This window comes from uncultured Hymenobacter sp. (assembly GCF_964242765.1).
GTDB lineage: Bacteria > Bacteroidota > Bacteroidia > Cytophagales > Hymenobacteraceae > Hymenobacter.
Map to the genome: position 1 here is coordinate 1 of NZ_CAXTBM010000001.1, position 57,671 is coordinate 57,671.

Consider the following 57,671-nt stretch of genomic DNA (forward strand, 5'->3'; position numbering starts at 1 on the left):
GCATAACCCCAACAATGCTATGGCGCCGTACGCATTTGTAGATATTTTGGGCGGTCCTAGCGTAGTTGGGGAGGCGTTGATGAACGACCTGCAACTAGTTGATATGATTCAGCGCGGGTTGCGTCGGCGGGCGCTCGATCATCTGGCGGGTCGGTCTAGCTTGCCGCTGCCCGTATTAGCTGCCGCCGTTGACTTGTCGGTGCGGACGTTGCAACGCTACGCTCCTGACCAGCGCCTCAAAGCCGACGCTACCGACCGATTGGTGCAACTGGCTACGCTCTACGCCGAAGGGTTTGAACTGTTTGGAGAAGAAAAAGTCAAGCTTTGGATGGATGCCCGTTTGCCTGCCTTAGGTAACCGGCGCCCAGTGGAATTCATCACTTCCACGGTAGGCATTCAATTATTGCGCGATATTTTCGTGCGCATTGAACACGGCGTATTCGGCTGATGCAGGTGTTTCGCTTGGCCCGCGCCAACCGCCGCTACGACTTGAGCGGCTGGGGGGCTTACTTGGTTGGTGGGCGCTGGAATTTGCGCGGCACGGCCGTGCTGTATACGGCCACAAGCCGCGCTTTGGCGGCCATGGAAGTGCTGGTACACCTACCCTCCGGCGCTTTGCCCAACGATATGTATATGCTCACACTGGACTTACCCGACACAATAAGCCGAGAAGAACTGCTAATATCCCAATTGCCCCCTGACTGGCAGCGCCTCTCGCAACCTCAACCCACGGCAATGCTCGGCGACGCCTGGCTACGGTCAGGGCAAAGTTTAGCGTTGCGGGTGCCGTCGGTGGTAGTTCCTCAAGAATACAACCTACTGCTAAATCCCGCGCATCCAGAATTCCACCAAGTGCACTTAGCCAGCGAGCCGGAGTTGTTTTCCTTCGACGAGCGTTTGCGCAAAGCGTAAGCACTAGGAGGTTTACTTAGGTTGCTCTTTCCCTTTCTTGACAACTCAGTGCCTCACAGTACTAAGCTTATCTTTTCTTAACCAGAACTGTCTTCATGCTCACCCCACCCATTGCCACGCCCAAACCCAAGCAAATTGTTTCCCCCCACGGCACGCGCACCGACGACTATTACTGGCTTAATGAACGGGAGAACCCGGAGGTAATCGACTACCTGAACGCCGAAAATGCCTATTTCGAGGAGCAAATGGCGCCGGTGAAAAAGCTACAAGCCGACTTGTTCACCGAAATCAAGAGCCGTATCAAGGAGCAAGACGAGTCGGTGCCTTACCGCGACAATGGCTACTTCTACTACGTGCGTTACGAAGCCGGTGGGGAATACCCGATTTATTGCCGCAAGAAAGACAGCTTGGAGGCCCCGGAAGAAGTGCTGCTCGACGCCAACGCCATGGGGCAGGGAGAAGCCTACTTCCAGATTGGCGGCTTCCAGGTAAGCAACGACAACCAGCTTTTAGCCTTTAGCGTCGATACCGTGGGCCGCCGCATGTACACGCTGCGCCTCAAGAACTTGGTAACCGGGGAGTTGTACGACGAGCAAATGCTGCACACCGGCGGCGAAGCCGTCTGGGCCGCCGACAACCAAACCGTGTTCTACTCCAAACAAGATGTAAACACGCTGCTGACCTACCAGATCTATCGCCACCAACTCGGCACCGACCCGGCGCAGGACGTGCTGGTGTATGAGGAAGAAGACAACACCTTCCACATCGGCGTAAGCCAGTCCAAGTCGCGCCAGTACATTTTCGTGCAGATGGGCAGCACCATGTCGTCGGAGGTGCGCTATCTGGAAACTGCTGATCCTACGGGCACCTTGCAGGTGTTCCTGCCGCGCGAAGAAGACCACCTCTACGAAATCGAGCATTTCGAGGACAACTTCTACGTGTTGTCCAACGACGGTGCGCCCAACTTCCGGCTGCTGAAAACGCCGGTTACCAATACCAGCAAAACTGCTTGGCAAGAGATTATTCCGCACCGGGCCAACGTGTTTCTGGAAAACATGGAGTTGTTTCGGGACTACTTGGTGCTGGGCGAGCGGCAGGAAGGCTTGTTGCAATTGCGCGTGATGCAGTGGCAGGATGAACAAGAACACTACCTCAACTTCGGTGAACCCGCTTACACGGCCGCCATCAGCATCAACCCCGAGTTCGATACGTCGGTGCTGCGCTACGGCTATTCTTCGCTCACCACGCCCACCAGCACCTACGACTACGACATGAACACCCGCACCAAAACGCTGCTTAAGGAGCAAGCAGTGCTGGGTGATTTCCGAAAGGAAAATTACGTGACCGAGCGGCTCTACGCCACCGCCCAGGATGGTACCCGGATTCCCATGTCCATTGTCTACAGGCAGGGCTTTCAGAAAAATGGAAAAGCGCCGCTGCTGCAATACGCGTATGGTTCCTATGGTATTTCGATTGACCCTACCTTCAGCGCGGCCCGGCTGAGCTTGCTTGACCGGGGTTTTGCCTACGTTATCTGCCATATTCGGGGCGGGCAGGAACTCGGGCGGCAGTGGTACGAGGACGGTAAGCTGCTGAACAAGAAAAACACCTTCACCGACTTCACCGACTGCTCGGCCTACCTGATTCAGGAGCACTACACCTCGGCGGCCACGCTATTTGCGGCGGGTGGTTCGGCGGGCGGGTTGCTGATGGGGGCCGTCATCAACCTGCACCCCGAGTACTACAAAGGTGTGGTAGCCGCTGTGCCCTTCGTGGACGTGGTGACTACTATGCTCGACGACACCATTCCGCTCACTACCGGCGAGTACGACGAGTGGGGCAACCCCAACGAGCAGCCCTTCTACGACTACATGCTCTCGTATTCGCCCTACGATAATGTGCGGGCACAAGCCTATCCTAACCTGCTCGTCACCACCGGTTTGCACGACTCACAGGTGCAGTACTTCGAGCCCGCCAAATGGGTGGCCAAGCTGCGTGTCACCAAAACCGACGACAACTTAGTGCTGCTGCATACCGATATGGAAGCGGGGCACGGCGGCGCTTCGGGCCGCTTCAAATCTATTCACGATGCAGCACGGCAGTTTGCTTTTATGCTCCTGCTCCTGAAGTAGTCAGAGCCAGGTGCCACTTCCTGTGGGGCACTCGTACACGCTATCTGCTGCCCCGAAAGATGCTCTCCTCTTCGTAGGATGTTTAAGCGCTACTTAGCTCTACAGCTAGGTGGCGCTTTTGCGTTGGTTGGGCGCAACCTAAGTAAGCTGGAGTTGAATTCTAGGTTTTGAATACCAGATAGGTAGCGCAAACAACTGTTTTTACTTGTATTAAGATGATTATAAGGCAGATACGATTTTTCTCTCTCTAAATGATGGGTTGAAAACAAACCCAGTGCAACTTTTTAAGTCAATAGGTCAAGTAGGCTGTTATACCACTTGAAAAGGGGGTGAAGGCAAGAGGCATCTGATTGAAAAGCTGCTGGTTATCACAAAACCTCCTAGAGTAAAGAAGTGCATCAGCCAAATAACATTTATCGAGCACGCACGGTAAGTGTTACTACTTAAGCATAAGGAGTAAGTATAGGCGGCTGATTTTGTCGTCTACCTATGGGTCAGCAAGTAGAAGCAGATTATTAAGGCGAGGGGAAGCCACTAATTGTTTGAAGCTGTGTCTGTGGCTCCGGTTGCAAGTTTGCACTCTCGAGTTGAGTGTGTCGAAGTAGGCAGATTAATGTAAACAAAGCCTGAGCTACCTAATAAATACGGGCAGTTCTTTTTGTCTGAAATAAATAAAGACCTGCGCTGAGACGCGAGGCAATTGCAGTTGTTGATTATATGAAAAAACTTTCCTTTTTAGCAGTACTTCTTAGTAGTGGCTATTTGGCCTTGGCCCAGGAACCAGCTGGTGCTGGCCGCCCCCAAGGCGGACCACCGGCGGGCGGGCAGCGCCCGGCACTGGCTGGGTCCGCACAGCCCCAGCAGGGCAGTGGCCGAGTCACGGGTACCATTACGGATGCGGCAACCAAGCAGCCCGTGCCCTATGCTACGGTGGTACTGCTCAATCCGGCCACTGGCAAGCCCGTAGACGGTGGTGCCGCCGATGAAAGCGGTAAGTTCACGGTAAGCAAAGTGGCGGCCGGTACCTACACCGTGCAAATCACCTTTCTAGGGTATAAGGCTATCGAGAAGCCGGGCATCGTCATCACCGACGCGGGCAACACCGTGGCGCTGGGCACGATAGCACTAGCTTCCTCGGCCCAGGCGCTGAAGGAAGTGGTGGTGGAAGGGCAGCGGGCCCTGATTGAGGAGAAAGTGGACCGCACCGTTTACAACGCCGAGAAAGACGAAACCACGCGGGGCGGCGACGCTACCGATGTGCTCAAGCGGGTGCCCATGCTTTCCGTCGACCTCGATGGCAACGTGAGCTTGCGCGGGAGCAGCAACATCCGGGTGCTCATCAACAACCGGCCCTCTACCATTTCGGCCAGCAGCATTGCCGATGCCCTCAAGCAGATTCCGGCCGACCAGATCAAGTCGGTGGAGGTTATTACCTCGCCTTCGGCCAAGTACGATGCCGAAGGCTCGGGCGGCATCATCAACATCGTCACCAAGCAAAACAACTTGCAGGGCTTCACGCTGGATGTGCGCGGCAGCGGCGGCTTGCGTAATGCTAACCTAGATTTGAACGGTAGCTACCGCACCGGCAAAATGGGTTTCTCGCTCGGCGGTGGTGGTCGGGCCCAGTACAACACGCCGGGCCGCTTCTCGAACACGCAAAACACGTTTGATGACAACGCCGACCGAACCTTCTTGGCCCAGGCTACGCAAACCGCCAAAACACGCAACAACAACCTGTTTGGGCGTTACTCACTCGGCTGGGACTACGACATCAACAAGTACAATTTTCTGTCGGCTTCGGTGCAGCTAGGCGTGCGCAACGGTACCAACTACCAAGACAACCTACTCAGCGAATCGTACCGGCTCAACGCGCTGACGGGCGACTTTCCGCTAAGCAGCCGCACCTTGCGCAACGCCTATACGCTCGATCAGTCCAACACGCTCGATTTGAACCTGAACTACACGCGCACTTTCGAGACGCCGCAGAAAGAGTTCAGCGTACTGGCCCTTTATAGCCGCAACAACCGCACGAACGACTTCACCAACGACATTCTGGAGAGCCTCGAACCGAGTTCAATCAGCCAGATTCGCAACGAGAATGACAGCTATAACCAGGAAATGACGTTGCAAGCCGACTATCAAACGCCAGTTGGTAAGAACCAGATACTGGAAATGGGCGCCAAGGACATTATGCGCCAAGTAAACAGTCAGTACGCCACCTTCGAAGATGGGATGCAGACGACGGGGCGTAACTTGTCCAACACCTTCACTTACGACCAAAACGTGGCCGCTGCTTACGCCTCGTACACATTAGGCTTTCTGAAGGACTACACCCTGAAGGCGGGTGCCCGCTACGAGTACACCACCATCGAGGCCAACTTTCAAGCCTCCGATACTGAGGTTGCTATTCCGTCGTATGGGGTGCTGGTACCGAGCGTGAACTTGTCGCGCAAGTTTGCCAGCGGCAACACTCTCAAGGCTGGTTACAACCGCCGGATTCAGCGGCCTTCGTTGCAATTCCTGAATCCTAACCGCCAAGCGGCCAACCCCTTAAACGTTTCACAGGGAAATCCGGAGTTGCGGCCTGAGTACACCAACAACTACGAACTGGGCTACAACACCTTCATCAAGAAAACTTCGCTCAACTTCTCGGTTTTCGCCCGCAACACCACCGGCTCCATCCAAGCGGTGCGTACCAGCAACTTCGACACCATTAGTACCACTTTCGACAACATTGGGCAGGAAAACGCTTACGGCGGCAGCGTATTTGCCAACGTCAACCTCAACAACAAATTCACTCTCGGCGGCGGTTTTGATACCTACTATGCGGTATTAGACAACAAACTGTCTGACCCCATTTTCCAGGCCAGCAACCGTGGTTGGGTGATTAGCGGCCGGATGCAAGGGAGCTACGCTTTCACCAAAGGGTGGGGCCTACAGTTCTTCAGCTTCTACCGGGGCCGGCAGGTGCAGTTGCAAGGGTACCAGGGCGGTTTTGGGGTGTACAGCCTAGGAGTGAAGAAGGATTTCAACGAGAAGAAGGGCAGCATTGGGGTAGGCGCCGACAACTTCTTTACGCCGCGCAACAACATCCGCACCGAAATCAGCTCGCCGATTCTGGCGCAGAACAGCATCAACGTGCTCTACCGCACTGGTTTCCGCGTGAATATGAGCTACCGAATCGGTAAGCTGAGCACGGCCCCACCGAAGCGCAAAAAATCCGTCAACAACGACGATCAGAAAAGCGAAGGCGGCGAAGACCGGTAAGAACAACAGCACCAGTTAAATGCATTGGGCTTTACAAGTACAAAGCCTTGCACTCACTGAAAAGCGTCTGATCAGGCCCGAACCTAGTTCTAGCCTGATCAGACGCTTTTCAGTGAACAAGAAATACTACCAGGTTTGATTTACGGCTTGCAAGGCCTAAGCTGGTTTCTGTATGGTAATTGGTTGTTCCAGCGCTTTTTCTGTGCTCTAAGAAGCAATTTCAATTCTGGCGGGCAGCTCGTGCACGCTGGCTCTGAGTTGAGTGCAGCCGAAGCCCAAACGTCGGTAGTTACTCGTGTGGCAACCGTCAAGCGCAGGTAGGACTTTTGCCAACCGGTCACTGCCAAGCCTAGAAGTTAGTCTCGCACCTTAAGGCTGTCGGGCACTGGGCCGCGCGTGGCGGCTACCAGCTGGTTTTGCAGTTGGAAATTTACTAGCTCACAATCAGAAAACCGTCGTTCCGACTGCTTCAAGGTTTCTTCCAACTTGTTGACGCGCAGATATAGAAAGATAATGAGGCCTAGGGCAACAAGCAGGGCGGCAAGAGGCAGCACTTTATTCATGGAGAAATTGATGAACAGCTAAATGGTTTAAGAGCTGGTGGTTTTGCCGACTCGCTGAGCAACCAGCTCTTAAACCATTCAACAATTAAATAGCCGTATTAGGATCAAATTGCTCTAAATAATCGGCCACTTTGCGCACAAACATGCCACCTAAGGAGCCATCGACTACCCGGTGGTCGTAGGAGTGTGAAAGAAACATGAAGTGCCGCACACCAATCAAGTCACCTTGCGGCGTTTCGATGACGGCCGGCTTCTTCTTGATAGCGCCCACGGCCATAATGGCTACCTGCGGCTGCATGATGATGGGCGTGCCCATCACGTTGCCGAACGAGCCGACGTTGGAAACAGTGTAAGTGCCGCCTTCTAAGTCTTCCGGTTTGAGCTTGTTTAGGCGAGCCCGGTTGGCCAAGTCGTTTACGCGCTTACTCAAGCCGTTGAGGTTGAGCTGGTCGGCGTTGTGAATGACCGGCACAATTAGGTTGCCAGAAGGCAAGGCCACGGCTACGCCAATGTTGATGTCGCGCTTCTTGATGATATAGTCCCCATCCACCGATACGTTGATGTTCGGGAAGTCTTGGATAGCGCGGGCAATGGCTTGAATGAAGATGGGCGTGAAAGTCAGATTCTCGCCTTCTCGCTTTTTGTAGGCGTCCTTGTTCGCGTTGCGCCAGTGCACGAGGTCCGTCACATCGGCCTCGACGAACGACGTAACGTGGGGGGCAATCCGCTTGGAGTCCACCATGCGTTGCGCAATCATCTTGCGCATCCGGTCCATCTCAACTAGTTCCTGACTACCATTGATAGAAGGCACGGCTTTGGTTGACGGCTGGCTACTGGCTACGGGCTGCTGAGCCGTAGGGGCCGGCGCCGCTTGCGCAGCGGGAGCGGCTTGCGGTGCTGGCGTGGCAGTTGGAGCAGCAGGAGCTGGAGTTGCGGCGGCCGGTGGCGTGGCGGCTGGCGTGGTCAGCGGCTTTTTGCCCGCGGCTACATAATCGAGGATATCCTTCTTGGTGACGCGGTTTTCGCTACCAGTGCCGGGCAAGTATTCCAGATCGGCCATCGAAATGCCCTCTTCGCGCGCAATACTGAGCACGAGAGGAGAGTAGAATCGGCCAGGTTGGGGCTGCGCTACGGGTTGCGCCGGGGTGGTACCAGTTTCGGGTATGTAAGGCACTTCGGCCACGCCGCTGTCGGGAATAGCGGGTGCTTGTGGGGAAGGCGCGGGTGCTGCTTCGGCGGCAGGGGTTGCAGCCGGAGTGGCCGTACTGGTGCTGGCTGGTTCGGTTTCCACAATGGCAATGGGTGCGCCCACGGCTACTACTTGGCCTTCCTGCACCAATATCTCCTGCAATACGCCGGCTTGAATAGCGGGTACTTCGGTATCTACTTTGTCGGTTGCTACTTCCAGCACCGATTCGTCTTGCTCAATAGTGTCGCCGACTTGCTTGAGCCATTTCAGAACGGTGCCTTCCATAATGCTTTCGCCCATTTTGGGCATCACCATTTCCACTCGTGCCATGCGGTAGGGATAGGGGTTGGGTTATTGGGTGGGGAGTTTTCGAGTTCAAAGGTAACCGAAAACCCACGGTCATGGGCGTCGGCAACCTACTGAAATGCCAAGCTGCATGAGCCGATGCCTCGCGCGTGCCGCCGACAGTAGATCACCAATTCTACTAAGCTCAGCTGAAGTCGCTTACGTGCTATTATTGTCAAATTAACGCTCCTGCTCATCTAGCGTCCGTTGCATTGCGCGGACGCCAGACGAGCAGGAGCGTTTTGTGGTATCGTTCGGCTATACTTCCTGTGGAACAGTTGGTAAGTTCTGCCGCAGCAGGTTCAGCGCCATTGTTACGGTATACTCCACATTGAGCTGGCGGCCCCGGTTGAAGGTAAATTGGCGGCTGACGGTTTGGTAGGCGTCGGCGTAGGCGAGGCATATGGTCCCAACGGGCTTGGTTTCGGTGCCGCCGTCGGGGCCGGCAATGCCGCTGGTGGCCAGGGCTACATCGACGCCGAGGCGGCGGCGGGCACCTTCGGCCATTTCGCGGACGGTGGCTTCGCTCACCGCACCGTGGGCAGCTAAGGTTTCGGGCAGCACCCCGAGCTCCTGCATTTTAATGTCGTTGTGATAGGCCACGATGCTGCCGCGGAAGTAGGCAGAGCTACCCGGTACGCTCGTGATTTTGTGCGCCAGCAAACCACCTGTGCAGCTTTCGGCGGTACCTGCCGTGAGGCCCCGCGCCAGCAGCAATTGGCCAATAGCCGCTTCCAGCTTCACTTCCCCCTCCGCGAAAATGTACTCGCCAATAGCCGCCCGTAGCTCGGGCAGCAAGGCTTCCATGCGCTGCCGCAAATGCGGCAGTCCATCATCATGACCGGTTAGACGCAGCCGAACCCCGCCCAAGTAAGGCAGATAAGCCAGCTTGATATTCGGGGGCAGAGCCGTTTCCCAATCCGCAATTTTTTCGGCCAGAAACGACTCGCCTAACCCAATGGTTTGCACTACCACATGTTCGATGGGCGGCACCTGAAAGCGGGTTTGCAGCCGTGGTAGCACTTGCTCGGTCATCAAATACTTCATTTCGTGGGGCACGCCGGGCATGCTTACGAACACCGTACCCGCATCCTCGAACCACATACCCGGCGCCGTCCCGACGGCGTTGAACAGCACCTCGCAATTAGACGGAACCATGGCCTGCTGACGGTTTACCTCGAGCATCGGGCGATTGAAGCGGCGGAATATGTCCTCTACGTGCGTCAGGGTGGGCTCGTGCAAAACCAACTCGCTCTGAAAGTAGCGGGCCAGTACGTGCTTGGTGAGGTCGTCTTTGGTCGGGCCGAGGCCGCCGGTGATAAGAACCACTTGCGCGCGTTGGCGGGCCAAGTCAAGGGCGGTTACAATTTCGTCGGCCCGGTCGGAAACGCTGGAAATCTGGCGCACGCGCAACCCGATGGTGGCCAACTCTTGGCCCATAAAAGCCGAATTGGTATCGATGACCTGCCCGTAGAGCAGCTCGTCGCCAATGGTCATGATTTCAACGTCGGGGAGCAAGGACATAAGGAGGAGGTTAGGATAGGACAAGGAAATGGCGCAATTTGGGGCCACGACGCGTAAGACCACCACGGAGGCGGTCTGGTTTTAGTCTTTTATTTATTATGAATTGTTTTCGCACTCTCACTTTTGCTTTAACGTTAAGCGTGGCGGCTCCGCTGGCGGTTCAGGCCCAAACCACAACCAAAAAAACGACCACTACCAAGAAAACTACCACTGCTAAGAAGCCCGTTGCCAAAACCCCGGCTAAAACCACGACGACGACCAAGACAACCACGGCCAAAACGGCCGTTGCGGCCGCGGCGGCTGCCGTAGTAAAAACACCACTCACCGATACCGAAGCCAACAATGGCTTGAAAGAGGCCCTGACGCAAAGCATCACGCGCAGCATCGAGCAGGCCTCCGCCACCGACGGCTTCAACGCCAACACCGACATCCGCATTCCGTTTCCGCCCGAAGCCGAACTGGTATCGGCCACTATGCGCAAGCTGCGTTTGGGCGCGCTGGTCGATAACTTTGAAGTGGCTTTGAATCGGAGTGCCGAGTCGGCAGCCAAAGAAGCCGGTCCTATTTTTCTGGGGGCAGTCCAGAATTTAAGCTTCCAGGATGCCCTTGGGTTGGCTACCAGCAAAGAGGATGATGCGGCCACCACCTTCTTGTACGGGAAAACCGCTGATCAGCTAAAATCAGCTTTCCAACCCATCATTCAGCAGTCGTTGGAGCAAACCGGTGCTACCAAGCTTTACGCCGAAATGGTAGGCCGCTACAACAAAATCCCTCTCGTCACAAAACTAGAACCACAGCTAACGCCCTACGCCTCCCAAAAGACGGTCGATGGCCTCTTTACGCTGGTGGCCGCCGAGGAAGCGAAAATCAGGGCGAATCCTGCCGCCCGCGGCAGTGAGTTGCTGAAGCGAGTATTCGGAAAGTAAACTCAGGGCGGCAACAAGCGGCGCTGTACCTGCGGCGCGCTGTAACACGGAGCAACTTGCCGTGCTACAGCGCGCTGCATTTGTTTTGGTCCGGTTTCTGCAAAAGGCAGCTTACAATCAGTACCTCGTCTTTCCTCGCCATGAACTACCGCCGTTTTCTCGTTTTGCCCCTTGTATTAGTGGGTTTGCAACTCAGCGCTTCTGCTCAGATATTCTCTCTGCCTAAGATCGGTCAGATCAAGCTGCCGGCTCCCAAGACCACTTCCGCTTCAACCAGCCAGAACCGGGGCGGCCTGACCAACACCGAGGCGACCAACGGCCTCAAAGAAGCGCTGGTGCAAGGTATCAGCAAAGGCGCCGATCAAGCTTCCAAGACGGACGGCTTCAACCTCAACCGCCTTATCCGCATTCCATTCCCGCCCGATGCGCAGCGCGTAGCTAACACGTTGCGCTCTATCGGCTTAGGCAGCCAAGTCGATAAGTTTGAATTGTCGCTGAATCGGGGCGCCGAGGATGCCGCCAAAAGTGCCAAACCTATTTTCCTGTCGGCCATCAAAAGCTTAACCTTTTCGGATGTGTGGAACATCCTGACCGGCGAGAAAAATGCGGCCACGCACTACCTGCAACGCACTACCACGCCCCAGCTTACCACGGCCTTCAAACCCATTATCCAGCAGAGCCTCGATAAAGTGGGCGCTACCCGCTACTACACCGACCTCTCCACCCGCTACAACCGGATTCCGCTGGTAACGCCCGTGCAAACCGACCTGAATCAGTACGCCACCGGTAAGGCTATTGATGGATTGTTTACTCTTATTGCCCAGGAAGAAATGAACATCCGCGAAAATCCTGTGGCTCGTACCACCGAATTGTTGAAGCGTGTGTTTGGCAGCAGAAGTTAATATCAACGGTTTCACTACGCTTAAGTGCGCATTCGGGGGCTAGCATCTAACAACAATTTCCAGAATAAAACGGCAGCGCCGGTGCACGTAGCACCGGCGCTGCCGTTTTATTCTGGAAACTAAGGATACCTCGGGAGCCTAAAAAAAGTAAGCTACGGAACTAGAAGTCATCATCGTCGAAGCTGCTGCGACCACCGCGGCGGCTCGGACCAGCTAGGTCGTCATCGTCGTCATCATCGAAGTCATCATCATCGTCGATGCTGCTGAAACCGCGGCTGGCGTCGGGGTCTTCGGCGGCTTCGGCAGTGGTATATTCTTCTTCAGTCATGCTGGCCAGGTCCAGCGCCTCATCGTGGGAGGAACCTGTATCACGCCACATCAGATAGTCGGCGTATTTGGCCGAAAGCTGATCTTCGGAAGAACCACGGGTTTTGCTGCCGCCAGTTTTAGCGAAGCTATCCAGGTCGTCGTCATCCAGGTCGTCGTCGTCGAGGTCGTCGTATTGTCTCATGGCCTTGTCAGGGGCTTGGGAAGTGGATAATAAATTAGGCTCGTAATGGCAAGGCTCGCATGGCAGGGTTACCGCTGCGAAGATACGTGACGGAAGGTTTTGAGTTAATAGTCGAGTTGGTAAAAGGGCAGGCGAAACACAAAAAACCTTTGTCTAGGTGCAGTAAGCCGATGATACTATATGCCATACTTCAACAAAACGAAAGCTTGTTCCCTAAACTGCAAGGTGCGCGCTAGCTTACGATCCTTCGTCTACTCAAGGAACTGGTTCAACTCGGGAAAGTGATTCTGCGGTAGATTTCTGCTAGTGGCAGTTCTAGATTAAGTGCCGGCAGCGGCAAAACAGCGCCGAGTCCTTTGTATTCCTGAAACAGCCAGGTGCTGTCAGTGCTTCTGGAGTACACGCCCACCAGCGGACGTTGACTTTCCACTACCACGTATTGCTGTAAACTAGGAATGCTCTTGTAGAATAGAAACTTGTCGCCCCGGTCATACTTGCCCGTACTAAGTGAAAGGACTTCCAGTAGCACCAAGGGATTAAGCAGCGTATCTAAATAAGCATCTTCCAGATACTGCTCCTCCCCGCACACCACCGACACATCCGGATAGGTGTAGAGGCCGCTGGCTGGCACATGCACGCGCATGTCGCTAGGGAAAACGCTGCACGTATCACCCAATCGAGTGCCTAAGCTGATGGTGAGGTTGGAAACCAACAGATTGCGCGCCCGGCTGGCTCCCGACATAGCAAATACTTCCCCGTCGAAGTATTCACTCTTAAAGTCGGCTTCGCGCTCAGTTGTTAGGTAGTCTTCGGGCGTGATGTACGGTTTGCGAGCCATCAGAGGAGAGCGTAGAGCTTTGCTCTAAACTACGCAGACTTCGGCAAACAAAAGCCTAGCGGGCAGATCGGGCGCCAAAATCTGTCACGTTCAGCTGCTCGGTGCAAAAGTCGTACTCTTCGGGTACGTTGCTGGATACCAGTACGGTACGGCCCGCCAGCGTTGCGCGTACGTGCTCCTGGTACCAAGCCACGCCGGCGCGGTCAAGATTGGTGGTGGGTTCGTCGAGCAGGAGCAGGGGCGTATCGGCGTAAAGGGCCAAGGCCAGCTTGAGGCGCTGCTTCATGCCCGATGAAAAGTCGCGCACCAGCTTGTGGCGGGACGTTGAGAGGTACATTAACTCGATTAACTGCGGCTGCGTGACACCTGGCCGGAGCGGTTTAAAACGAGCGTGGAAATGCAGTAGCTCGGTTAGCGTGAGTTCCTCAATCAACTCCAAGTACGGGGCGGCGTAGGCGAGTAAAGGCGGCACTTCTTCCACGGGCACCGACTGGCCCTTTTGCTGGTAAAGCAAGGTGCCATCGGTGGGAAGCTGCTGGCCGGAAAGCGTGTTGAGCAATGTGCTTTTGCCGGCGCCATTCGGGCCCAGGATGGCCGTAGTCGAACCTGATTGGAACGTGTGCGTCAGACCCCGGAAAATCCATTCACGGGCGTAGCGTTTGCCGAGCCCAATTGCTTCAATCTGCACCGTTGCCGTTGCGCGAATAGCCTTTGATTACGCCGCGACCCGAATTACGCACGAAGTTCACCACTTCGTCGCGCTCCGGGGAGGGCGCTAGTTCCAGCTCGATTTTGTCGAGGGCGTCGTTGTTGTTCATGCCGCCCAAAAACAGCAACCGGTACAGTTGCTGAATCTCGGAAATCTTTTGGTCGGAGTAGCCGCGGCGGCGTAGTCCGATGCTGTTGATACCCGCATAGGTGAGCGGCTCGCGCCCGGCCTTCACGAAGGGCGGCACGTCTTTACGCACCAACGAGCCACCCGATACCATAGCGTGCTGGCCGACCTTCACAAACTGGTGCACGGCCGATGTGCCGCCGATGATGGCGTGGTCGCCGATTTCTACGTGGCCGGCCAGCTGCACACCGTTGGCCAATACGCAGTAGTTACCGATGATGCAGTCGTGGGCGACGTGCACGTAGGCCATGAGCAGGCAATTGGAGCCTACCACGGTTTTAAGTCGGTCCACGGTGCCGCGGTTTACGGTTACGCACTCCCGAATGACGGTATGGTCGCCGATTAGCACAGTGGTTTTTTCGCCGGCAAACTTCAGGTCTTGGGGAATGGCAGCAATAACGGCCCCCGGAAAGATCTTGCAGTTCTTGCCGATGCGGGCCCCCGCCATGATGGTCACGTTTGGGCCGATCCAGGTGCCTTCCCCAATCTCCACATCCTTATCAATGGTCGTGAAAGGTTCCACAACCACGTTTTGCGCGATTTTGGCTTCGGGATGGATATAGGCGAGCGGCTGATTCATTCTTTATTGAATTAACAATTCAGAACTAATAAGTAGGAATTCACGTGGCTGGCAGTAAAACGTGTAAAAGGCCAGTCAATTATTCTTTCCTGCTTAATAATTCCTAATTGACGATTTAAGCGTCTTTACGTACAATAGCGGCACTCATTTCGGCCTCCATCACCACTTTGCCGTTCACAAAAGCTTGACCTTTCATCTTCGCAATACCGCGCTTAACCGGAGCTAGTAGCCAGCAGCGGAAAATGATGGTGTCGCCGGGCTTCACCATGCGGCGGAAGCGGCAATTCTCGATGCCCACAAAATACGGCGTATAATTTTCCGGGTCCGGTACCGTATTGAGCACCAAAATGCCGCCCGTCTGGGCCATGGCCTCCACTTGTAGCACGCCCGGAAATACGGGGTTGCCGGGGTAGTGACCCGTAAAGAACGGCTCGTTTATAGTGACGTTCTTGATGCTGGCCACCGACGTTTCGTCGAGATGAATCACCTTGTCAATCAGCAGGAACGGGTAGCGGTGCGGTAGCACCTGCATGATCTGGTTGATGTCCATGACCGGCTCGCGCGCGGGGTCGTAATGCGGCACGGGAGAGGAGTTGGCCTCCATCATCTTCTTCTTGATCTTCTTGGCGAAGGCTACGTTGGCGGCATGGCCGGGGCGGGCCGCCAGAATCTGCCCTTTCAGCGGCCGACCGACCAGCGCCAGATCACCCACCAAGTCGAGGAGCTTGTGGCGGGCGGGTTCGTTTTTGTAGCGCAGGTCCACGTTATTAAGGATGCCTTCCTTCTTGACGGCTACTTTCGGCTTGCCAAGCATGGTGGCTAGCTCGCTCAACTCATCTTCGCTCACCACGCGGTCCACTACCACAATGGCGTTGCTTAAGTCGCCACCTTTGATGAGGTTTTGCTTGTAGAGAGCCTCTAGCTCGTGCAGGAAGCAGAAAGTGCGCGAGCTGGAAATATCATTCTTGAACAAGCTGATATCCGTCAACGAGGCGTGCTGGGAGCCCAGCACGGGGGAGTTGTAGTCCACCATCACCGTCAGGCGGTAGTCGTTGAGGGGAAGGGCGGCTAGCTCCACGGCCCGGCCGTTGTCTACGAAGCGGATTTCGTCGGGAATTTCGTAGAAGTTGCGCAACGCATTTTGCTCTTCTAGACCGGCCTCTTCCAGCGCCTCAATGAACTGGTAGCTGGAGCCATCCATGATGGGCGGCTCGGGGCCATCGAGCTTGATGAGGACGTTGTCGATCTGCAAACCTACCAAAGCCGCCAACGTGTGCTCCACAGTGTTGACGCGGGCTCCGTTCTGCTCGATGGTGGTGCCCCGGGAAAGGTCCACTACATTGTCTACGTCAGCCACTACAATCGGCTGATCGGGCAAGTCCATGCGCTGGAATTGGTAGCCGTGGCCGACGGGCGCCGGGCAAAACGTCATGGTGGCCTGAACGCCGGTGTGTAGCCCAATGCCGCTTACCGTCACGGGGACCTTAATGGTATGTTGCTTGTCGTTCATTTTGGGTAGCTATCAGCCATAAGCCGTAAGCTGCGAGCGAAGAAGGCGAGAAAACAGGTAATGAAAACGCCGCCAAACATACAACTTGTAGCGGCGGCGCTTACGAAAAGCAAAGCTAGGACTTTTCCGGCGGGTTCGTACGGCGCTCTAGTTGCGTAAGGCGGCGCTCCAACTCGGGCAGGTGCCGGAAAACGGCTTGGGCCCGCAGACTGTCGCGCAAATTAAAGGCCGGCGCACCCTGCAAGAACTGGCCTTCTTCCTTGATAGACTTGCCCACGCCTGACTGCGCCGTAACGGTAGTACGGTTGGCCAGCGTCAGGTGGCCCGCCAAGCCTACTTGGCCCGCCAGCACGCAGAAGTCCCCGATTTTGGTGGAGCCAGAAATACCGCTCTGCGAGGCCACTACCGTGTGCCGCCCAATTTCCACGTTGTGCGCAATCTGCACGAGATTATCGATTTTGGCGCCTTCCCGGATGATGGTGGAGCCCATAGTAGCGCAGTCGATAGTGGTGTTGGCCCCGATGCTGACGTTGTCTTCCAGCACCACATTGCCAATCTGCGGAATGGTGCGGTACGAGCCATCGGGCTGTGGCGCAAAGCCAAAGCCATCGGAACCCACTACGGCCCCCGCGTGGATGGTGCACCGCTCGCCAATTACGGTTTCGGCGTAGATCTTGGCGCCAGCATACAGAATGGTGCCGTTGCCGATTTTGCATCGGTCACCGATGAAAACGTGCGGAAATATCACCACATCGTCGCCGATCTGGCAATTCTCGCCGATGTAGGAAAAGGCCCCGCGGTAATGGTTGCCGCCAATGGTGGTGTTGGGGCCCATAAAGCTGGGCTCCTCCACGCCGCGCCGCCCAGTGCGCGTGGCTTGCTGATAGAACTCCAGCAACGTGGTAAAGCTGGAATACGGGTCATCAACGCGGATAAGCGCAGTCTGGACGGGGTGGCGCAACTCTAAGCTGCGGCTTACAATAACGGCCGAAGCGCCCGTTGTGTAGAGGTACGCTTCGTACTTAAGGTTGGCTAGAAAAGAGAGGGAACCCGCCTGGGCTTCTTCAATTTTTGCCAGCCGATCAATGCGCTGGGTTGCGTCGCCTTCCACTGCGCCGCGCAGCACTTCTGCTATCTGGCCTACCGTAAATTCCATCGGGCAAAAGTAGATAAAAGTTGGCGCTGGTACACGGTACTCGTTTATCTGACCTATATGTACAAGCTTGAAACGTTCTGCTGTGCTTACCGGAGCATTTACACATCCTAACGAAGAAAGGACCTTGCAACATCAGCGCGCGTCGTTGTTACAGCAATCGTTTAGGCGTGAGAAGGTCCTTCTCAGGAGGACGTTAGAGCAAGCATCAAGGATGGCCGGTAGTTTGCGACGTTAATAGGCGAACTGCTTAAATTCCGCTCCGCATGACGCTCTTTTAGCTCGAGTATAATTCATAAAATCTCTTTCGGGTAGCAGATATAATGCTTTTCTACGCGCTGTCCCAAGGCTTTGATATTGGGCAGGTCGGAGGCCTCGGCTACGTTTACCACGCGGCCCCGTTTGGTAAGTACATCGATGGTGTCCTGCCCATCGGCGTCGTAGGCGTTGTTGCTGATGCGGCCGGCAATCATAAGTTGAGCGGCTTCGGCGGTAGGCAGGCCAAACCGTTCGGCAATCAGCTCTACAATGCCGATCTGGAAGTCGTCATCGAAGGCCTCGGTCTGGAGGCTGATCTTGAACAGGTGCCGGTCGAGGATGCTCTGGGCTAGGTAGCTCAGCACTTTATCGGGGTGGTCGGCCCACTGCTTAACGGCGCTCCATACGTCGGTGTCGTCGAGGCGGGTGAAACGGCGCAGAATAGCGTCGTCGGCCTCGAACTCCACCTGGGTTACCACTTTGGCGAGAAAGAAGTGCAAGGCAGGCGAAGCCGGTACTTTGTGGCCGGTCCGGGTCAGTTCCTGCGCGCGCTGCATGATGCGGATAATCATCTGCTCGGCGCTGGTAACGGTTTTGTGCAGGTACACCTGCCAGTACATCAGCCGGCGGCTCACCAAAAAGTTCTCGATGCTGTACACGGCCTTTTCTTCCAGTACCAGCCGCTCATTCACAACGGTTAGCATCTTGATAAGGCGGTCGGCGCCGGGGCGGCCCTCTTGCACGCCCGTGTAAAACGAGTCACGATTGAGGTAGTCGAGCCGGTCCATGTCGAGCTGGCTGCTAACCAATTGGTGGAAGAATGGCCGGTGGTAAGTACCCCGAAAGATTTCGATAGCCAAGTCCAGCGCCCCGTCAAACTCGGCGTTCAGCTTGCGCATTAGGTGCAGGCTGATGGCTTCGTGGTCCACATCATGAAAAATGCTGCGCTCCAGGGCGTGGGAAAGGGGGCCGTGGCCGATGTCGTGCAGCAGAATGGCGGCTTGCGCAGCCTCGCCTTCGCGAGCCGTAATGGCTACTCCTTTGTCTTTGAGCGTGCGCAGGGCCAGCGTCATTAGGTGCATGGCGCCCAAGGCGTGGTGAAAACGCGTGTGCAGCGCTCCTGGGTACACAAACATAGTTAGTCCGAGTTGCTGAATCCGCCGCAGCCGCTGGAAATAAGAATGCTCAATCAAGTCGAACAACAACTCGGTGGGGATAGTAACAAAGCCATATACCGGGTCGTTGAAGATTTTCTTTTTGTTCATAAGGAGTAGCGCGGAGCTCCAGCTTCGGGCATTGTTGAACGGCTACTGACGGGGCCGAACCAACGGGTTTCGTGCAACGATACGCGAGGCTGGAGCTTCGCGCTACACTTGAGTGGGAACCTAAACCAAGTAATTTCCGCTTCTTTACAGCGGAGTTTAGCTGAAGTATCGGCTGGCGGTAATTTTTTAAAACCAAAAAATAAGGATTGGGAGTAAAGCTACTTACGAAACTTCAGTTGCAACCTGTTTAAGCTTAGTGGCCTCTGTAGAGTCTGACAGAGCAACGGGCAATAAAGCAATTAGCCACTGAAGCTCGTTGAACGAGTCGCCACCTAACGAGTTGGCTTTACACGCAGACACTTCCCAACCCCCTTATGCAACGATACAGCATACTTTGGGCCGATGATGAAATCGACCTCCTCAAACCGCACATTCTCTTTTTGCAGGAAAAAGGCTACGACGTAACCGGAGTCAATTCCGGGGCCGACGCCATCGAGCAGGTGCAGGAGCAGAATTACGACATCGTGTTCCTCGACGAGAATATGCCGGGTCTTACGGGCCTGGAAACGCTTACGGAAATCAAAACGGCCAAACCGACGCTGCCCGTTATTATGATTACCAAAAGTGAGGAGGAGCACATCATGGAAGACGCCATCGGCTCCAAGATTGCCGACTACCTGATTAAGCCCGTCAACCCCAGCCAGATTCTGCTCTCGGTGAAGAAGGTGCTCGACAACAAGCGCCTCGTGTCCGAGAAAACCAACTCCGGCTACCAGCGCGACTTCCGCCAACTGGGCATGCAGCTCTCCGACCGCCTCAGCCCTTCCGAATGGGCCGACGTGTACAAGAAGTTGGTGTATTGGGAGCTAGAAATCAACGAGACGGAAGGCAAGAGCATGGCCGACGTCTTCAACATGCAGAAAGACGAAGCCAATACCTACTTCGGCCGCTTCATCACCGAAGACTACGAAGATTGGGTGAACGGCGACGACAAGGACGCCCCGCTCATGTCGCACCAGTTGTTCAAGGATCGGGTATTCCCGCTCATGAAAGCTACCGGCGACACGCCCGTGTATTTTGTGCTCATCGACAACCTGCGCTACGACCAGTGGAAGATTCTGGAGCCGATTATCGCCGAGCTGTTCACCGTGGACCAGGAGGAAATGTACTACTCCATTCTGCCTACCACCACGGCCTACGCCCGCAACGCCATTTTCGCGGGCATGATGCCGGGTGACATCCAGAAGAAATATCCCAACCTGTGGGTGTGGGACGACGACGACGAAGGCAAAAACCTGCACGAAGCCGAACTAGTGGAAATCAACTTCCAGAAGGCCGGTCAGAAGCAGAAGTTCAGCTACAATAAGGTAACCAACCTGCAAGCTGGCAAAGATTTGCTCGGCAAAATGGCCAACCTGCACAACAACAACAAGCTGAACATCATCGTCTACAACTTCGTGGACATGCTCAGCCACGCCCGCACCGACATGGCCATGATTCGGGAGCTGGCCGCCGACGAGTCGGCGTACCGCAGCATCACCCGTTCGTGGTTTCTGCATTCGCCGCTCTACGAAATGCTCCAGCAGATTTCTGAGCGCAAAGGCAAACTGGTCATCACCACCGACCACGGCACTATCCGGGTGAAGCGTCCCTACAAAATCGTGGGGGACCGAAACACCAACACCAACCTGCGCTACAAGCACGGCAAAAACCTGGGCTTCGACGACAGCAAGGACGTGTACACGGTACGCAAGCCGGAGCACATCTTCCTGCCCCGCGAAAACGTGAGCACCGCCTACGTATTCACGGTTGGCGACTACTTTTTCGCCTACCCCAACAATTACAACTACTACGTGAATTACTACAAGGACACGTTCCAGCACGGCGGTATTTCGTTGGAGGAATGCATTATCCCCTACATCACGCTCACGGCTAAGGGATAGAGGGATTCAGGTCCTAGCAAGTAAAAAGCACGAGGTGGGCTGCATTGCAACCCGCCTCGTGCTTTTTACTTGCTAGGAAATAAGCGTATTATCTATTTGTTCTGAAACGTCTCTTCGTAGTAATTATAAGAGCGCCTTTAACACCACGTAAGCCATAAATGGCTGATGCTTCAGGACCCTTCAGGGCATTAATTTTCTTTATTCGGTTTGGATCTAACGCTTGAACCTGCTCTTGTGTAGCAGGTGCTCCGTCTATAATATGCAGGGGCTCATTGTTATTTTTAAGACTGGAAGCACAAATAATCCGAATGCCTCTAGCCGCGTCGGGGCGATGAGTTGTTTTGTCTTGAGAGGAACTTAGTGTCTGAGCCTGAACTGTAGTTGCAGCCATCATCATTATAGCAGCAGCGAAAAACAAGTGTGTCGAGAACATTAATTGGAAGAGCTGTAGATAAACAGATAGCCTAGAAAAGCAAGTTGGCGGAATTAATAGTCTTGCCTTACTGATAGATGCTACAACAAGCTTTATTCCATATGGGCAATAGCAATTAATTTGTTATTGCTCCTTCAGCACCTGTAACTTGCCGAGACTGAAGTCGGCTCTAAACAGAAGGAACGCCCATCCGAGCGTTCCTTTTTGTTTACCAGCACAGCCAATGGCCGCTGTATTTGTGATGGTACAGAAACTGAATTTCAGTTTTCTCTGCTCCTTGACGTAGCTGGTGCAGGGCAGTACAGGGTTGCATCCGATGCCAATTCCATTGTAGTTAGATCAAGGCTCTATTAGGTTGGAAGCGGCTATAAATCCAACTGCGATAAAGCGCAATGTGGCCATGTTGCCGAGCCGTCCAGGCCCGACGTTTTTTCGGTTGTTTCATTGAATTGTAGGTGTCAACCTACAATTCATGGCAAATAGAGAGGTGGTGCTTCATGGGTAACTTGAACTGATTTGGTAGTTCGAGGGAAGCAAAAATAGGAATGCCAGGGTGAGTTTTGGAAGTACGGTGAGGTCTTGTGCTTTACTTTTTAAGGGTGATAAGTACTGCGCCATTGGCAGCACTAGGACCATAAAGCGCAATAGCTTTGCTGTCCTTTACAATGTCGATTTTCTGGATTTGCTCTGGTGCTCAGACGTTCTTGCGTGACGGGCGTTCCATCAACAACATACAAGGGTGCATTCTTTATCTGTTTGGAACCCTTACAGGATATATCCATAGTTGCTGCTTTATTCTCGCTCTGACCAATGAGAGGGTAGGGCTTACTAGCAGATAGTTGTGGAATGCCCTGCGCTTTGCAGCTAATGGCAACGCCTAGAAACAAGAGGCTGGTCAGGAGTGGGGCACGTAGATTTAGCTTACGCATAGCGGTGGAAGCTGTGGAGGAAGGTAAGCTACTACCTCCTTTTCTCTACGCGAATCATTTAGATACGGAGTACTTCCAAAAACCAATTGTCATTCTGACGCAGGAAGAATCTGAGTGAATTCCATTGAACGAGCAATTCGGATTCTCCCGGCGTTGGAACAACAACCGATCTTAACCTGCCCGGCGCTTCTCGTCTTCGGCGCCACCTTGACGGCGGCGGGTGGGGGCTAGTTTCTCATTACCGAAGCGGTAGGAGAATGAGAAGGTGGCCACGCGCGAGTCGCCGCGCTGGTAGAAACGCTCGACGTAGTTGTTGTAGGTGGACGTGGCCCGCGTGACGCTGGTGTAGAAAATATCGGTGACGTTGAGCTTAAAGGTGCCTTTCCGCTCCCACGCCGATTTCTGGATGCCCGCGGTTACTTGCCCTTGCGGCCGCAGCCGGAAGAACCCGTATACCTCCGGCGACTGGTAGCTGCCCGTTAAGTCAATCGTCCAGCTCTTGCCTAGCGTGAATGCGCTAGTGGAGTTGAGGTTATAGGCCGCTTTGCCCGCATTCAGGTTGGTTCCGGCTAGGGTGCCGGTGAAGTGGTTGTAGTAGACGACCAGATTGTTGTTCATGGTCCACCACTTGGCTAGCTCTAGCGGGGTGGTTAATGTGAGGGCTAGGTACTGCTGCTTGCCTAGGTTCTGGCTGGTCGATACAACGGCGCGGCCACCATCCGGGGCGGGCTGCACCGTCCCGATGATGGGGTCGGAGGTGACGCTGTAGCTTACGCCGAGGCTATATTTCTGCTGGTAGGTGTGGGTGAGTTCGAAGTTGTAGCTGGTTTGCGGGCGCAGGTCGGGGTTGCCAGACCCGTAGGTGGTAGCATCAATATAGGAGCGGAATGGGTTCAACTGCCCGTACGAAGGCCGGTCGATGCGCCGGCTCAGCGACAAAGACGTTTCGTGCTTGTCGGAGAAGGTGCGCTTGGCTGCGGCGCTTGGGAAAAGCTGGAAGTAGTTGCGGTCGAAGTTGTCTTTGGGGTCATCGGGGCGGCCGGTTACATCAGTATGTTCGCCGCGCAAACCGCCTTGCAGTGTCCAGCCGGTGAGGGTGTAGTTCACGTTGACATAGCCCGCGTTGATGTTTTCATCATAGACGAAGTGATTGGAGCGGAGCGGGTCGCGCACCAGCCCGATGCCATCAGCCCCCAGAACTCGGAACAGCACGTCGTTATCGGAATGCACCCAGCTTACTTTGCCGCCCGCTTCCAGGCGCAGTTGCTTGCTAATGGGGTGCGTGTAGTCGGCCTTCACCGACTGGATGGTCAACTTGCCTTGCTGGTTGCCATCCAGCAAATCCAAGGAATCTTGGGGAAAGAAGTACAGCGTGTTGAGTTGTTGCAAACGGCGGCTATCGTAGTGAGCGTAATCGGCGTCGGCAGTTAGCTCACGCGCACCGGCCGAATCGGTGGAAAAGGTGTGACGCAAGTTGAGGTTAGCGGCCACATTGGACGTGGTGTAGTTCCGGTCGTTGGTGGAGCGGTAGCGGCTCTGCGGGCCGCCAAAGGCGTCGAGCTGCTCGGAGTTGTTGGTGCCCTCCTGTACCGTATTGTATTGCTGACCATTAACGGTGCCCCCCAGTACCGTATTCTCGCCAAGATTGTAGTCGAGACCGGCTTTCCAAGTGTGCGAGCGGCCGAGGCTATAACTGAAATTATCTTGTAAGGTGCTGCCTTCAAACTGCTTCTGCTGGTCGGGGTAGCTGAAAAAATCCCGGTTGATGGTCAGCGCCCCAAAGTTTTCGCGGTCGGCATACGAATAGCTACCAAACAAATTCAGTTGCTTGTGGCGATGGTTGGCCGATAAGCCCGCGATATACTTGCCATTGCCGTAACGGCCGAGGCCATAACTGGCATTCAGGGTGCCGTTGGTGCCCTGGCGTTGGTCTTTCTTGAGGTTGATGGCAATAATACCCGCGCTGCCCTGCGCTTCGTACTTGGCAGGTGGGTTGGTAATCAGCTCGATACTCTTTACTTGGTCGGCCGGTAAGGCGCGCAGATAGTCGGCCAGTTCGGCGCCCGTCATGGGTTGGCGTTTGCCGTCGATGAGTACTAACACGCCTTGGCGGCCCCGTAGCGCAAGGTTATCGTTGCTGTCTACGGTCACGCCGGGCGAGCGGCCCAGTACTTCCAGCGAACTGGCACCTGCCGCTAGCGTGCTGCCTTCCACATTGACAATGGTCCGGTCGGCGAGGCGTTCGAACATGGGTTTCTGGCCTACCACCGTCACTTCTTTCAAGTTGGTTGCCCCACTAGCTTGGAGCGTGAGCGTAGGCAATTTCACTTCCGCCCCACCCACTTCGAACGGTGCGCTCCAACGGCGTGCAAACCCCACCTGCGAGGCCAGCACCAGGTAGCGCCCAGGAGCTATGGCCGTCAACCGAAAACTGCCCTTATCGTCGCTAAACTCAGATTTCACTACCACTGAATCAGCGGCGCGGTGCAGGGTAAGGGTGGCAAATGCCACCGCTTGGCCCGATGCTTCTTGCACCGTGCCGCTCACAACGCCTGAGTTTTGAGCGGCGGCAAAAGAAATTGAAAAGAGTACAGCCAAAGCAAAAAAGCTGGCGGATAAGGGCAGCCGTAGCCGCATGAAGAAATTAGTTTTCATGGGTGACAGAGACGCAATAAGAGTAAGAGAAACGGAGGAGTATGCCTGAGAAGAAGCTGGAATCAGGAATAAAGGGTAGCCGCCTGCTAGCTGGCACCAGTAGATGAGGTTGGGCAAGACAATTCTAACTGCTGTCCGTAGGGCGGGCTTCCGGAAAGCTAGCTGCTTGAATTATAGCCTACGAAGTAATTCGTACAAATAAATACGAAATATTTCGTACATGCAAGATGTTCTATGTTTTTTATTAGCAGGTAAGTCGGTTTTGCGTTAGGGTTGTTCGGGTAGTTCGAGTGCAGGTACTGAATGAGCAGCAACAGGTTGTGTTGCGGCCACGCAATTGCTATAAATCCTTTCGAGCATCGGGCGCATAATTGCCAAATCCTCTTCCGTCAGCCCCTTTAGCGCAATCTGCCGGTTGCTGAGCACTACCGGCTCCACCGCATCCAAGGTGCGCAGACCTTCTTCGGACACTCGCAGGCGGGTACGACGGCCGTCATGGGGGAGAGGTACTGCTAGCAGCAAACCAGCTTTCAGCAATAGGTTGATCATGCGGGCCACCGAGGCTTGGTCTTTAAAAACTCGTTCCGCTATATCCGTTTGCGTAAGGTCATCGTGTTCTTGAATCACGCGCAGCACCAACCACTGATCAATGGTGATGGCAATACCCGCCCGGTCGATATTCGCCTGCGCCAACTTGCGGTATTGGCGAATAGCTTTATCGAGCGAATAAAAGATGATACTGGAAAGCATATGCGCAAAAGGAGTTACAAAATGATAGATGTATGATATGTCATAGAAGTTGCTTGAAGTTCGAAATATTTTTTAAGCTGTATCAAATTCTATTGGATGGCTTGTTTGAATACGTCTATTCGGCTACGTGCTGACCGCCCTGCCCAGTAGTACTGCTACACTTCAGCAGTACCAAATAAGCCGCATACTCTTGCTGTTGCCTGGCAACCACCTTCACAAGGAGACAGTGAAGTATTTGCTTTTATGAATATATAGGTAAGCAAAGAGGTTGGTTTACTTGCCTTCCCACACATTATCCGCTTTGTTTTTATCGGGCACATAGGTGCTGCCCAACACCACTCTCGTAACGGGCTGTTTTGTAGTAACTGGCACTGTTACGGTGGTGTTGCCGGCTTGCCACACGCTCACAGTGCAGTGCATTTTCTCGGTCTTTCCATCCGCGAAGGTTACCGCTACATCGATGGGTACAGGCTTAGTGCCTTTTGCGGTTACGAGGATATCATAGCCGGAACCAGACTTGTTGACGCTGCTTATAGCAAGGTCAGGGTAGCCATCATCGAAAAACCAGCGCTGCCAGAACCAGTTAAGGTTTAAGCCCGCTCCGGTATTCATCGAATTGAAAAAATCGAAGGGCATAGGATGCTTGCCGTGCCAGTTCTGGATGTAGGTGTGCAAGGCTTCGGTAAACAACTCGTCACCCAGCAAATCCTTTACGTAGAGGTAGCCAAGAGCGGGCTTGGGGTACGAGTTGAGGAAAAATGCGGGGCCGTTTTGCAACGTACTGAGCGTGGTAATGGGCACGTCAAACTCTTGGGCTGAGCCGCGGGCGTAAGGTTCAATGCCGTATTCGTCCGCAAAACCAGGCTTAATCAAAGCGGAAATCAGCCACTCGCCGATGGTAGCCCACCCTTCATCCATCCAGCCGTACTTGGTTTCGTTGGTGCCCATGTAGAACGGAAACATGGTGTGAAACACTTCGTGGTCGGTGAGGGTAATGGCGTCGTCGCGGGTGGCGACGGGGTTGTCGTTCACCATCATGGGGTACTCCATCTGGTCGAGGCCATCGAAGACGGTTTCGTGGGAGTAGGGGAAAGGCCACTTCGGGAACGTATAGCTCATCGCCTCCACCGTGCGGCGGTTGAACTGGACCACTTCCTCGTAATCTTTGTGTTTAGGATTGTACACCGCATCAACACGTGTACGGCGCTTGGTGGCAGGATCTACCACAAGGCTGCTGGCTTGCCACACGTAATGGTCGGCAGTGGCGAACACGAAATCAGTTACGTCCTGCGCCTCGAAGCGCCAAGTGTTCTGAGGATTAGGAGCAGTGATGTCCTGCCGCTTCAGGTCGTCGGGGCCGATGATGAAAGTGATGCCGTCCTGCTGTTCGGCGTTCTGGAGGCGCTGGACATATTTTGGAGCGAGCACTTGGCCGGGATTTTTCAGGTCGCCGGTGGCCCACACCACAAAGTTGCGGGGCACGGTAATAGCCGCCCGGAAGGTGCAAAAGTCGTTGTAAAACTCTTGCGAACCGTTGTACTCAACTACGTTCCAGCCATCTACATCATCGTACACCGCAATGCGCGGAAAGAAGTATGCCACGAAATCAGCGCCAGGCTCTACCTCGCCGGTGCGCGTGTGAGAGCCTTTGTTGAGAATATAAGAATAGGCTACGTGCACCTTCAGGTTACTACCGGGGGCCAAGGGTTTGGGGAGCTTCACGGGCATATTGGTGGCCTGAATCCGAAGCTCACGCACGTCCTGCGCTTGGCCGGCTAGGCTCAGGGCTTCAATCTGCACGCCTTCACCAATGTCTTTGGGACTGATACGGCTGACCCGCGGCGCCCCTTTCTGGTAAAGATTGGGGTATAGTTTAAACTGTAACTGCCGCAGCGAGTCGGGGCTAGCATTCTGATACACTATATCTACTGTGCCCGCCACCCGGCGTGTGGTCGGGTTGAAGCTCACCTCAATATCGTACTCGGCGGAGTTCTGCCAGTACGTGGGCCCTGGCTGGCCAGTAGCGGAGCGGGTGCCCTTGGTGTAGGTGGCTTGCAGGTTGAGCGGGACAGGCAGGGGCTGCTGACCGAAACTGTGCAGAGCAGAGGCAAGCACCAACACGGCAGCGAGCGTAGCAAGTAAATTCATGCAGGATAGATATTTCCGCAAAGTAACCATACTCTCCCTCGGGCGGCATCGTCAACATTGCTCTTCCAACATTTTGCGCATCTAGCAACTAGGATGCCTTGCTTGTGTGTATCCCAGCTTCTTGAGCAAAGCCTGTGACTCCGCAGCGTGGCCGTGAATATTGCTGATGATATCGTAAGGTTGTGGGAAGTAGGAAAGCTAGAACTGAAAAACGTTACCCTAAACGCGGGCAAGGACCTGCTCACGTAAAAACGACTATCGTATCAACGACTTGCTTATGCGTCAGCAGGTCCTTTCCCGCGTTTAGGGTAACGGCAAATTCAATCGTAAGCCTTATTTGAGTCGCACCAAAGTAGCGCCGTAGCCGAACTTCTCTTTGCGAGAGTCTTCGAAGAACTTGATGTCCTTGTTGCGGCTCAGTAGCTTATGGATCTCCTTGCGCAGCGTGCCACTACCGGAGCCGTGAATGAACACGATTTCGTGCATGTTGGTGGCCAGGGCGCGGCTTAGCGCATCCTCGAAAGCTTCCAGCTGCAACTTCAGAATAGCAGTGTTAGACAAATCCTGCGCGCCTTCGGGTTGGAGGGCTTCCAAGTGCAGGTCTACCTCATGGGGCGGGGGCACCAAGGCTTTTGCTGGCTCCGGAGCCGGGGCCACCGCGGCGGGCTTGGCCGGCGCATTGCCGCTGAGTTGGGCCTTCAACGTTTCAGCCAGCTTTTCGGGCGCAATAGCGACGGGGGCAGCTGGCTTTTCGTCGAGTTGGAAAAGATAAGCATCCTGCTTGAGTACCGGCGCCTCGCGGCGGCTGGTGTAGAAACTGCCGGCGCGAAACTGCGTGCGTTTGGTAATCAACTCATAAGCTGTCGTGCCATTCACCTGATGGGGTAGCAACTGCACCACTACCGCCGGCCACTGGTCGAAATCCTTGAGGTGAAAGTGACCTAGGGCCGCACTCACGGCTTTCGGCCCCAACTTGTCGGAGGCCAGGCCGCGATACTGCTCGCGCCGTTCCTCGCCGTAGGTGAATAGCACATCAGTATCGGTGTTGTTGAGGACGTGCACTGATAATAGCTCCGGCGACTGATGACTTAATGCTAAGTACAAGCCTTTTGGGGCGGGTTGGGGCACAGTAGCTTTAGGAGCGGCAGGTTGCTCGGTCCCACCACGAGCGGGTGTCGTAGCAACTTTTGGTGCTGTTAGCTGAGCAGTTTTTGCCGACTTAGCAGCCTTAGCGGCTTTGGCGACGTCTCGTGGGGCCACGGGCCCCTGGGAACTAGTACCGAAAGCCTTTTGCTCTTCCGCAGCTATGACTACTACTTCGCGGCGCAGAACCGGAATTGTGAAATCGTTATCAATGGCCACTTCTACTAGCTCGTCGCTAAGCAGGCGGGTAATAATGCCTTGCTCACGGCCAGTTAATAGGCGTACTCTGTCTCCTACGTTCATATTGGTAAGGCAATGGGTGCGAATTCAAACAAAGAGCAAAAGTAGCGCAGAGTTGAGTTCTTTGTTTTGTGCTCAGGTATCAATGCCTTCATGCGTAAGGCAACCACATCCACCTTATCGAAGAGAATCAAACGTCTTGTATCGCATTTTTTAGATGTTACCGACCTAGTTTATCAGCAAAAAGCCTCGACCGATATGGCTAAGGCTTTGTCAAGAGATATACTGCATTATTGGTTCACTTCCGCGTTTCGTATACCACAAATTCAGAAAGCATAACAGTAAGGTAAAGGCTTCCCTCGTTTGCGCAACCAGATGGTGCTAAGTCGGCCAATAAAGGGTGTCAATATGCTTTTTAGTACGCTATACACGACTCAAAGGCTTTATTTGACCAATGTAGTTTGAACATTTTTTTGATCGAAACCCTCGGCAATTAATTGCTCTGTCAAGTGAAACCGCTGTATAAGCCCGCCCGTCACGAAATCATACCTCACTTGATGAAGGCGAACTGAGAATAGCCGTCAATTTCTCCGAAAGCGTCAAGATTGAATTGTTTTCTTCGAAATTGGCAGTGTAGCCTCTGCCCGGTTATCCCAACTATGACTAAATGAATGTGGTTGATTTTCCAGCTTATTGCCGTTGCTACAATTTCACCTACGCATGTGGGTAGGGGTCTCAAAGCTAGATCAACAATGATCATCACTAACCAAGCATTCGTTGATTGTAGCCAGTGAAGCTAGTGAGCGTAGTGGCATGAGTGGTAGGTGCACTTAGTAAGAAACTTCTGTTAGGGGCTAAATTAAGAGAGCCTAAAGAAGTGTTGTTGACAAGTGTCGTTGCGCCCCCCCACAAATCCTAGCCTGATTCTTCCCCGTTGCGCGTCTCATTTCCATAAGAGGTGACTCCCCAACCTCTCGGCTGGAGAGTAGGGAAAACAAGCTTGACAGTATCGCTCGTCTTATTGTAAGGCAGTTCGATTATGGTTGACGTCAAGGGGGGGCAAGTTAGAGGACCACACTTATATCAAATGACGCTTTTAAGCTTGGACTGTAATATAGGAGTAGGTTCTCGTTATAAAAACAATAAATCAAAATTTTGTACAATACAACTCATGTTTGATTGGATATATGCAATTGATTTGGATTATTAAAATACATGCGGAACAAATAAAGTATAGAGAGCTACCCATATGTTGCTGTCAGTTGATGTATAGATAATATTATATGTTGTGAGCTCTAATCGTGAAGTGTTGACGATTCATAATTGCCGATTAAACATCCTTGCTATTTGATGACTATTGTATTCCATTAGCTATGTCGCAACCCCATATAAATTTTGTACGTAAACCTGCAGTTTTGCACTATGTAAGATCAGCTGCAAAAAGCGGCACTATGCTTGCTGCATAATATTCCCTAGTAGAGTTGTAAGTAGGCTATAATGGTCAGGATACTTTACCTCTTACTTTTGAAAATAGCCTTTATATGCTCATAATCAGCGGTTTATAGTATTATAGGGAGTCGATAAAATGCAAGTGGGGCATTATTGCAATAGTTTAATTTTGCATTTAGATTATAAAATATAAATTTTTAAAGAAAATTACTTTTCTTTTCGCCCATTATTCTGACTGTTTTTAGGGCTGTCAGACGCAAGCTGGAACGGGGGGGTGTTCTATAGCTCGAGATTAAGCTAGATTGCTCATTTGCACAGTAAGCCCAAATTACTGGCTACATGAAGCTATATCTAATGACCATAATAAGTGGCGACTCGGTCCTTATTTTGTCTCATAATTGGAACATTCAGCAACACCTGTCGCTACATAGCTAGAAGGGGTGGTAGTTTGGATATCACGGGTAATTCATAACTTGTGATCGAATTAGAGAGGGACAGTAGCACTTTCTTGTGGTAATAATTGAACCAAAGTAAGGTTCGGAAACAAGAAATTGTTGCCGTTTCAAAGAGTCGAAATAGTAGTCGATTAGCTCGAGCGAAAGAGGTTTAATTTTCTAAGTGAAGTCGTATATCCTTGATTTTGAGGGATATTAGTATAAAGACTTAGTCATTAGCTTCCGTATTACTCGCTTTTGCTAAGCAACCCTGCAACGTCACTCTTACCTGGGTTGCATACGTGCATATGCTGCTCAATACAAATCTTGAAGAGGCCTTCTTAAAAAGATTTGAAAAGTGCAATAAAAAAGAAAATCAAAGCCGCAAAAAAGTGCTAATCCGTTAGCTTGTTCATTTCAACCTTTTCTTCTGTAATGGTCAAATCCACAGCCCGTACGTCAAAGCGCTACTCCCCCAATTTTGGAAAATCTGGTCAACAGCAAACACACCAGAGTGGACTGCACGAAACAGCCCCAATAGGACATTCCCCACTAGAAAAACTGACTTGTGAGCCTACCATTAGTGGTGAGGCAAAATTCAATAAGCGGTGGTTTCAGAGTCCGGCTTTCCGAAAGTACCAAGTTATCTGTTGCTTGGCACTCCCTATCCTAACTACTAGTAATGCATTTGGTCAAACTCCAACTCCTTTTTTGACCGGGAAAACCTTAGGGACCCCAAGAAATACAACAGTAGTAGCACCAGGTGGGGGAGATGCCGCCGACTACCAGCAGTTGGCGCAAAATTATTCGCTTGCAGCTGGTATGGAATACCGGTACGGCTCGCCCAGCACCGTATCTGATAACGGCTTTCCAACCTTGTATCAGCCTAGCAGCCGTCGTTTCGACAACCATGGGAATGGCAGTGGTTGGGACTATCAGATAGGTTCCCAAGACATTTCCAAAAACGACTACATGTCTAACCACGCGCAGTTGCTTTTCGTGCCTGATGCTATTACGCATCCCGGCTTGGCAGTAGTCCAGACGATGGTAATGGCGGAAGGAACAGTAAGCGAAAAGCCTGAGACGCCATGGGTATACTATGGTGGTGGCAACCCAATCATAGATTTGACCACTCGGTTGAACTATGTACTCACGAATGGTGGACCCCTACGCCAGCCTACCGCGGTAGCTCACTCGTATGGTCAAGATACTTGGTCTACAAACAGCCTAGTTACCTTCCAGTCTGGACTAGTTGCTGCATTTGGTAGCAACACAGGCCCAGGTAATGTGGCAGTAAAACTAGCGGCGGGCAAAGTGCCCACTGCCATAGCTATTACTCCTAACAATGAGTTTGCTCTTGTAACAGTATGGGATACCAACCAGCGCAAAGGCCAAGTAGCCGTGCTAGCTCTCGGTACCGGCAATAGTTTCTGGGGCGACTGGTCGGAGAACTATCCAGGTTTCCGTAACAAAGGTCTCTTCACCTTTATGAAGATTCTGGGCTACATTGACCTGCCCGGTATGACCCAACCCACTGAAATCTGCACCGCAGCTGATTATACGGCTAGTAGTGACGACAACGATTCTTGGTTGGTATCGCCCGACGGTCGTGACCGCCGCTACGAATCGAGAGAGCTACCATTTAGCAACGAAACCAACCGTTTGAGCTTTATTTCGGGTGGAAACCGTGGCCGCTATGCGCGCAGTGGTTATGCTACGATCATCAGTAAGGCTGAAAAGAAAGTTCTTTTCTTGGATTTGAAGCCTTTGTTTGCGCAGATGCACAACATGTATTTCACGTCGCGTAGCAACTTCTTGCTTACCCAAAACACGGGTATGCAGGCGAATCAGTGGCCCTACTCTTTCGATGTAGCTCCGGGTTCGACCCCGACTGTGGCCAAAGTAGTGGACATGGCACAGGCCCCCACAGCAGTGCGTGCCAACATAATCCCCGGCTACAACCAAGCTTACGTAGCTACTATAGACGGGACGTTGCATTTGTTTGGTGTAGGTGGATATAGCACTACCAACGGCGGCACGCCCGCTGATATCAGAGAAGTAGGAAGTGTAGCTGTGGGTAGCAATCCAACAAGCATTGCGTACTCCAAAAACAAAGGCTACAATAACGATGCCAATACCTGCAATATTGGCAAAGAACTTATTGTTTGTTCACGTGGTGAGCGGGCTATCAAGTGGGTGCAGTTGAGTGGCAACTCAGCCACCGTTACGAAAACTCTGCGCGACACTCGTCTCAAGGACCCGGTATGGGTGGAAGACAATGACAACCACGGTAGTGAAGTGCCAGTCGTGAGTGTAACCGATTACAATGGTCGTCAACTGCTGAACTACCGCTATGGCACTATCATTTTCCACACTAATGGTGGTAACACGTACGGAGTAGGAGGAAATGGCCAGTTTGAGTGTGGCGGTGCTTATCCTTTGCAAGGTCGGCCATTCCAGGTGTCTGGTAGCAACGTGCCGTAAAGTAAATCGCCTACGAAGCCAGTTTAAAACGGTATTTCCTTTGCCCACCACTGTCGAGATGTGCACCATTTCAAGGCGTGGGTAGCCTGCACAATACAGCCCTGCTGTTTTAATTAATAGCCATCAGGTAGCATCCTCTCGGGGCTGACAGGCTGCGCTTTGAACTTACACGGCGCCACCAGCTATTCAGGCCTTCGCTTTAGGCTAATAGAATGACCCGGCGGTTCGAAGCAAGGATCAACATCTTCTAAATGATTTAAGAGCAAGTAGTAGCGAAATGCTACGCACTAAACGGGATTTTCCATGAAACAAAACCATACTGCGCAAAGCATGCTCCACTGGATTTGGACTTTCATCTTCGCCAAAACACAAAAGTTTACACTGCTGACTCTGTTAGCAATACTCTCTTTCACGCTGCCAGGTTACAGCCAGAACGTTTGGCTGGGCATGAAATTCACGGTAGGGAACAATCCCATCCAAGTGACCGACTTAGGCAGAGTCCACGTAGTTGGCAACAGCCGAGCCCACACGGTGAAGCTGGTAGTAGCTAGCACTGGCGCCGACGTAGCTTCTGGCTCTGTCGCCATCAACATGGCAGGCGGAACAGAAGGCCAGTTCGCCTACGTAGCTCTCGCTAGCCCAGTAACGCTGGCTGCAAACACCGCCTACTACTTGGTAAGCGAAGAAACGAACGGAGGCGACTATTGGCATGACTCTAACACTGCCGTTACCACCGATGCCGTTGCAGTATGCAACGGACCAGTTTCAGGTAGTGGCAACGTGTTTAATGCTGAGGCGGGCAACCCAAACTTCACTTACGTACCGCTCGATTTCCGTTATACAAGCGCCTCACTTGGCCTACGTAACCCTGACAATCCAGCCAATGCAGTAAACGGCCTCTCCTATGCCTATTTCCAGGGTAGTTGGAGCGCTGTCCCCAACTTTAGCGCCCTCACGCCGGTGAAGAGCGGGGATGAAACGGGTTTCTCTTTAGCAGCTCGCACCCGCAATGATGACTTCGCGTTTCGTTTCTCGGGCTACGTGGATGTGCCAACGGACGGTACCTACACTTTCTACACCACCTCTGATGATGGCTCGGTGCTCTCTATCGGCGGAACGGTGGTTGTCAACAACGACGGCCTACATGGCCAAGCAGAGCGCTCAGGCACCATCGGCCTGAAGGCTGGTAAGCACGCCATTACGGTGGGATACTTTGAGAGAAGCGGCGGCGAAATTCTGAACGTAAGCTATGCTGGCCCCGGCATAAACAAGCAGTCTATTCCTGCTTCGGCTCTGTATCGCGGCACTGCTACTAGCACAGAGGTGGCAACTGGCTTGCGCAATCCTGACAATCCAGCCAACGCAGTGAGTGGCCTTTCTTACGGTTATTATCAAGGCAGCTGGAGCGCTATACCTAACTTCAACTCTCTCGTATCGGTGAAGAGCGGAGATGTAACTAGCTTCTCTTTAGCACCGCGTACTCGCAATGATGACTTTGCGTTCAGCTTCACGGGCTACGTGGATGTGCCAACGGACGGTACCTACACTTTCTACACCACCTCCGACGACGGCTCGGTGCTCTCCATCGGCGGAACGGTAGTAGTTAACAACGACGGCTTGCATGGCGAGCAAGAGCGCTCAGGCACCATCGGCCTGAAGGCTGGTAAGCACGCCATTACGGTGGGATACTTTGAGAGAAGCGGCGGCGAAATCCTGAACGTAAGCTACGCTGGCCCAGGTCTGAGCAAACAGTCTATTCCTGCCTCCGCGCTCTATCGTACCTCATCTGCTAGCACAGTAGTTACCGGCTTGCGCAATCCTGAAAACCCAAGTGATGCCGTGAGTGGTATATCTTATGCCTACTATCAAGGCGCTTGGAGCAATGTGCCCAACTTCAGCTCGTTGACTTCAGTTAAAACCGGTAACGGAACGGCTTTCTCTTTAGCACCGCGTACTCGCAACGATGACTTCGCGTTCAGCTTCACGGGCTACGTGGATGTGCCAACGGACGGTACCTACACTTTCTACACCACCTCCGACGACGGCTCGGTGCTCTCTATTGGCGAAACGGTGGTTGTCAACAACGACGGCTTGCACGCCGAGCAGGAGCGCTCAGGCACTATCGGCCTCAAAGCAGGTAAGCACGCCATTACGGTTGGGTTCTTTGATAGATCTGGTCAGGAAGTCTTGAACGTGAGCTACTCCGGTCCAGGAGTGAACAAGCAAGTAATTCCTGCTTCGGCCCTGTACCGCTCTTCCAGTGCATCCAGAACTGCAATTGCTTCTTCCTCGGCCTTGCCGTCGGCTCCGCTCTCCGTCTTCCCTAACCCTAACACCGATGGGCGGCCTACTATCACCTGGCAGGCAAAGCAGGCCCAGGACGTAACCTTGCGCATCTTCGATAAGCAGGGCACGATGGTTAGCTTGCTCACTCGCTCAGTACCAGAAGGCGAATCCACTTTCCGGTTGCCAAACACGTTAGTTAGGGGTACTTATTACCTGAGAGCTACAATCGATGGTGAGCCACAGAACTTCACGCTCGTTGTAGAATAAGTCGAGATACCTCTAAATAGGTTTCAAATTCAGGCTGCAGCGCCTGTACGGAACGCTAGAAATAGCTCCGTGCAGGCGCTGCTTTTTGGTTGCGTACGGGGCGTGAAGCCTCAGCACTAATAATAGAGTCCGCGTGCTACGAAGCCCCGGCGCTTGCTCCACTCAAGCGCCGGGGCAGGCAGGTGGAAAATACTAGCCACATAAAACACGCGGCGCAGCAACTTGCTCCTAGTCGGGATGTGGCGCAAGTCTACGTCCAGGCTTAGATAATATTGGCGGTAAGCCTGCAAGCCAGCTGCGGCATTGGTAGCGGGGTCGTTGAATACCATCTGCTGGCCCCCGTAGCCCACAGCAGGTTGCAGCCAACGGGGCCAACGTGAACCAGCAGGCAGCCAAGCGCCCACGTCGGCGCAAAGCCAGTAGGTTTGTCCGTTGTAATCTTTCAGATGCTGCTCGGCCAGGCTTTTGCCGAGCACGTTGGGACGACGGGCAGCGTAGGGCGTGGTATGAAACGAGTATTTGGGCATGATGCGCACCTGCTGCCAAGCCAGTTGCTGACCAATGAGTGCTACCGAACCAAGAAAGTTGGCCGCCAAATCGGTAGCCGAAGCGCCGTAAGCAGGGTCGCGCCCGTCGAGCAGCTCAATCGGGCTTTGCAGCAGGAAGCCCACGAAGCCGCCGTACCAGATGGCACGGCGCTCGGGCACGCCGGCCCACTGAAGCATGTCAACCGCGCCCCGGCTTTCGTGGAAAGCTCCCCAAAAGTGACCCGCCTTGTCGAGTTGCTTCCACTCGGGAAAGTCATTGAACCAGTGAAGCTTGGTTTTTTCGCCGGTGTACCAGCCTTCACTTAGTCCATAGGTGAGGCCCGTATACGAAACAGCTAAGCCAGCCGCGAGGAGGGGCAGGCGTCGGTTCAGGCGAGTGGTAACGGTGTCGGGCTGTGGGGGCGAGGAGGCGAAGGAAGGTGTTGTTGTTTCTGCTGCTTTATTGGGGAAAGAGGACTGCTGGGCCAGCACCGGAGCAGCCAGCAGTACGCTAGCTAAGGCTGCCCCCAAGTAGCAAGGCGCAAATAATCGGCTGGGGGAAGAGCGAAGTAAAGGCGTGAGGTGAAAAGGCGCAGCGCAACCGTAGGGCATAGGCAAAGCTACAAACAAAAGCCGCTGCGGGGCTGCGACTAGGTGTGCGGATTGACTACCTTTCGATGATTTTCAGCATTTTTCCACGGCTGAATAGCACTCAGCCTACCTCCATTCCCACTTCCTTTTTCATGAAAGCACTTCGACTATTGGGCAGTTTGTGGTTGCTACTGACTAGTTCCCTGGTGGTTCGGGCGCAGGTCGTTACGTCTCAGCCGACCTTTTTCCAGGACAATACTTCCGTTACGCTCACTTTCGACGCCAGCCAAGGTAACGGCGGACTGGCCGGGTTTACAGGGCCGGTCTATGTCTACACCGGCGTAATTACCAACCTGAGCACGTCGCCCGCTGATTGGAAGTACGTGAAGAGTCCCTCCTTTGCTACCGCCGACCCCGCCGCGCTGATGACGCGCGACGCCACCAACCCCAACCTCTACCGCATCACGTTCACCCCGCGTACATTCTACGGCGTACCGGTCGCCGAGCAGCTACTGAAGTTAGCTATGCTTTTCAAAAACGCCGATGGTAGCGTAGTCGGGCGGGGAGTCAATAGCGGCGATATTTTCGTGGATGTGTTCCAGGGCGGCTTAGCGGCGCGCATCACAGCGCCGGCTGCCGGTGGCAACGCGCAGTTTGTGGCAGCCGGCACTACGGTTAGCGTAACGGGCGAAGCGTCGTCGGCTTCGCAGCTTACGCTCAGGCTGAACGGCACGCAAGTGGCGCAGCAGGCTTCGGCCACCACACTTACCACGGGCGTTGCGGTGACGCAGACGGGCCGCAACGTGGTGCGCTTCACGGCTACCAGCGGCACGACCACGGCCACCGATTCGCTGATTCTGGTGGTGCGGCCTACCGTAACAGTGGCCGCCTTGCCAACGGACGCCAAGAAGGACGGTATTACCTACCTCAACGGCGGCACATCCGTAATCCTGAGCTTGACGGCGCCGGACAAGCAATTCGTGTATGTGCTCGGTGAGTTCAACAACTGGCAGTACGCCAACAGTGGCTTCATGAACCGCACCCCCGACACCGACGCAGCCAATGCCCGGTGGTGGGTGCAACTAAATGGCCTTACGCCCGGCCAGGAATACGCGTATCAATACGAAGTAGATGGGGCATTGCGCGTAGCCGACCCGTATTGTGAGAAAGTGCTGGACCCCGGCAACGACCAATTCATTCCGGCCGTCACGTACCCGAACCTGAAGCCTTACCCGGTTGGCCAGACCACCGGTATTGTCTCGGTGCTGCAAACCAACCAGACGCCGTACCAGTGGCAGGTAAACAACTTTCAGAAGCCTAAGCGCACTGACTTGGTGGTGTACGAACTGCACCTGCGCGACTTTGTAGCCCGCCACGACTACCAGACCCTGCGCGATACGCTCGGTTACCTCCAACGGCTGGGCATCAACTGCATCGAGCTGATGCCGGTCAACGAATTTGAAGGCAATGATTCCTGGGGCTACAATCCCTCGTTTTACTTTGCGCCCGATAAATACTACGGCACGAAAAACGCGCTTAAGAACTTCATCGACGAAGCCCACCGCCGCGGCATAGCTGTGGTGCTCGATATGGTACTCAACCACAGCTGCGGCCAAAGCCCCATGGTGCAGCTGTACTTTGATGGCGGCAACCCCGCCACCAACTCTCCCTGGTTCAACCGTACCGCCACGCACCCCTTCAACGTGTGCTACGATTTCAACCACGAAAGCGCCTTCACCAAGTATTTCAGCAAGCGCGTGATGGAATTCTGGCTCCAGGAGTACCACGTCGATGGGTACCGCTTCGACCTAAGCAAAGGCTTCACCCAAGTTAATTCTGGTTCCAACGTAAGCCAGTGGGGCAACTACGACCAGTCGCGCATCAACACCTGGCTGGACTACCACAATTTCCTGACTTCCATCGACCCGACTGTGTACCCAATTCTGGAGCACTTCGCCGACAACAGCGAAGAGAAGGTACTAGCCGATGCCGGCCTGATGCTGTGGGGTAACTTGAATGGCTCTTATAATGAGTCCTCTATGGGTTATTTTGGCCCTATTAGCAACACGGACCCACGAGAAAAATCGGATTTCAGCGCCGGTTATTTCGGCAACCGCAACTGGCTCTACCCACACTTGGTGACTTACATGGAAAGCCACGACGAGGAGCGGATGATGTTCAAGAACATCACCTTCGGCAGCCAAACCAGTGCCCCGACTTATGATGTGCGCAATCTGGCCACGGCTTTGGCTCGCCAGGAAGCTGCCGCTGCCTTTTTCCTCACCGTACCAGGACCCAAAATGGTGTGGCAGTTTGGAGAAGTAGGCTACGACGTGAACATCGACTTCAACGGCCGCACCGGCCCTAAACCTATCCGCTGGAACTACTATCAGGAAGCTGACCGGCGCAAACTCTACAACGTGTTCCGTGAACTGATTGCTTTACGCAAAGTGGAGCCCGCGTTTGAAACCGGCACCTTCACGCAGCAAGTAAGCGGTGTCACCAAGTCCTTGCACCTCACTGACCCCAGTCTGAGCGTAACTGTGATAGGCAACTTCGACGTGGTAGCCCAGCCCATCAACCCGGAGTTCCAGCGTACCGGCAAATGGTACAACTACCTTACCGGCGACAGTATCACGGTAGCTACTACCGCAGCCAATATCACACTTCAGCCCGGTCAGTACGCCGTGTACACGTCTCGGCTTATCAAGAAAAACACGGTGCTGGCTACCAAAGCCCGCGCCACCAATGCGTTGCGTCTGACAGCCGCGCCCAACCCGACCAGCGGCAGCGCTTTGCTCCGCTACGAGCTAACTGCTCCGGCTGCTGTCACCGTTACGGTCCACAATCTGCTAGGCAGCACCCTGCACACCATTGAGTTAGATGCTCGTCAAGCATCAGGGCCGCATGAACTGAGCTTACCGGTTCGGGACCTTGCCAACGGCGTGTATCTCGTACGGCTTAGCACCGGCCAACTCACGCAAACCACTCGGTTGGTGGTACAGCATTAGAAGCCTCAATAGCTTTAAGCTTAGAAGCTGTTTAAGTTGATTTTTTGGCTGCTAGCAGTAGAGACGCCTACTAGCGTCTCTACCCTTTGCCTTAAGCAGTTTCTTAGATATTTCTACAATTTACAGGCACAAAAAGAGGCGCTTCCTTCATGAAGGAAGCGCCTCTTTTTGTGCTTAGCAAGCAACTGCTTACAGCGGCGTTTTAAGCAAGTTTGCTTTCGTGGTAGGATACCAGGTCATCAATAGGGGAACGGATTATCTTGCCGACTTCCATTCCGTTTTTGCGGGCTGCCTGCGCTAGTGCATCACGGAAATTATAAGCCACCGAACCTATGCAATTGAAGGTATACTGTTGGTAATTAGGGTAATGCACCACAATGTTTTCGAAGAAAGTCTCGAAACCCTGCAACACTATTTCGCGGCAGTAGCTGATGTTGTTGTGGTCGTAGGTGAACTTGCCGAAGCTGGCCAGAAAGCGGTTGGGGAGCGGCTTGTTGTAGAGAAGGTCCAGAACTACTTCGCGGGTGAGCTTGAACTCTTGCTGAAAGATTTCCTGTAATCCGTCGGGCAGCAAACCGCGCAGATAGTCGCGGAGCAAACGCTTGCCGATGAATGAGCCGCTGCCCTCGTCGCCTAAGAAGTAGCCGAGCGAATCCACGTTATAAATGATTTTCTCGCCGTCGTAGAGGCAGGAGTTGGTGCCGGTGCCGAGGATAGCCGCAAAACCTGGCTCGTCGCCGAGCAGGGCGTGGGCCGCCGCCAGCAAATCCTCGGCAACTTTGGCCTTAGTGTTCGGAAAAATTTGGCGCATGGCGGCGGCCACTCGCTCGGCCTTTTCCGCGTTTGATACGCCGGCCCCGTAGTAGTACACTTCGGTTATTTCCTGGCGGGGCAGCGTACTGGGCAGGCTCTTTTCGAGAGAGGCCGCAATGGCCTCGGTGCTCATGAAGTCAGGATTATACCCTTCGGTGTTAAAAAACACGCGGTTTCCAGCACCATCAAGCTGGCACCAGTTGCTCTTGGTCGAGCCGCCGTCGGCAATAAGAATCATAGGAGAGGTAAAAGTTGGAGCAGAGTGAGAAGACAAGCAATAGGAGGCAAAGCAAACAAAAACTTTCTGTTAAGCACGAATTATTAAGATGCGTATCCTTTAGTTGAAGGATTTCCAATTGTAACTCCATAAAAAAGGCTGCTGGGTAACAGCAGCCTTTGGACTAAGCGAAACTCCGATATCAATTATCGGGTCAGCGTATATGTCATAGCGTTAAGATCGAGAATAATTGTGTAAGTGCCGGCTGTAGGTACCGTGATGTTGTTATTCGGACTCGTATCGAGCGGGGCGGTACCGGCACTGCTTCTGGTGGCAGTGGAGCCGTAGTTGGTAGCCCAGTCACTGTTGAGGCGGAACTTAAATTCGCCGGCATTCAAGCTGCGCGTTGTCCGGTACGTTCTCGTGTCGCAGTCGTAGGCTAGCGCAACGTCGGTGCTCCAGTCAACACCCGCTGGCCCGATAATAGACCATCGATTGGTGTTAGGTGCTACACACATTTTGTAGGAAGTAGCCGTCAATGCAATTGTAGGGGAGTACTGAGATGAGTTAGCGGCCACATACGACTTCAGACGAGCCTCCAACGGAGTGGCAACACCCGGAGCTAACCCTAAGCTGTTCAAACTGCTGTTGAGATCTTTAACCAGCACTGCCTTCGTAGAGCTAGTGCCAGTACCCATATCGATGACGGCAGGTTTTGCAAAATTATTGCCCTGCTTATCGATTTCCAGAGCGTAGGTAACAACGGGGGTAACTGCCGTTTGCTCGTTGTTGCTCCAAGCATAAGTAACCGGCGTCCAGGAAAACGTAACGGCGGTTTGTTCGCTGTTGGTTTGCTGCAACACGACGTTCGCAGCAGATGCTGAGAGCGTGGTTGCAGTAGTAGGAGTAAGCGTGGCCCGCACTTCATCTTTCTCACAAGATGTAAGCGTCATGGCTGTTACGGCAAGTAGGCTCGCCGCTTGAAAAAGCCAATTTTTCATGAAAATCGAGGTAATGCGTAGGGAATGGGGAGGAAGTAAACTGCTTCCTGGACTTTAGCTCTTGAAATACAGCAAGAAACGTAAAGTCCAGGAAGACAGATGTATAGTTTAGTAACCCGGATTCTGACGGCCCGCTAGGTTGGGGTTCGCCACAATGTCGGTATTAGGAATAGGGAACAGCACGCGAGTGGCTTCTACATCACGGCCAGCCCGAACACCGCCTTTGAAGGGCCAGTTATAGCCAGTGGCATACCGCCCGAAGCGAATCAGATCAGTGCGGCGGTGGCCTTCCCAGAACAATTCACGAGCCCGCTCGTCGAGAATATCGTTCACGTTCACAGCAGTGGCCGCTGAGGCGTTAGCACGAGTACGCAAGTCGTTCACCTGGCTGAGCGCCGTACCAGCCGTGCCGCCCGTGCCACCTCGCAGCAAAGCTTCGGCATACATTAGCTTCACATCAGCCAAGCGGAACATTGGGAAGTCGGTATCGGGGAAATCGCGGGCTGGGTCAGAACCAGGTGCACCAGTTGAAGTCACATTCCGATATTTAGCAATTAGCGCCCCACTGGTGAACTGGTCGATCGTATCCACATTCGGGTTCTGAGCTCGGGTAACAACCATCGCCCGGCGAGCATCGTTAGTGCTTGATGTGGCAAGCAAGCCTGTTAGGTTCTGCTTGGCGCGCAGCCCAAACCAGCCCCCATTAACACCAGCGCTAGTTGCCGAAACCGCCCGACCGACAGGAGCACGAACCAAGTAGGTCATACCCCCATAAGTCTTGGTGCGGACACCATCGAAGTTCACCGAGAAGATAAGCTCGTTGCGAGCTGCCGTTTGGCCGTTGTCAGCCAAAAACAAGTTAGCGTAGCTAGGGCTTAGGGTGTAGCCCGCGCTTAGCACCTTGTTGGCATAGGTCACGGCATCAGTGTAGCGGGCGGTGCCCGTGTATACCTGCGCGTTCAAGTAAAGCTTGGTAAGCAAAGTCCAGCACATACCTTGGTCGGCACGGCCATAAACAGCCCGCGGTGCCAGCAACAAGCCGCCGATGTCTAAGTCTTTCAATTCCGACTCTACATAGGCAAACAGATCGGCCCGGCTGGCGTAAGACGGTTTGGTGCCAATGGAAGCTTCTTCGGTGGCGAAAGGGCCGCCTCCGAATAGGTCAACGACGTGCCAGTAGCAGAGCGCCCGCAGCAAGCGCGCCTCGGCCCGGTAGGTACGCACGGCGCTAGCTTCATCGCCGCTAATGCCCCGGTCGGAAAGCCGGGCATCAGAGGTTTGCCGGATGAACTCGTTGCAAAGCCCAATTTCGTAGTAAATTCGGTCGTAAGTGGCCCGCACAAACTCGTTGTCGGCGTTCCATTGCACGGTATTGATAGAAACTAGATTGCCATCGTTCCATCCTAGTATGGCCTCATCAGTAGTGAGTTCCTGCAGTTGCCAGTACTGACGTAGGTAGTTAGAGAAGCCTTCGTCGATGCCGGTGATGTCGGGGGCACCAGCTGGGCCAGTCTGCCCGCTCACGGCGAAAGTGGCGTAGAGGCGGGCCAGCACCTGCTGGATCTGGGCCGGGTCGCTGTACACTACTTCGGCATTGGCCGAGTAGTCAGGAACTTGGTCGAGGTCATCGACGCACGATGTGGCCAGGGCCGATAAGCCAGTAGCCAGCGCCAGTATACCTAGCGCACGAGTGAATTTAAAGTATTTCATGATGCGAGAGGTGGGAAAATTTAGATGCCAAGATTGAGGCCGATAGTAAACGTACGAGGCCGAGGGTAAATCGTATTGTCGACGCCGACGGTAGGAAGCGGATTAGGATTGGTAGGCGTGGAGGCAGGTATGCTAACAACCTCCGGATCGATGCCTTTATAGTTAGTAACCAGGAACACGTTCTGCACGGCAAACGACAATCCCAGCGTGGTGCCTTTGCGCACTAATTCGCCGAAATTGTAGCCCAGCGTTATGTTTTCCATACGCAGAAACGAACCGTTTTCAATAAAGTAATCCGAGAAATACTGAGCCGAGGTGAAGCCCGAGTTCAGCACTTCCCGATTGCGATTCACTACGAAGCCACTCGTGCTCAAATCGTAAAAGGCGTCGGCGCGACGGTTATTGTATACGTAGTTGCCTAGATTAGAGCGCAGAGTGAATGCCAGATTGGCCTGACCATACGTGATGTTAGCGCCCCCACCCAGAATAACGTCAGGACGAGCCGACTTGTAGCGGTAGCGGTCCGAGCTGGTGATCGTGCCGCTACCGTCGCGGTCCACGTACACGCCCTCCAGCGGTTGGCCGTTTGCGCCGTACACTTGCTGGTTGACGTAGAAAGACTGGGCCGAGTAACCCACCGTATTCACCTGAATCGTATTGCCTACACCCCCGCCAATGGCACCGGTTAGCTGCCCTATGTCGTTCGGCGAGTCGGCACCGGTGAGCTTAGTGAGCCGGTTGCGGTTGTAGGTAGCGTTGGTGTTCACCGTTATGTTGAGTTTTTCTCCTTTTACAACATCTAAGTTGGCAATTAACTCCACCCCCTTGTTGGTGAGCGAACCTACGTTGAACGTGCCGCCGTTGGAAAGTCCTTCTAAGGCGCTTACATTAATAAAGTTAAGCAGGTCCTTGGTGTCGCGCTTATAGAAATCAATCGAACCATAGAAGCGGCCCCCGAAGAAACCGTAATCCAGACCGGCGTTGTAGGTAGTAGTAGTTTCCCAAGTGATGTTCGGGTTATACTGGTCTGGGCGCAGCGTGCGAATGGTGTCGTTGCCCAATTGGTAGCTTGCTGCTAAATTACTGAGCGTGAGGTTAGCCAAAAACGGATAAAAATTGCCGCCCAGGTCCTGCTGACCAGTTTTACCGTAACCCAGACGCAGCTTCAATTCAGAAATGCCCTCCGAGTCTTTCAGGAAGTCTTCGCCCTTGATGCGCCAAGCAAAAGCGCCGGAAGGGAAGTAACCGAAATGGTTAGGATTGAAGCGCGACGTACCATCAGCCCGGAACGTGCCGGTAAACAGGTACTTATCGGCAATATTGTAGTTGAGGCGCCCGAAGAAGCCTACCAGTATATTGGTATTCAGGTAGGTATCTTGGCCCGTGTAGCTCAAGGACACCGGCGTGAAGATGGATCTATCAGCGCGGAAATCATCGAACACGTAGCTGCGGTTTTCGAACTTCTGGTAGGAGTAGCCCAGCAGCAACTCGGTGCGGCCTGGTCCAATCGTGCGCTCGTACTTGGCGTAGGTTTCGAGCAGCGTATTATTGAGGTCTTGCTTGTAGTTGTTATTGATGCCGCGCCGGTTGAAGTCGGAGGAGGCGGTAGCGGGCACGAAAACAGTGCCGTTGCCGCGCTGAATGTCGTAGCCCAGGTTGATATTGGCGCTCAACCCGGTCACGAACGGCAGGCGGTAATCCAGCTGAATGTTGCCAATGCTGCGCTTTACCGTACTACGGTCGCGGCGCTGATTAATTAACCCTACGGGGTTACGGGTAGCTAACGGGTTGGGTGCACTAGCCCCGCTCGGGTCCAAAAACTCGAAGTAGCCACCAAACGGGGCATACCGCTCATCTGTGGAAGTTACCGGCTGCGTAGGGTCGAAGCTAACAGCCGCGCCTACGGCGGCCTGATTAGAGAAGTTATTGTCGATCCACGAGCCTTTGGCGTTCAGCGTCACGCGTAGGTTGCCGTCAAGCAACACAGGCGTCAAGCTGACGGCGCCGCTAAAGCGTTTCAGGTCGTTTTCTTTCAGCAACCCTTGCTGCGACAAAAAGCCGCCCGACACCCGGTAAGGCACCGGGCCGGCCGAACCGCTCACGCTTACGTTGTTGTCGGCGGTGTAGGCCTGGCGGTAGATCTCGCGCTGCCAGTCGGTATTGGCTGCACCGAGGGTAGCTATCTGGCTGGCTGAACCACGGGTGTTGGTCAACGTCCGGAATTCGTCGGCCGACAGTACGTCTGCATATTTAGCCACAGTGGCCACCGACTGTTGCGTTGATAGGCTCACATGAAACTTTTCACCCTGTACACCGCGCTTGGTGGTTACTAGAATAACGCCGTTGGAAGCGCGTACCCCATAAATAGCAGTCGAAGAAGCATCTTTCAAAACCGTAATGCTCTCAATATCATTGGGGTTGATCAGCGACAGTGGGTTAGATGCGCCGGCAATGCCCGAGTTATCTACCGGCACGCCGTCGATAACAATCAAGGGCGAGTTAGAGGCCGACAGCGACGAGCCACCCCGAATCAGAATCTGGCTGGCGGCGCCAGGCGCTCCACCACCAGTGGTGATTTGGACACCGGCCACTTTGCCCTGCACCAACTGCTCAGGGTTGGTAACCTGCCCTTTCACGAACTGTTTCTCACTTATTTGCTCGACTGCACCCGTTAAGTCTTGCCGACGCTGCGTACCATAGCCTACTACCACTGCCTCGTTGAGCAGCGTCGTATTTTCGGCGAGGGTTAGGTTGCCTACGGCCGTGTTCTGACCGGCTGTGCTAGTAAAGGACTGACGCAACGACGTGAAGCCTACGTAGGAGACGACCAGAGTGTGAGGACCCGCCGGGATGTTCTGAATAGAGAACGTTCCATCTGCATTAGTGGAGTTGCCGAGTGTAGTTCCGTCTACAAGGGCTGTTACGCCTGGTAGGCCTTCATCTTTCTCGTCTACGACACGGCCACTCACTGAACCAGTCTGGGCGAATGCGCTAGTAAAACCAGCGCACACAAACAGTAGCAAAAACAAGAGTTTTGCCAGGTAGGGGTGTTTCATTGGGAAATAATTTGGGTGTTGAAATGGATTTTCCCGGCTTGGCCGGAGTGGGAATTTAGGGTGCCTCTCAACGTGAAAGCAAAAGCTGGAACGTAGTCGGTAAGCCACAATGCAAGCCCTTGCCAAAGACATTTGATGTCGGCGACTCTTTCAATTAGTGCGCAAGTTAAATGTTTGCCACCGACATCGGAAACGTTTGCGGAGGCTCCCTAAGAATAGCAATAATTTAATTTGTCTTGCGAAATTTCGCTCACCCCAACAGCTGTGCTCTTTGAATTAGCCTTGATTAATTTGCATCCATCCTATTCGGAACCTTTCCTTCGGATGATAGTTGCTTCATGGCGCGCCCCGCTTATGTTCAAAACCATGCGTAAGGGTAATAATTCCAGATAATAGGGCATAACCTGAATTTTTAGCGTGCCCTATAATTCATGGCCTCCTCTGCATGAAAAAGCGTAGAATAGATGCTTGTCTATCCGGAAATGAATACCCGTTCACTGAAAAAGTTATCTTCTACGGCGTCAAAGGGCTAATTAAATGCAGATAAGCACTCCAGTAGTACTAGATTATCTGCACGGTTTTTACTTCTGATTCTTTACTTCGCACCTCTGCGAATGGGCAGTATACTGATCGAATGGTATCACTTGCCTACCATATAATATTATATAGTGTTCGTCAAAGTCCAGCTTTCAGCTTCGTTGCTAACCCAAACAATGGGTTAGCTGGCTACCTGATTAGCAGTAAGAAGAACGCTGTTAATCTTTATGCCATGGGAAAAATGCAATTATTATTTTCAGTGAACCTTACTCAACTAGTAATTAGGCGAGGTTAATATACTTGTGCACCTATGTTGTCTTGCTACATTCAGATAATCTAATGTTTGTGGGTGGTCAGGATAATTGCGCAAGTTGATGCTGATCAGACGCTATTCCAGAATCACCTTGCGGCCAGTACCCTCGTCGCCAACTTGAAAGCTTAACTAGGTAGGCAGCGGCTGCCAGATCACGGAGCTCGTGTTTTGATTGCCAGCTGACAGCTCGTTCGTACCAAAACGAACGAGTTGGCCTGTGGCGTTATATACGTCCAATAACCATTACTCTACCCGCTGAGTACTGGATACACCATTCCCATGAGTATAGGCCGCAAACATAACGAGACGACTACCGACTATGACGGGAGTGACAGGACTTAAAGCGGAATTTTACTTTCCCAACCAGCATTCGTTTTGTTAGCTGCGAGGGTGGCCGTGTTCGGGTAAGCGAACTTGCTACCTGGCAGGTCCAGAGCGGGCAGTAGTTGTAGCCTGGCGCCCGCTTTACTGCTCTGCCCGATGTAGCTGTCGGTGCGGGACAGTTCCTCTGGGGATTACTTGCTATTGATGGTCAATGCGTTACTGGTTAAGTTGGTCGCCGCAGCCGTTACTTGAATGATTGCTGGCTTAGTACCGGCGCGCAGCAGAATAGTGGCAATGCCAGCTTCCGCTTTCACGGGGTTGTCACCGACAAGCTCGGCGCCCTGCGCCTGGAAGCTGATAGAGGTAGTGGCGTCGGGTACTACGGTGCCGTTGGCATCAACTACCGATGCATACACAAACACAGCGTCATTCTGTCCGGCGGCTATGTCTTTGCCGTGGCGGGCATAGCTTAGCTGAAGACGTTGCGGCGCGCCGGGAGTGCGCCGTTCCGTTTGGGCGGCGGCCTTACCGTTGCGGTATCCAATGGCTCGTAGCGTGCCAGGGGTGTAGGCGGGCAGCGTGAACGTGAAGGGCGGATGGGCCAGCCGGTTGGAGAAGGTGGTGGCGTCGGGCCGTTGCCGGGCTATGGTTGTGCCATTGAGTTGCAATTCCACTTCGGCGCAGTTGCTGTACACCACCACTTGCTTGGCAGAGGTAGGTTGCCAGTAGTTGGCAATATAAACCATGGGCTTGCCGAAACCGTGGCGGGTTGTTAGCGGGCCGTACTGGCTTTGGTAGAAGTAAAATGCGAATTTGGGCAAGCGGAAAATGTCGCCGACTCCTGAGGACTCGATATCCGGGGCGTAGCCGCGCTTGTAGTCGAACATCAGCCAATTGGCGTTGCCTACAATTGGGCTGCGAAAGTTGTCGTTGTGGGCTTCCTGGAAGTTGAGGGCTTGCTGCGCCAAGGCCCGCTCGCCCTGGCCACGCAACTGGCGCGAAGTTCGCTCCGACTCTTTCAGGCCAGCGTAGGCGGTTTGGTTGAAGCCGGCATTTTGGGCATAATACTCCCAGTCGCCGTACTCGCATAGCAGCAGTGGCTTTTTGCCGGCGTACTTGCTCCAGTAGTCGGGGGCTTTGCTGTGCTGGCGGGCCGGAATAAATACGTCGTAGGCGTAGTCCATCCAACCGCAGGTGTACACGCCTTCCTTCCAGGGGAGTTCCTGATGCACCGCCTGGTGGGTTTGCTCCATGTATGGCTTGCTCATGCCCGTCTCGTTCAGCGACGATTCCCAGAGGACGATGCTCGGGTGGTTTCGGTCGCGGCGCACCATGTCGCGCACGTTTTGCAGGCTGTTTTTCTGAAACTCAGCGCCCCCGAAGAACTGCCAGCCCGGAATGGAATTCATGACCATGATACCTAGCTCGTCGCAGGCTTGCAGAAAGGCTGGGGAAGGTGGGTAGTGGGAGCAACGCACAAAGTTGAAGCCCGCTTCCTTGATCTGCCAAGCGTCGCGGTACTGCGCGTTGTCGGATAGGGCGTAGCCCAGATAAGGATACTCCTGGTGGCGGTTGGTGCCCCGCAGCCGGAGCTTCTGGTTGTTGAGGTAGAAGCCGTCCTTGGCAAAGCGAATAGTGCGGATGCCAGTTTGCAGCTCTTGCCGGTTGATAACTTCGCCCTCACGCAGCAGTTCCACCACCAGCCGATACAGATAAGGCTGCTCCGGCGACCAGAGCCGCGGATTGGCAATGGAAAGTTGCTGGTCTACCCGCTCGAAAGCGCCGGGGGCTATGCCAGCGGCTTCGTTCTGAATCCGGCTGACTTCCTGGCCTGTCTCATCGAGTAGCGTAGCACGTACCTGCACGCTTTGATCCTGAGTTGCTTGGTTCTGCACTTCGGTTTGCAGCCGTAGCGTGGCCGACTGCGGGGTTACGTTTTCGTAGTGCACCAACAACCCGCCGCCCGCCGTCTGGCCCGCTTCTACGGGGTCGGAAATGTGGACTTTGTCTTGTACTAACAGTTCTAGCGAGCGGTAGAGGCCGCTGTAGAAGTTGAAATCCAGATCCTTGAGCGGTTTGCCGGGTGGTACGGCCGGATTGTCCTGGTTGTTGAGCTTTACGAGCAGGCAGTTTTCCTGCCCGAATTTCAAGTAGCGCGACACATCCACGGTGAAGGGCAAATAGCCGCCCACGTGCCGTTCGAGCCGCTTGCCGTTCAAATACACATCGGCCGTGTGCATGGCCGCCCCAAAGTGAATGGCTACCTGCTTACTGGAATCGGCGACGGGTACCTGGAAAAACTTGCGGTAAAAGCAGATGCCCTGCCACTGCTTCTTATCGGTCACAACGGGCTCTAATTGGGCCGTGTGGGGCAACGACACCGTCGCCCACTGGGTGGTACTGTCGGTCGTTTTGGTGAAGAGTGGGGCTGTAACTGCCGTATCCACATCCTTCACGAACTGCCAGCCCTGGTTGAAATCAACGGTTGGGGTTATACTGGATGATTGTTTGGTGCACTCGCTCAGAGCCCCCAGCAGCAGCAAGCCGCCCCCAATACGGGCAAAAACGTTTGAAAGCAGCGGAAAGTCGGACATACAGATTTATTGCAGAGAAACGGATTCGAGGTCGAGGTGGCGCGAGCCGGTGGCTGGGGCGGGCGCATCGAATAGCACTTGTAATACCTCCATTTCAGCTAGTTGCAGGGCTGGTTGGCGGGCAGGCTGGTAGGTCAAGGGGAGGAAACCGGGGTAAGGGCGTGGCACGAGCAACAGGGCGTCGGGGCGGAAAGCAGAAAGCGGAATCCGTAGTTCCTGCATTTCGGGGCCTAGCTGAACGGTGGCGGAATACGCCGTGGCATCCTTTGTGGTGAGCACCACTTTCACGGTAGTGGCCGGCATACTGGCGCGGCCCCTCACAATTACTTCTTTAAAGCTCGCTAACTCAGTAGCCCGGCCTGCTAACTTATGGCCGAAAAAAGTCCGTAGCGCCGCCGCCGGACCCGCTGTTGCAGTTGGCTGCGGCTGGTTGGGCCGTAGGGCTCCTTGCACTAGGCGCAGCGCCAGCGGGCCGGTGGGCGAAGTTACGTAGTCAATCCAGGCGGTGCTGGCGATGCCGCGGGCTTCTACTTGCTCTTGGTCGTGGCCGGCTTGAAAGAGCGGCAGGGGAGTAGCGGGTGCTGCCACTATCGGTGTCTCCCAGTGCTCAGTATGATAGTAGTCCCAATCCCGGGGCTGACCCTCGAAACCACCCGGAAAAGTCAGCGTCTGCTCTTTTTGGCGAAGCACTATCCAGTAACGCAACAAACCCGGATAGGCCAGGTTGGCGGGCACGGTGGCTTCCACGGTGGCATAGCTCGTCGTGGTCATGAGTAGCGTTTGGGTGCGGCCGTAGTAGTGCTGGGCTACCAGAAATACGCTGTCTTGGGGCGTAGCGCCGGTAAGGCGGGCCGTGATGCGCACCGGCTGCCCGGCCGAAACCTGCGCGGGTGGCGTGTGTTGCACTTGCGGCCCCAACTTGGTAGGTGCCGGGGCGGCGTACTCGCCTAGTTTGATGTAGTTGAAGGTAGACTGCGAAGTAAACTGCGTGCTCGACTTGCCGGCTGCTGCCACCACGTACACGCCGGGGCGTACCGTGACGCTGCCGTTGGTGGCTTGAGCCTGCGTGGTGTTGCCGTCGTTGACGGCGCGCAAACTGAAGCTGCCACCCAACTCGGTTAGGGTAATCTGCAAAGGCTGTTCGTTCCACAGAATCTGCGTTACAGCCTTGCTCAAAGATGCTTTTTCGAAAGGGTCCCGAATAGGTACGGCATCGGGCATCACCTCCAGGCGCCACACGCCTGGGGCCAGTCGGTCGAGGAAATACGCGCCGGTGCCGCCGTAGCGCACCACTGGCGAAGAGCCCACGCCCGCTAGGTGCTGTAAGCTAGCTGCGCGTTTGGGCTGCGTGGTGGTGGAAGAGGTGTAGTAGAATTCTTCCGGCGTGTTCATCTCACTGAGGCCTTGCCGATAACTCACCCGAAAGGCGTCGAACACGGAATCCTGCGGATAGCGCCCGAACGTCTGCCCGCGGCCAATGCGGTGGAATACCTTGGAGGCAATGAGCAAGCTCAACGCCTTGGCCGGCGTGTACGCCAGATTCAGGTAGTGCGTCTGGTACTCGGTATTGGCGAAAGCCATGGCCATGGGGTCGTAGGCAAACTGCGTGGCCCACTGAAAACCCGCCTCCCGGAAGCTGCGCGCCATAAACGGGTACATCACCGGCTGAATAATATCGGCCGACTCAAACTCATAAATCATCCGGGCCTTGCTGGTGAAGCGCTTATCCGTCCGAAAAGGAATCGGGTACTGGTCGACGTAGGGCAGGAAGTTGCCGCGCAGGGCATGGCCGCTCACCAAACCCTGCGGGTACCACTGAAATGTCAGCCCATCGACCTTCGCGTTCAGGATGGCCTCGTACACATCCGGATTTTCTGAAACGTTATAGAACACCGGTTTGCGGCAGCCCGTAGCCCGGATGGCCTGAGTCATGCGGTTGGCGAAAGCCGTGACTTCGGCCTCGGGCTTGCGGTAGCGGGGCTCATTGCACACCTCGTAGGCAATGATGTCCGGCTCGTCCCGATTGAGTTGTTTGGTGTAGGGGTTGCGGTGGTTGAGAAACTGCGTCAGGTACTTCTCCTGCGCCAGAATAGCGCGCGGATTGGTGTAGGCCTGCGTTTTCGAAAAAATACTGGAGAAGCCAGTGCCTGTGTCTCGCTCAGGGTAGCCGTTGTTCCAGTAGGCAATAGGGGTCAGAATAATTTTGATGCCGCGCTGCTTGAGCTGCGCCACCAAAAAGTCGAGCAGCTTCAAATGCTCGTTGTCCTGCAGATTACCGAGCGTATCCGTAATTTCCACATCCCACACGTGCACCCGAAACGCATCAACCCCGAGCCTCGACAAGTGGTATACATCCTGCACAATGGCCTGCTCGTGCGATACGCCTAGTTTCTGATGTGCCCGGTAGGCGTGGGCAAAGGGCGTAGTGTAATTCACGCCAAACAACGCTACTTCTTTCTTGCCCTTCTGCCAGCGCAGCACGCCTTGCTTGTCCACAAACACGTCACCTTCCGGTTGTGGTGGTCCTTTTTGCGCCGCCGATGGCAGCACCGAAAGAGCGTTCCAAATAGTAAAAAGCAAGACTAGCAATCGGTACGGCATAAGGAAGGAAGCAAAGTAAAGTTGGCTCATGTCATGGTTAAGCAGACTGAAAAGTAGATAGGTTTATCGGGTTGCACAATCGTTTGCGTGTGGATAGGCCACTATGATTAGCTTAGTTACGGAAGCTAAAGTTGTTTAAAGGCATTTAGGACCGGCCTAACTTGTTGCCGTTCTTTCTGTAACATAAGTCGGTTAAAGGAACTCGGCAGGTACACTGGCTACGCCTGATCCACCAAGTTTATGGCATTTATTGTTGCTAAATCGTAGGCTTGCCAACTACTAATGGCTCCAATGCCACTCCCTCGCTCAATTTCCATGCGTATTGTTTGTTTTCTAGCTGGCTTGCTGCTGTGGTCGGGGGTGGTGCAGGCGCAAACTACTTTTCGCCTCACCCGCATACCGGCCACCACGCCCGCCAATGCCGTGCTTTACCTAGCGGGCTCTTTCAATAACTGGAACCCTAGTAGTGCTGCCCACGCTTTCACCCGCAACCCCGACGGCACCTACCAACTCACGTTGCCGGCTGCCGTAACGGGGCCTGTAGCATTCAAAGTCACCCGTGGGGCCTGGACTTCTTCGGAAACCGACACGCAAAACAACGACGTGGCTAACCGCCGCTACACCATCAATAAAGGTCCTGCTACGGTGGATTTGCAAGTGCTGAACTGGAAGGATTTTGGGGGCAGCAGCAAACCGTGCCAAAGTACGGCCTTGCAGCCCAACGTGCAGATAATCAGTGCCACGTTCGAAATGCCACAGCTTAAGCGCACCCGCCGCATCTGGATTTATCTGCCCAACGACTACGCTACCAACTCCGCCAAACGCTACCCCGTGCTCTATATGCACGATGGCCAGAACGTGTTTGATGCTTGTACCAGCTTCGCCGGCGAATGGAGCGTCGATGAAACTCTAAGCGAGTTGCAACAGCAGGGGCTCGATGCCGTTGGCTCCATTGTGGTAGCCGTCGACCACGGCGGCAGCGACCGGATGAACGAACTTTCGCCTTGGCGCAACCTGAAGTACGGTGGTGGGCAAGGCGACCAATACGTTGATTTCCTGGTTGAAACCCTAAAGCCTTACGTCGATGCTCACTACCGTACGCTCACGGGCCGCGAGTTCACAGGTATTGCGGGCAGCAGCATGGGTGGCCTAATTTCCACCTACGCCGCTTTGAAATACCCGAATGTGTACAGCAAAGTGGCGGTGTTTTCGCCGGCATTCTGGTTTGCCGAGGACTCGTTGAGGCAATACGTGCGCCAGCACCCAGCTAACCCGAATACGCGCTTCTATTTCTTATGCGGCACCACCGAGGGGTCGAATATGGTGCCTTTGATGCGGTCTATCCACGATTCTCTGGCGCGCAGTGGTGTGCCATCTACCAACCTAAGCTTCAACCCCCGGCCAGACGGGCAGCATTCTGAGTGGTTTTGGCGAAGAGAGTTTCCGGCCGCTTATATGTGGCTGAAAGTGCCGGTACGCAGTAAAGAGAAAGAGAATCCATTGCCATTCAGTGCCTATCTAAGTGCGGCCGGCACTGAATTAGTGGTGCATTTGCGATACGGGCAGGTTCAAGCGAAGTTGGAAATAAAGGATAGTAAAGGCAATACAAGGCTTCAGCAGCGAGTGCAATTGGGTAGGCAGGTGGATGTGCGCCAACTGCCTAAAGGAAGGTATACGCTATGGCTAACAACCAAGCACCAGCAAGGAATGCAGATGCTGTTGCTAAATTAGTAGGCGAAGTATAGAGCTAGGCCTGCTTTCTACCTTTAGTCCTTTCTCGTTCGAGAGAAACTAGCTCATCGATCCTTTTCTGGCTAATTCTTAACACTATCGTAACTATTAGCATCTATTCTTGCCATTATTTCATCACAAAACTTAAATTTTGCTTGTGTGATAAAAAACCTGCTTTACCTTTGTGCCACTCAACGCCCTTACTTCCCTTTGGCAATGACCGTTTCAATGACTCAGCAAGCTTGGTGGTGGCCTCTCGGAAATTCCGGACGGGACCTCCTGTGCGTGCGTTAAGAACATCGAAACTCTTCTCCGCAACGACTCTACAGAAAGCCCGGCCGCTCCGCCGGGCTTTTTTATTACCCGGCGCTCAGCTTCTCTCGAAACGCCCCTTATGAAACAGTTCCAGCTCCACACTCGCCACCTCCGCGTCCTAGCCGACACCGTAACGCCCGTAGGTCTCTACCTGCGTCTGCGCGACCGGTACCCCAATTGCTTGCTGCTGGAAAGCTCCGACTATCACGGCCAGCAAAACGCCTTCAGCTACCTCGCCTTCGACCCCCTGGCCCGTTTCGAGTTGAGTGGCAACGAATTGAAGCTGACCTTTCCCGACGACAGCGTTGAAACCGAAACTCTAGCCGAGCCCCGGCTGGCTCTTACGCGCCTTCAGGAATTTGCTGGCTGCTTTCAAACCGAGCCTACTGAGTACGACTTTATTACGGGCGGCTTGTTCGGGTACATCGGGTACGAGGGCGTGCAATACTTCGAGGATCTGAACCTGCGCACCGACAAGCAGGCTGCCGGCCAGATTCCAAGCATTATGTACGGCACTTACCGGTACGTTATTGCCGTCAACCACTTCCGCAACGAGCTGTACGTGTTCGAGCACACACTGGCCGGTGAGGAAACCGACCCCGACGGCCTCACGCACCTCGTCAATCTGGTGCGCAACCCTTCCTTGCCCGATTACAAGTTCTCGACGGTAGGAGAGGAGAGCACCAACCAGACCGACGAGGAATTCCTGAAGGTGCTGGCTGCTGGCCGTCAGCACTGCCACCAAGGCAACGTGTTTCAGATTGTGCTTTCGCGCCGCTTTCAGCAAAGCTTTACCGGCGACGAGTTCAACGTGTACCGGGCGCTGCGCTCCATCAACCCGTCGCCGTACTTGTTCTACTTCGACTACGGCAACTTCAAAATCTTTGGGTCGTCGCCGGAAACCCAACTCCTTATTAAAGGGCGCGAAGCCAGCCTGTTTCCCATTGCCGGCACCTTCCGCCGCACCGGCCACGATGCCGAGGATGCTGCCCTGGCCCAAAAGCTGGCCGACGACCCTAAGGAAAACGCCGAACACACCATGCTCGTCGATCTGGCCCGCAACGACCTAGCCCGCCACGGCGACAACGTACGGGTGAAAACCTTCCGCGAAATCCAGTTCTACTCGCACGTCATTCACTTGGTGAGCGAAGTAAACGCCACGCTAAGCCCAGGTGCTAGCCCGCTGCAAGTGGTAGCCGATACCTTCCCGGCCGGCACGCTTTCCGGCGCGCCCAAGCACCGCGCCATGCAGCTCATCGACGGCCTCGAACCCACCGCCCGCGGTTACTACGGCGGCGCCATTGGCTACCTCGGCTTCAACGGCGACTTCAACCACGCCATCATGATTCGCTCTTTCCTGAGCACGGCGAGTCAGCTGTACTTCCAAGCTGGGGCCGGCGTGGTGGCCGCTTCCGATATCAACTCCGAACTCAACGAGGTGCACCACAAATTGGCTGCGCTCCGCAAGGCCCTGAAAGAAGCCGAAGCTGTTTAAGTTATTAACTCTGAAGAGCCTTCCTCTTAAAGCCAAGAAGCTGCACCTGCCCAGCTGAACCAAGCACCAGCTGCAACCTCTTGACAAAATAATAGACCCTACGTTCCTAAGTTCCCCACCCTTCTAAATCCCGCCTATCAACATGAAAATCCTAGTCCTCGACAACTACGACTCCTTCACCTACAACCTCGTGCAAGTGTTGCGGGAGTTGGGCCACGGTGAGGCTACTACCGTCATTCGCAACGATAAGTTGGCCGTAGACGATGTAGAAGAATACGACGCCGTGCTCCTGTCGCCGGGTCCTGGCTTGCCTTCCGAAGCGGGCCTGATGCCGGAAATTATCCGTCGCTATGCGCCTACCAAGCGAATTTTGGGCGTGTGCCTCGGGCATCAAGGTTTGGCAGAGAGCTTCGGCGGCGAGCTATACAACATGCCCGAGGTGCTGCACGGTATTGCCACTAAGGCCGAGGTGACGGCCGACGACAAGTTGTTTGACGGTCTGCCCACGCAGTTTCAAGTGGGGCGCTACCACTCTTGGAGTGTGCGCCCCGAGTCGGTGCCAACCGAACTGGAAGTAACCGCCCTCGACGCGGAAGGCCAAGTGCTGGCTTTCCGCCACCGCGACTACGACGTGCGCGGCGTGCAATTTCACCCCGAATCCATTCTGACGGAACACGGTCACCAGATGCTGCGCAACTGGTTGGCCTAACGCCAAGCACCAGCATCGGCTCACCGTTTGTGCGGCCCGCTGAGGTTACTTGTCTCATTGTTTATCGACTCGGCAAGCGTCTGCTTGGCGTTACAGAATGAAACACCTTCTCAATATCCTTTTCGATCAGCAGTTGCTTTCCCACGCCGAGGCGCGGCAGGCCATGCTATACATCGGGCAGGGCGAGGCCAATCC

At 54.1% G+C, this 57,671-nt stretch carries 35 protein-coding genes (1 of these 35 running past the window's edge); 14 read left to right on the forward strand and 21 right to left on the reverse strand.

Annotated elements, in window-relative coordinates; translation table 11 throughout:
• The 4 genes from ACFE7X_RS00005 to ACFE7X_RS00020 form a co-directional block, all read left to right on the forward strand.
• A partial coding sequence (locus ACFE7X_RS00005) for an antitoxin Xre-like helix-turn-helix domain-containing protein (protein ID WP_375433592.1) occupies positions 1 to 448 on the forward strand: 448 nt, incomplete at its 5' end.
• Positions 448 to 912, forward strand: a complete 465-nt coding sequence (locus tag ACFE7X_RS00010) for an RES family NAD+ phosphorylase (RefSeq protein WP_375433593.1) — start codon at positions 448 to 450, stop codon at positions 910 to 912. The genes ACFE7X_RS00005 and ACFE7X_RS00010, both read left to right, overlap by 1 nt.
• A 95-nt stretch (positions 913 to 1,007) precedes the next feature.
• Positions 1,008 to 3,044, forward strand: a complete 2,037-nt coding sequence (locus ACFE7X_RS00015) for a S9 family peptidase (RefSeq protein ID WP_375433594.1) — start codon at positions 1,008 to 1,010, stop codon at positions 3,042 to 3,044.
• Between the two features lie 717 nt (positions 3,045 to 3,761).
• Positions 3,762 to 6,311 (forward strand): TonB-dependent receptor domain-containing protein, encoded by a 2,550-nt coding sequence (locus tag ACFE7X_RS00020; RefSeq protein WP_375433595.1) that lies wholly within the window; start codon positions 3,762 to 3,764, stop codon positions 6,309 to 6,311.
• A gap of 356 nt (positions 6,312 to 6,667) precedes the next feature.
• On the opposite strand, the gene ACFE7X_RS00025 is transcribed toward ACFE7X_RS00020, so the two are convergent.
• The 3 genes from ACFE7X_RS00025 to ACFE7X_RS00035 all read right to left on the reverse strand — a co-directional run bounded on the left by ACFE7X_RS00025 (position 6,668) and on the right by ACFE7X_RS00035 (position 9,932).
• Positions 6,668 to 6,874, reverse strand: a complete 207-nt coding sequence (locus ACFE7X_RS00025; RefSeq protein WP_375433596.1) for a hypothetical protein — start codon at positions 6,872 to 6,874, stop codon at positions 6,668 to 6,670.
• A gap of 85 nt (positions 6,875 to 6,959) precedes the next feature.
• Positions 6,960 to 8,393, reverse strand: coding sequence for a dihydrolipoamide acetyltransferase family protein (locus tag ACFE7X_RS00030; protein WP_375433597.1), 1,434 nt, complete (start codon positions 8,391 to 8,393; stop codon positions 6,960 to 6,962).
• 273 nt (positions 8,394 to 8,666) lie between these two features.
• On the reverse strand, positions 8,667 to 9,932 hold the full coding sequence (locus ACFE7X_RS00035) for a competence/damage-inducible protein A (RefSeq protein WP_375433598.1): 1,266 nt from the start codon (positions 9,930 to 9,932) through the stop codon (positions 8,667 to 8,669).
• A 98-nt stretch (positions 9,933 to 10,030) separates the two neighbouring features.
• Here ACFE7X_RS00035 and ACFE7X_RS00040 point away from each other — a divergent pair, with 98 nt between their 5' ends.
• Positions 10,031 to 10,858, forward strand: a complete 828-nt coding sequence (locus ACFE7X_RS00040; protein WP_375433599.1) for a DUF4197 domain-containing protein — start codon at positions 10,031 to 10,033, stop codon at positions 10,856 to 10,858.
• Between the two features lie 140 nt (positions 10,859 to 10,998).
• Positions 10,999 to 11,760 carry a DUF4197 domain-containing protein gene (locus tag ACFE7X_RS00045; RefSeq protein ID WP_375433600.1) on the forward strand — a complete coding sequence of 254 codons (762 nt, stop codon included), beginning with the start codon at positions 10,999 to 11,001 and terminating at the stop codon, positions 11,758 to 11,760.
• A gap of 160 nt (positions 11,761 to 11,920) precedes the next feature.
• Here the strand turns inward: ACFE7X_RS00045 and ACFE7X_RS00050 are convergent, their stop codons facing one another.
• From ACFE7X_RS00050 to ACFE7X_RS00080, 7 genes are all read right to left on the reverse strand, one after another.
• A complete protein-coding gene (locus ACFE7X_RS00050; protein WP_375433601.1) occupies positions 11,921 to 12,271 on the reverse strand; it encodes a hypothetical protein in 351 nt (116 codons plus the stop codon).
• Between the two features lie 268 nt (positions 12,272 to 12,539).
• Positions 12,540 to 13,109 carry a Uma2 family endonuclease gene (locus tag ACFE7X_RS00055; protein WP_375433602.1) on the reverse strand — a complete coding sequence of 190 codons (570 nt, stop codon included), beginning with the start codon at positions 13,107 to 13,109 and terminating at the stop codon, positions 12,540 to 12,542.
• A 55-nt stretch (positions 13,110 to 13,164) separates the two neighbouring features.
• Entirely contained in the window at positions 13,165 to 13,797 is a 633-nt protein-coding gene (locus tag ACFE7X_RS00060; protein WP_375433603.1) for an ATP-binding cassette domain-containing protein, read from the reverse strand.
• Positions 13,787 to 14,584 (reverse strand): acyl-ACP--UDP-N-acetylglucosamine O-acyltransferase, encoded by a 798-nt coding sequence (gene lpxA / locus ACFE7X_RS00065; protein WP_375433604.1) that lies wholly within the window; start codon positions 14,582 to 14,584, stop codon positions 13,787 to 13,789. Before lpxA ends, ACFE7X_RS00060 begins: the two co-directional genes overlap by 11 nt.
• Before the next feature lie 115 nt (positions 14,585 to 14,699).
• Positions 14,700 to 16,094 (reverse strand): bifunctional UDP-3-O-[3-hydroxymyristoyl] N-acetylglucosamine deacetylase/3-hydroxyacyl-ACP dehydratase, encoded by a 1,395-nt coding sequence (locus ACFE7X_RS00070; RefSeq protein ID WP_375433605.1) that lies wholly within the window; start codon positions 16,092 to 16,094, stop codon positions 14,700 to 14,702.
• Between the two features lie 115 nt (positions 16,095 to 16,209).
• Positions 16,210 to 17,250 carry a UDP-3-O-(3-hydroxymyristoyl)glucosamine N-acyltransferase gene (gene lpxD / locus ACFE7X_RS00075; RefSeq protein ID WP_375433606.1) on the reverse strand — a complete coding sequence of 347 codons (1,041 nt, stop codon included), beginning with the start codon at positions 17,248 to 17,250 and terminating at the stop codon, positions 16,210 to 16,212.
• A 290-nt stretch (positions 17,251 to 17,540) separates the two neighbouring features.
• Positions 17,541 to 18,770: an HD domain-containing protein gene (locus ACFE7X_RS00080; RefSeq protein WP_375433607.1), complete on the reverse strand. Its 1,230-nt coding sequence runs from the start codon at positions 18,768 to 18,770 to the stop codon at positions 17,541 to 17,543.
• Positions 18,771 to 19,144: 374 nt separating this feature from the next.
• Between ACFE7X_RS00080 and ACFE7X_RS00085 the strand changes: the two genes are divergently transcribed.
• Positions 19,145 to 20,713 carry a PglZ domain-containing protein gene (locus tag ACFE7X_RS00085; protein ID WP_375433608.1) on the forward strand — a complete coding sequence of 523 codons (1,569 nt, stop codon included), beginning with the start codon at positions 19,145 to 19,147 and terminating at the stop codon, positions 20,711 to 20,713.
• Positions 20,714 to 22,246: 1,533 nt separating this feature from the next.
• Here ACFE7X_RS00085 and ACFE7X_RS00090 read toward each other — a convergent pair.
• The 4 genes from ACFE7X_RS00090 to ACFE7X_RS00105 all read right to left on the reverse strand — a co-directional run bounded on the left by ACFE7X_RS00090 (position 22,247) and on the right by ACFE7X_RS00105 (position 29,074).
• Positions 22,247 to 24,730, reverse strand: coding sequence for a TonB-dependent receptor domain-containing protein (locus tag ACFE7X_RS00090; RefSeq protein WP_375433609.1), 2,484 nt, complete (start codon positions 24,728 to 24,730; stop codon positions 22,247 to 22,249).
• Positions 24,731 to 24,997: 267 nt separating this feature from the next.
• On the reverse strand, positions 24,998 to 25,480 hold the full coding sequence (locus ACFE7X_RS00095) for a MarR family winged helix-turn-helix transcriptional regulator (RefSeq protein ID WP_375433610.1): 483 nt from the start codon (positions 25,478 to 25,480) through the stop codon (positions 24,998 to 25,000).
• Positions 25,481 to 25,753: 273 nt separating this feature from the next.
• Complete coding sequence (locus ACFE7X_RS00100; RefSeq protein WP_375433611.1) at positions 25,754 to 27,628, reverse strand: M1 family metallopeptidase; 1,875 nt, start codon at positions 27,626 to 27,628, stop codon at positions 25,754 to 25,756.
• A gap of 333 nt (positions 27,629 to 27,961) precedes the next feature.
• Positions 27,962 to 29,074 (reverse strand): Smr/MutS family protein, encoded by a 1,113-nt coding sequence (locus ACFE7X_RS00105; protein WP_375433612.1) that lies wholly within the window; start codon positions 29,072 to 29,074, stop codon positions 27,962 to 27,964.
• A 2,531-nt stretch (positions 29,075 to 31,605) separates the two neighbouring features.
• On the opposite strand from ACFE7X_RS00105, the gene ACFE7X_RS00110 reads away from it, so the two are divergent.
• Together ACFE7X_RS00110 and ACFE7X_RS00115 are read left to right on the forward strand one after the other, a co-directional pair.
• Positions 31,606 to 33,378 carry a hypothetical protein gene (locus ACFE7X_RS00110; RefSeq protein WP_375433613.1) on the forward strand — a complete coding sequence of 591 codons (1,773 nt, stop codon included), beginning with the start codon at positions 31,606 to 31,608 and terminating at the stop codon, positions 33,376 to 33,378.
• A 330-nt stretch (positions 33,379 to 33,708) separates the two neighbouring features.
• A complete protein-coding gene (locus ACFE7X_RS00115; protein WP_375433614.1) occupies positions 33,709 to 35,931 on the forward strand; it encodes a PA14 domain-containing protein in 2,223 nt (740 codons plus the stop codon).
• Positions 35,932 to 36,047: 116 nt separating this feature from the next.
• Here the strand turns inward: ACFE7X_RS00115 and ACFE7X_RS00120 are convergent, their stop codons facing one another.
• The gene (locus ACFE7X_RS00120; RefSeq protein WP_375433615.1) at positions 36,048 to 37,070 is read right to left on the reverse strand and encodes a DUF2279 domain-containing protein; all 1,023 of its coding nucleotides are present in this window, start codon (positions 37,068 to 37,070) and stop codon (positions 36,048 to 36,050) included.
• Positions 37,071 to 37,201: 131 nt separating this feature from the next.
• On the opposite strand from ACFE7X_RS00120, the gene ACFE7X_RS00125 reads away from it, so the two are divergent.
• Positions 37,202 to 40,060 (forward strand): alpha-amylase family glycosyl hydrolase, encoded by a 2,859-nt coding sequence (locus ACFE7X_RS00125; RefSeq protein ID WP_375433616.1) that lies wholly within the window; start codon positions 37,202 to 37,204, stop codon positions 40,058 to 40,060.
• 202 nt (positions 40,061 to 40,262) lie between these two features.
• On the opposite strand, the gene ACFE7X_RS00130 is transcribed toward ACFE7X_RS00125, so the two are convergent.
• The 6 genes from ACFE7X_RS00130 to ACFE7X_RS00155 all read right to left on the reverse strand — a co-directional run bounded on the left by ACFE7X_RS00130 (position 40,263) and on the right by ACFE7X_RS00155 (position 53,226).
• A complete protein-coding gene (locus tag ACFE7X_RS00130; protein ID WP_375433617.1) occupies positions 40,263 to 41,111 on the reverse strand; it encodes an N-acetylglucosamine kinase in 849 nt (282 codons plus the stop codon).
• Between the two features lie 185 nt (positions 41,112 to 41,296).
• Positions 41,297 to 42,091: a SusE domain-containing protein gene (locus ACFE7X_RS00135; RefSeq protein WP_375433618.1), complete on the reverse strand. Its 795-nt coding sequence runs from the start codon at positions 42,089 to 42,091 to the stop codon at positions 41,297 to 41,299.
• Positions 42,092 to 42,199: 108 nt separating this feature from the next.
• Positions 42,200 to 43,801 carry a RagB/SusD family nutrient uptake outer membrane protein gene (locus ACFE7X_RS00140; RefSeq protein ID WP_375433619.1) on the reverse strand — a complete coding sequence of 534 codons (1,602 nt, stop codon included), beginning with the start codon at positions 43,799 to 43,801 and terminating at the stop codon, positions 42,200 to 42,202.
• Between the two features lie 20 nt (positions 43,802 to 43,821).
• On the reverse strand, positions 43,822 to 46,857 hold the full coding sequence (locus ACFE7X_RS00145) for a SusC/RagA family TonB-linked outer membrane protein (RefSeq protein WP_375433620.1): 3,036 nt from the start codon (positions 46,855 to 46,857) through the stop codon (positions 43,822 to 43,824).
• 1,365 nt (positions 46,858 to 48,222) lie between these two features.
• Positions 48,223 to 50,625, reverse strand: coding sequence for a glycoside hydrolase family 2 TIM barrel-domain containing protein (locus ACFE7X_RS00150; protein WP_375433621.1), 2,403 nt, complete (start codon positions 50,623 to 50,625; stop codon positions 48,223 to 48,225).
• Positions 50,626 to 50,631: 6 nt separating this feature from the next.
• Positions 50,632 to 53,226 (reverse strand): cellulase family glycosylhydrolase, encoded by a 2,595-nt coding sequence (locus ACFE7X_RS00155; RefSeq protein ID WP_375433622.1) that lies wholly within the window; start codon positions 53,224 to 53,226, stop codon positions 50,632 to 50,634.
• 315 nt (positions 53,227 to 53,541) lie between these two features.
• On the opposite strand from ACFE7X_RS00155, the gene ACFE7X_RS00160 reads away from it, so the two are divergent.
• From ACFE7X_RS00160 to trpD, 4 genes are all read left to right on the forward strand, one after another.
• Positions 53,542 to 54,957 carry an alpha/beta hydrolase gene (locus ACFE7X_RS00160; protein WP_375433623.1) on the forward strand — a complete coding sequence of 472 codons (1,416 nt, stop codon included), beginning with the start codon at positions 53,542 to 53,544 and terminating at the stop codon, positions 54,955 to 54,957.
• Between the two features lie 394 nt (positions 54,958 to 55,351).
• A complete protein-coding gene (locus tag ACFE7X_RS00165; RefSeq protein WP_375433624.1) occupies positions 55,352 to 56,767 on the forward strand; it encodes an anthranilate synthase component I family protein in 1,416 nt (471 codons plus the stop codon).
• A gap of 142 nt (positions 56,768 to 56,909) precedes the next feature.
• Positions 56,910 to 57,476 (forward strand): anthranilate synthase component II, encoded by a 567-nt coding sequence (locus ACFE7X_RS00170; protein WP_375433625.1) that lies wholly within the window; start codon positions 56,910 to 56,912, stop codon positions 57,474 to 57,476.
• A gap of 97 nt (positions 57,477 to 57,573) precedes the next feature.
• Positions 57,574 to 57,671 carry the 5' portion of an anthranilate phosphoribosyltransferase gene (trpD, locus tag ACFE7X_RS00175; protein ID WP_375433626.1) on the forward strand. It continues 916 nt past the right edge of the window, so the window shows 98 of its 1,014 coding nt (coding positions 1-98); the start codon lies at positions 57,574 to 57,576; the stop codon falls past the right edge of the window.

What these genes read in the sequence shown, in the direction of transcription:
- ACFE7X_RS00010 (WP_375433593.1), top strand. Translation starts at nt 448, where the DNA reads ATGCAGGTGTTTCGCTTGGCCCGCGCCAACCGCCGCTACGACTTGAGC.
- ACFE7X_RS00015 (WP_375433594.1), top strand. Translation starts at nt 1,008, where the DNA reads ATGCTCACCCCACCCATTGCCACGCCCAAACCCAAGCAAATTGTTTCC.
- ACFE7X_RS00020 (WP_375433595.1), top strand. Translation starts at nt 3,762, where the DNA reads ATGAAAAAACTTTCCTTTTTAGCAGTACTTCTTAGTAGTGGCTATTTG.
- ACFE7X_RS00025 (WP_375433596.1), bottom strand. Translation starts at nt 6,874, where the DNA reads ATGAATAAAGTGCTGCCTCTTGCCGCCCTGCTTGTTGCCCTAGGCCTC.
- ACFE7X_RS00030 (WP_375433597.1), bottom strand. Translation starts at nt 8,393, where the DNA reads ATGGCACGAGTGGAAATGGTGATGCCCAAAATGGGCGAAAGCATTATG.
- ACFE7X_RS00035 (WP_375433598.1), bottom strand. Translation starts at nt 9,932, where the DNA reads ATGTCCTTGCTCCCCGACGTTGAAATCATGACCATTGGCGACGAGCTG.
- ACFE7X_RS00040 (WP_375433599.1), top strand. Translation starts at nt 10,031, where the DNA reads ATGAATTGTTTTCGCACTCTCACTTTTGCTTTAACGTTAAGCGTGGCG.
- ACFE7X_RS00045 (WP_375433600.1), top strand. Translation starts at nt 10,999, where the DNA reads ATGAACTACCGCCGTTTTCTCGTTTTGCCCCTTGTATTAGTGGGTTTG.
- ACFE7X_RS00050 (WP_375433601.1), bottom strand. Translation starts at nt 12,271, where the DNA reads ATGAGACAATACGACGACCTCGACGACGACGACCTGGATGACGACGAC.
- ACFE7X_RS00055 (WP_375433602.1), bottom strand. Translation starts at nt 13,109, where the DNA reads ATGGCTCGCAAACCGTACATCACGCCCGAAGACTACCTAACAACTGAG.
- lpxA (WP_375433604.1), bottom strand. Translation starts at nt 14,584, where the DNA reads ATGAATCAGCCGCTCGCCTATATCCATCCCGAAGCCAAAATCGCGCAA.
- ACFE7X_RS00070 (WP_375433605.1), bottom strand. Translation starts at nt 16,094, where the DNA reads ATGAACGACAAGCAACATACCATTAAGGTCCCCGTGACGGTAAGCGGC.
- lpxD (WP_375433606.1), bottom strand. Translation starts at nt 17,250, where the DNA reads ATGGAATTTACGGTAGGCCAGATAGCAGAAGTGCTGCGCGGCGCAGTG.
- ACFE7X_RS00080 (WP_375433607.1), bottom strand. Translation starts at nt 18,770, where the DNA reads ATGAACAAAAAGAAAATCTTCAACGACCCGGTATATGGCTTTGTTACT.
- ACFE7X_RS00085 (WP_375433608.1), top strand. Translation starts at nt 19,145, where the DNA reads ATGCAACGATACAGCATACTTTGGGCCGATGATGAAATCGACCTCCTC.
- ACFE7X_RS00090 (WP_375433609.1), bottom strand. Translation starts at nt 24,730, where the DNA reads ATGAAAACTAATTTCTTCATGCGGCTACGGCTGCCCTTATCCGCCAGC.
- ACFE7X_RS00095 (WP_375433610.1), bottom strand. Translation starts at nt 25,480, where the DNA reads ATGCTTTCCAGTATCATCTTTTATTCGCTCGATAAAGCTATTCGCCAA.
- ACFE7X_RS00100 (WP_375433611.1), bottom strand. Translation starts at nt 27,628, where the DNA reads ATGAATTTACTTGCTACGCTCGCTGCCGTGTTGGTGCTTGCCTCTGCT.
- ACFE7X_RS00105 (WP_375433612.1), bottom strand. Translation starts at nt 29,074, where the DNA reads ATGAACGTAGGAGACAGAGTACGCCTATTAACTGGCCGTGAGCAAGGC.
- ACFE7X_RS00115 (WP_375433614.1), top strand. Translation starts at nt 33,709, where the DNA reads ATGCTCCACTGGATTTGGACTTTCATCTTCGCCAAAACACAAAAGTTT.
- ACFE7X_RS00120 (WP_375433615.1), bottom strand. Translation starts at nt 37,070, where the DNA reads ATGCCCTACGGTTGCGCTGCGCCTTTTCACCTCACGCCTTTACTTCGC.
- ACFE7X_RS00125 (WP_375433616.1), top strand. Translation starts at nt 37,202, where the DNA reads ATGAAAGCACTTCGACTATTGGGCAGTTTGTGGTTGCTACTGACTAGT.
- ACFE7X_RS00130 (WP_375433617.1), bottom strand. Translation starts at nt 41,111, where the DNA reads ATGATTCTTATTGCCGACGGCGGCTCGACCAAGAGCAACTGGTGCCAG.
- ACFE7X_RS00135 (WP_375433618.1), bottom strand. Translation starts at nt 42,091, where the DNA reads ATGAAAAATTGGCTTTTTCAAGCGGCGAGCCTACTTGCCGTAACAGCC.
- ACFE7X_RS00140 (WP_375433619.1), bottom strand. Translation starts at nt 43,801, where the DNA reads ATGAAATACTTTAAATTCACTCGTGCGCTAGGTATACTGGCGCTGGCT.
- ACFE7X_RS00145 (WP_375433620.1), bottom strand. Translation starts at nt 46,857, where the DNA reads ATGAAACACCCCTACCTGGCAAAACTCTTGTTTTTGCTACTGTTTGTG.
- ACFE7X_RS00150 (WP_375433621.1), bottom strand. Translation starts at nt 50,625, where the DNA reads ATGTCCGACTTTCCGCTGCTTTCAAACGTTTTTGCCCGTATTGGGGGC.
- ACFE7X_RS00155 (WP_375433622.1), bottom strand. Translation starts at nt 53,226, where the DNA reads ATGCCGTACCGATTGCTAGTCTTGCTTTTTACTATTTGGAACGCTCTT.
- ACFE7X_RS00160 (WP_375433623.1), top strand. Translation starts at nt 53,542, where the DNA reads ATGCGTATTGTTTGTTTTCTAGCTGGCTTGCTGCTGTGGTCGGGGGTG.
- ACFE7X_RS00165 (WP_375433624.1), top strand. Translation starts at nt 55,352, where the DNA reads ATGAAACAGTTCCAGCTCCACACTCGCCACCTCCGCGTCCTAGCCGAC.
- ACFE7X_RS00170 (WP_375433625.1), top strand. Translation starts at nt 56,910, where the DNA reads ATGAAAATCCTAGTCCTCGACAACTACGACTCCTTCACCTACAACCTC.